Source organism: Saccharopolyspora hirsuta, from assembly GCF_008630535.1.
Classification (GTDB): Bacteria; Actinomycetota; Actinomycetes; order Mycobacteriales; family Pseudonocardiaceae; genus Saccharopolyspora; species Saccharopolyspora hirsuta.
In genome coordinates, this window is record NZ_VWPH01000010.1 from 113327 (window position 1) to 169954 (window position 56628).

General features: G+C 72.3%; 50 protein-coding genes (1 of these 50 running past the window's edge). 26 read left to right on the forward strand and 24 right to left on the reverse strand.

Features of this window, described 5'->3' with window-relative positions:
- Positions 1-99 precede the first annotated feature (99 nt).
- The 3 genes from F1721_RS22195 to eccD are packed head-to-tail and all read left to right on the forward strand — an operon-like array spanning position 100 to position 2391.
- Positions 100-690 carry a WXG100 family type VII secretion target gene (locus tag F1721_RS22195; RefSeq protein ID WP_150068674.1) on the forward strand — a complete coding sequence of 197 codons (591 nt, stop codon included), beginning with the start codon at positions 100-102 and terminating at the stop codon, positions 688-690.
- A gap of 16 nt (positions 691-706) precedes the next feature.
- Positions 707-1042, forward strand: coding sequence for a YbaB/EbfC family nucleoid-associated protein (locus F1721_RS22200; protein WP_150068675.1), 336 nt, complete (start codon positions 707-709; stop codon positions 1040-1042).
- A complete protein-coding gene (gene eccD, locus F1721_RS22205) occupies positions 1042-2391 on the forward strand; it encodes a type VII secretion integral membrane protein EccD (protein WP_150068676.1) in 1350 nt (449 codons plus the stop codon). The genes F1721_RS22200 and eccD overlap by 1 nt, the downstream gene beginning before the upstream one ends.
- Positions 2392-2435: 44 nt before the next feature.
- On the opposite strand, the gene F1721_RS22210 is transcribed toward eccD, so the two are convergent.
- The 3 genes from F1721_RS22210 to F1721_RS22220 all read right to left on the reverse strand — a co-directional run bounded on the left by F1721_RS22210 (position 2436) and on the right by F1721_RS22220 (position 7837).
- Complete coding sequence (locus F1721_RS22210) at positions 2436-3059, reverse strand: hypothetical protein (protein WP_150068677.1); 624 nt, start codon at positions 3057-3059, stop codon at positions 2436-2438.
- 81 nt (positions 3060-3140) lie between these two features.
- A complete protein-coding gene (locus F1721_RS22215) occupies positions 3141-5930 on the reverse strand; it encodes a tetratricopeptide repeat protein (RefSeq protein WP_150068678.1) in 2790 nt (929 codons plus the stop codon).
- Between the two features lie 38 nt (positions 5931-5968).
- Positions 5969-7837 (reverse strand): HSP90 family protein, encoded by a 1869-nt coding sequence (locus F1721_RS22220; RefSeq protein WP_150068679.1) that lies wholly within the window; start codon positions 7835-7837, stop codon positions 5969-5971.
- Positions 7838-8406: 569 nt separating this feature from the next.
- On the opposite strand from F1721_RS22220, the gene F1721_RS34815 reads away from it, so the two are divergent.
- The 3 genes from F1721_RS34815 to F1721_RS22235 all read left to right on the forward strand — a co-directional run bounded on the left by F1721_RS34815 (position 8407) and on the right by F1721_RS22235 (position 12268).
- The gene (locus tag F1721_RS34815; protein WP_211840568.1) at positions 8407-9996 is read left to right on the forward strand and encodes a pre-toxin TG domain-containing protein; all 1590 of its coding nucleotides are present in this window, start codon (positions 8407-8409) and stop codon (positions 9994-9996) included.
- A 22-nt stretch (positions 9997-10018) separates the two neighbouring features.
- A complete protein-coding gene (locus tag F1721_RS22230; RefSeq protein WP_150068680.1) occupies positions 10019-10297 on the forward strand; it encodes a barstar family protein in 279 nt (92 codons plus the stop codon).
- A 396-nt stretch (positions 10298-10693) separates the two neighbouring features.
- On the forward strand, positions 10694-12268 hold the full coding sequence (locus F1721_RS22235; protein WP_150068681.1) for an alkaline phosphatase D family protein: 1575 nt from the start codon (positions 10694-10696) through the stop codon (positions 12266-12268).
- 223 nt (positions 12269-12491) lie between these two features.
- Here F1721_RS22235 and F1721_RS22240 read toward each other — a convergent pair whose 3' ends face one another.
- The 3 genes from F1721_RS22240 to F1721_RS22250 all read right to left on the reverse strand — a co-directional run bounded on the left by F1721_RS22240 (position 12492) and on the right by F1721_RS22250 (position 16114).
- Complete coding sequence (locus F1721_RS22240) at positions 12492-13919, reverse strand: phytoene desaturase family protein (RefSeq protein WP_150068682.1); 1428 nt, start codon at positions 13917-13919, stop codon at positions 12492-12494.
- Positions 13920-13995: 76 nt separating this feature from the next.
- On the reverse strand, positions 13996-15348 hold the full coding sequence (locus tag F1721_RS22245; protein WP_150068683.1) for a flavin-containing monooxygenase: 1353 nt from the start codon (positions 15346-15348) through the stop codon (positions 13996-13998).
- Positions 15349-15457: 109 nt separating this feature from the next.
- The gene (locus F1721_RS22250; RefSeq protein WP_150068684.1) at positions 15458-16114 is read right to left on the reverse strand and encodes a TetR/AcrR family transcriptional regulator; all 657 of its coding nucleotides are present in this window, start codon (positions 16112-16114) and stop codon (positions 15458-15460) included.
- A gap of 180 nt (positions 16115-16294) precedes the next feature.
- Here F1721_RS22250 and F1721_RS22255 point away from each other — a divergent pair, with 180 nt between their 5' ends.
- Genes F1721_RS22255 through F1721_RS22275 form a run of 5 tightly spaced genes read left to right on the forward strand, consistent with a single transcriptional unit; the run spans position 16295 to position 21468 of the window.
- On the forward strand, positions 16295-17629 hold the full coding sequence (locus F1721_RS22255) for an MFS transporter (protein ID WP_150068685.1): 1335 nt from the start codon (positions 16295-16297) through the stop codon (positions 17627-17629).
- The gene (locus tag F1721_RS22260; RefSeq protein ID WP_150068686.1) at positions 17626-18843 is read left to right on the forward strand and encodes a CaiB/BaiF CoA transferase family protein; all 1218 of its coding nucleotides are present in this window, start codon (positions 17626-17628) and stop codon (positions 18841-18843) included. Before F1721_RS22255 ends, F1721_RS22260 begins: the two co-directional genes overlap by 4 nt.
- Positions 18840-20036, forward strand: coding sequence for an acyl-CoA dehydrogenase family protein (locus tag F1721_RS22265; protein WP_150068687.1), 1197 nt, complete (start codon positions 18840-18842; stop codon positions 20034-20036). Before F1721_RS22260 ends, F1721_RS22265 begins: the two co-directional genes overlap by 4 nt.
- Before the next feature lie 25 nt (positions 20037-20061).
- Positions 20062-21042 carry a LysR family transcriptional regulator gene (locus tag F1721_RS22270; RefSeq protein ID WP_150068688.1) on the forward strand — a complete coding sequence of 327 codons (981 nt, stop codon included), beginning with the start codon at positions 20062-20064 and terminating at the stop codon, positions 21040-21042.
- Between the two features lie 21 nt (positions 21043-21063).
- Positions 21064-21468, forward strand: coding sequence for a VOC family protein (locus F1721_RS22275; RefSeq protein ID WP_150068689.1), 405 nt, complete (start codon positions 21064-21066; stop codon positions 21466-21468).
- On the opposite strand, the gene F1721_RS22280 is transcribed toward F1721_RS22275, so the two are convergent.
- Positions 21458-21871 carry an organic hydroperoxide resistance protein gene (locus tag F1721_RS22280; protein ID WP_150068690.1) on the reverse strand — a complete coding sequence of 138 codons (414 nt, stop codon included), beginning with the start codon at positions 21869-21871 and terminating at the stop codon, positions 21458-21460. The two genes, F1721_RS22275 and F1721_RS22280, sit on opposite strands and share 11 nt — an antisense overlap.
- A 190-nt stretch (positions 21872-22061) precedes the next feature.
- On the opposite strand from F1721_RS22280, the gene F1721_RS22285 reads away from it, so the two are divergent.
- From F1721_RS22285 to F1721_RS22310, 6 genes are all read left to right on the forward strand, one after another.
- Positions 22062-23201: an ATP-NAD kinase family protein gene (locus F1721_RS22285; protein ID WP_150068691.1), complete on the forward strand. Its 1140-nt coding sequence runs from the start codon at positions 22062-22064 to the stop codon at positions 23199-23201.
- A complete protein-coding gene (locus F1721_RS22290; protein WP_150068692.1) occupies positions 23198-24193 on the forward strand; it encodes a thiamine pyrophosphate-dependent dehydrogenase E1 component subunit alpha in 996 nt (331 codons plus the stop codon). Before F1721_RS22285 ends, F1721_RS22290 begins: the two co-directional genes overlap by 4 nt.
- 163 nt (positions 24194-24356) lie before the next feature.
- The gene (locus F1721_RS22295) at positions 24357-25370 is read left to right on the forward strand and encodes an alpha-ketoacid dehydrogenase subunit beta (protein WP_150068693.1); all 1014 of its coding nucleotides are present in this window, start codon (positions 24357-24359) and stop codon (positions 25368-25370) included.
- A 2-nt stretch (positions 25371-25372) separates the two neighbouring features.
- Positions 25373-26488 carry an acetoin dehydrogenase dihydrolipoyllysine-residue acetyltransferase subunit gene (locus F1721_RS22300; protein ID WP_150068694.1) on the forward strand — a complete coding sequence of 372 codons (1116 nt, stop codon included), beginning with the start codon at positions 25373-25375 and terminating at the stop codon, positions 26486-26488.
- Positions 26489-26584: 96 nt separating this feature from the next.
- Positions 26585-26770, forward strand: coding sequence for a hypothetical protein (locus F1721_RS22305; RefSeq protein ID WP_150068695.1), 186 nt, complete (start codon positions 26585-26587; stop codon positions 26768-26770).
- Positions 26771-26844: 74 nt separating this feature from the next.
- Positions 26845-28002 carry an esterase-like activity of phytase family protein gene (locus F1721_RS22310; protein WP_150068696.1) on the forward strand — a complete coding sequence of 386 codons (1158 nt, stop codon included), beginning with the start codon at positions 26845-26847 and terminating at the stop codon, positions 28000-28002.
- A 52-nt stretch (positions 28003-28054) separates the two neighbouring features.
- On the opposite strand, the gene F1721_RS22315 is transcribed toward F1721_RS22310, so the two are convergent.
- The 5 genes from F1721_RS22315 to F1721_RS22335 are packed head-to-tail and all read right to left on the reverse strand — an operon-like array spanning position 28055 to position 35189.
- Entirely contained in the window at positions 28055-30799 is a 2745-nt protein-coding gene (locus F1721_RS22315; protein WP_150068697.1) for a DUF5682 family protein, read from the reverse strand.
- Positions 30796-31908, reverse strand: coding sequence for an ATP-binding protein (locus F1721_RS22320; RefSeq protein WP_150068698.1), 1113 nt, complete (start codon positions 31906-31908; stop codon positions 30796-30798). The genes F1721_RS22315 and F1721_RS22320 overlap by 4 nt, the downstream gene beginning before the upstream one ends.
- A gap of 31 nt (positions 31909-31939) precedes the next feature.
- On the reverse strand, positions 31940-33307 hold the full coding sequence (locus F1721_RS35395) for a VWA domain-containing protein (protein WP_150068699.1): 1368 nt from the start codon (positions 33305-33307) through the stop codon (positions 31940-31942).
- Positions 33304-34713, reverse strand: a complete 1410-nt coding sequence (locus tag F1721_RS22330; protein ID WP_150068700.1) for a hypothetical protein — start codon at positions 34711-34713, stop codon at positions 33304-33306. Before F1721_RS22330 ends, F1721_RS35395 begins: the two co-directional genes overlap by 4 nt.
- Positions 34683-35189 (reverse strand): hypothetical protein, encoded by a 507-nt coding sequence (locus F1721_RS22335; RefSeq protein ID WP_246155242.1) that lies wholly within the window; start codon positions 35187-35189, stop codon positions 34683-34685. Before F1721_RS22335 ends, F1721_RS22330 begins: the two co-directional genes overlap by 31 nt.
- 222 nt (positions 35190-35411) lie before the next feature.
- On the opposite strand from F1721_RS22335, the gene F1721_RS22340 reads away from it, so the two are divergent.
- The gene (locus F1721_RS22340; protein ID WP_150068701.1) at positions 35412-35993 is read left to right on the forward strand and encodes a hypothetical protein; all 582 of its coding nucleotides are present in this window, start codon (positions 35412-35414) and stop codon (positions 35991-35993) included.
- 241 nt (positions 35994-36234) lie between these two features.
- Here the strand turns inward: F1721_RS22340 and F1721_RS22345 are convergent, their stop codons facing one another.
- The gene (locus F1721_RS22345) at positions 36235-36696 is read right to left on the reverse strand and encodes a MarR family winged helix-turn-helix transcriptional regulator (protein WP_246155243.1); all 462 of its coding nucleotides are present in this window, start codon (positions 36694-36696) and stop codon (positions 36235-36237) included.
- 119 nt (positions 36697-36815) lie between these two features.
- Here F1721_RS22345 and F1721_RS22350 point away from each other — a divergent pair, with 119 nt between their 5' ends.
- The 3 genes from F1721_RS22350 (at position 36816) to F1721_RS22360 (ending at position 39269) form a co-directional block, all read left to right on the forward strand.
- On the forward strand, positions 36816-37994 hold the full coding sequence (locus F1721_RS22350) for a glycosyltransferase (protein WP_150068702.1): 1179 nt from the start codon (positions 36816-36818) through the stop codon (positions 37992-37994).
- A 54-nt stretch (positions 37995-38048) separates the two neighbouring features.
- Positions 38049-38888 carry a metallophosphoesterase family protein gene (locus F1721_RS22355; RefSeq protein WP_150068703.1) on the forward strand — a complete coding sequence of 280 codons (840 nt, stop codon included), beginning with the start codon at positions 38049-38051 and terminating at the stop codon, positions 38886-38888.
- An 84-nt stretch (positions 38889-38972) separates the two neighbouring features.
- Positions 38973-39269: a hypothetical protein gene (locus F1721_RS22360; protein ID WP_150068704.1), complete on the forward strand. Its 297-nt coding sequence runs from the start codon at positions 38973-38975 to the stop codon at positions 39267-39269.
- A 4-nt stretch (positions 39270-39273) separates the two neighbouring features.
- On the opposite strand, the gene F1721_RS22365 is transcribed toward F1721_RS22360, so the two are convergent.
- From F1721_RS22365 to F1721_RS22380, 4 genes are read right to left on the reverse strand one after another with little or no spacing between them, the layout of a single operon-like run.
- Positions 39274-40029 (reverse strand): ABC transporter ATP-binding protein, encoded by a 756-nt coding sequence (locus tag F1721_RS22365; protein ID WP_150068705.1) that lies wholly within the window; start codon positions 40027-40029, stop codon positions 39274-39276.
- Positions 40026-40832, reverse strand: coding sequence for an ABC transporter ATP-binding protein (locus tag F1721_RS22370; RefSeq protein WP_150068706.1), 807 nt, complete (start codon positions 40830-40832; stop codon positions 40026-40028). Before F1721_RS22370 ends, F1721_RS22365 begins: the two co-directional genes overlap by 4 nt.
- 2 nt (positions 40833-40834) lie before the next feature.
- A complete protein-coding gene (locus F1721_RS22375; protein WP_246155244.1) occupies positions 40835-42571 on the reverse strand; it encodes an ABC transporter permease subunit in 1737 nt (578 codons plus the stop codon).
- Positions 42571-44061, reverse strand: a complete 1491-nt coding sequence (locus tag F1721_RS22380) for an ABC transporter substrate-binding protein (protein ID WP_150068707.1) — start codon at positions 44059-44061, stop codon at positions 42571-42573. The genes F1721_RS22375 and F1721_RS22380 overlap by 1 nt, the downstream gene beginning before the upstream one ends.
- Before the next feature lie 487 nt (positions 44062-44548).
- Here F1721_RS22380 and F1721_RS22385 point away from each other — a divergent pair, with 487 nt between their 5' ends.
- Complete coding sequence (locus F1721_RS22385) at positions 44549-46063, forward strand: MFS transporter (RefSeq protein WP_150068708.1); 1515 nt, start codon at positions 44549-44551, stop codon at positions 46061-46063.
- A 43-nt stretch (positions 46064-46106) separates the two neighbouring features.
- On the opposite strand, the gene F1721_RS22390 is transcribed toward F1721_RS22385, so the two are convergent.
- Genes F1721_RS22390 through F1721_RS22420 form a run of 7 tightly spaced genes read right to left on the reverse strand, consistent with a single transcriptional unit; the run spans position 46107 to position 52615 of the window.
- Positions 46107-46778, reverse strand: a complete 672-nt coding sequence (locus F1721_RS22390; protein ID WP_150068709.1) for a 4-carboxy-4-hydroxy-2-oxoadipate aldolase/oxaloacetate decarboxylase — start codon at positions 46776-46778, stop codon at positions 46107-46109.
- A gap of 22 nt (positions 46779-46800) precedes the next feature.
- Positions 46801-48009 carry an aspartate transaminase gene (locus tag F1721_RS22395; RefSeq protein ID WP_150068710.1) on the reverse strand — a complete coding sequence of 403 codons (1209 nt, stop codon included), beginning with the start codon at positions 48007-48009 and terminating at the stop codon, positions 46801-46803.
- Positions 48010-48023: 14 nt separating this feature from the next.
- Entirely contained in the window at positions 48024-48767 is a 744-nt protein-coding gene (locus F1721_RS22400) for an SDR family oxidoreductase (RefSeq protein ID WP_150068711.1), read from the reverse strand.
- A gap of 46 nt (positions 48768-48813) precedes the next feature.
- Positions 48814-50124, reverse strand: a complete 1311-nt coding sequence (locus tag F1721_RS22405) for an MFS transporter (RefSeq protein WP_150068712.1) — start codon at positions 50122-50124, stop codon at positions 48814-48816.
- On the reverse strand, positions 50121-51125 hold the full coding sequence (locus tag F1721_RS22410; RefSeq protein WP_150068713.1) for a 5-oxoprolinase subunit C family protein: 1005 nt from the start codon (positions 51123-51125) through the stop codon (positions 50121-50123). Before F1721_RS22410 ends, F1721_RS22405 begins: the two co-directional genes overlap by 4 nt.
- Positions 51118-51828, reverse strand: a complete 711-nt coding sequence (locus F1721_RS22415) for a 5-oxoprolinase subunit B family protein (protein ID WP_150068714.1) — start codon at positions 51826-51828, stop codon at positions 51118-51120. Before F1721_RS22415 ends, F1721_RS22410 begins: the two co-directional genes overlap by 8 nt.
- Before the next feature lies 1 nt (position 51829).
- On the reverse strand, positions 51830-52615 hold the full coding sequence (locus F1721_RS22420; RefSeq protein ID WP_150068715.1) for a LamB/YcsF family protein: 786 nt from the start codon (positions 52613-52615) through the stop codon (positions 51830-51832).
- A 310-nt stretch (positions 52616-52925) separates the two neighbouring features.
- On the opposite strand from F1721_RS22420, the gene nac reads away from it, so the two are divergent.
- From nac to F1721_RS22440, 4 genes are all read left to right on the forward strand, one after another.
- Positions 52926-53831, forward strand: a complete 906-nt coding sequence (gene nac / locus F1721_RS22425) for a nitrogen assimilation transcriptional regulator NAC (protein ID WP_150068716.1) — start codon at positions 52926-52928, stop codon at positions 53829-53831.
- A gap of 137 nt (positions 53832-53968) precedes the next feature.
- Complete coding sequence (locus tag F1721_RS22430; protein WP_150068820.1) at positions 53969-54967, forward strand: 2-hydroxyacid dehydrogenase; 999 nt, start codon at positions 53969-53971, stop codon at positions 54965-54967.
- Positions 54964-55734, forward strand: coding sequence for an SDR family oxidoreductase (locus F1721_RS22435; protein ID WP_150068717.1), 771 nt, complete (start codon positions 54964-54966; stop codon positions 55732-55734). The genes F1721_RS22430 and F1721_RS22435 overlap by 4 nt, the downstream gene beginning before the upstream one ends.
- Before the next feature lie 16 nt (positions 55735-55750).
- Positions 55751-56628 carry the 5' portion of an L-idonate 5-dehydrogenase gene (locus F1721_RS22440; protein WP_150068718.1) on the forward strand. It continues 145 nt past the right edge of the window, so only the first 878 of its 1023 coding nucleotides appear in the window; the start codon lies at positions 55751-55753; its stop codon lies beyond the right edge, outside the window.

Here is a 56628-nt window from a genome sequence, read left to right on the forward strand (position 1 = left end):
CGGGAGTGTCGCCAACACCGGCATCGCCGCAGGTGGGTACTTTTGCCGTCCAGCCGGGGACCACCGCCGCCCTACGCTCGCCGGGAATGGAGGTGCGGCATGGACACCAGTCTGGTCACCGCGATCATCAGGGCAGGCCTGGCGCTGCTCACCCAGGCGATCGGCGACGTCACGGGCGATCCCGGCGAGCTGCGGTCCAAGGCCAGGGACTGCGCGCAGTGCGCCCAGCAGGTGGGCGCGGCGGCGGGGGCGACCGACCAGGTCGTGGCGCAGCTGGGTGAGACGTGGAACGGCAAGGGCTACGACGCCTGCCGCCAGACCTCGGACGACTTCGTGGACCAGTTGACCAACGTCCTGAAGGTGGCCCTGGAGAAGGAGAGCCAGCGGCTCACCGCGGCGTCCGACGCGCTGGTCCAGGCCCGCAGCACGGCCCAGCAGCACAAGGAGGACTTCCTGCAGCAGGCGGTGGACGTCGTGCAGCGCATGATGGACGCCATCCGGGCCGCGCAGGGCATGCACTCGCCGTGGCGGGAGGCCGCCATCGCCCTGGCCATCATGAACGCGGTCGTGCAGGCGATGCAGCTGAAGTCGCAGTTCGAAGCGGCCGCCGAGCAGAACAAGAACGCGCTCAGCCAGACCCTGACCACCCTGTTCGCCGACAGCGGCACGCCCGCCGCCGTGGCCGCCTGACCCCGGAAGCGCACCGATGAACGCTCTGCACCCCGCCGCGGACGACCTGCCCGAGCTGACCGAGCTGGTGCAGCGGTTGCAGCACCAGCAGGCGGAGGTCGACCGGATCCGGCAGGACGTCGACACCGCGCTGGTCTCCGGCCGCTCCCGCGACGACGAGGTGACCGCCACGGTCCGCGGTACCGGCCGGTTCACCGAGGTCGCGATCGACCCGGAGGTCCTGCGCCGCTACGACGCCCGGGACATCGGCGAGATGGTCGCCGAAGCCGCCAACGACGCGCTGGACCGGTTGGCCCGGCTCGCCGAGCAGCGGCTCGCGCCGGTGCTCGGTTCCGCCGACGAGCGCGCCTGATGGCAGCACCGCGCCGGGTAACCGTGGTTGCTCCCGGTTCCCGGGTCGACGTCGCGCTGCCGCTGGAGTGCACGGTGGCGGAGCTGATCCCGCAGCTGGTCCGGCTCACCGGGACGCCGCCCCGCTCGGAGCAGCACCCGGGCTGGGTGCTCGCCCGACTCGGCGGCGCCCCGCTGGCGCCGGGCCTGACGGTGTCGGCGACGCTGATGCAGGACGGCGAGATCCTGTCCCTGCAGCCCCGCCCGGGCCGGGAAACCCCGCTGGTCTTCGACGACGCGGTGGACGCGATCGCCGGGGCCGCGCAGACCCGCGCCGGGCCGTGGCGTCCGAGGGCCGGGCGGCGGGTCAGCCTGCTGGCGGCGGTGGTGCTGTTCACCGGGACGACCGCGTTCGCCGCCGCCGCTCTCGGCGGGAGCATCCTGGCACCGGCGTCGTGCGCGTTGATCGCCGTGGCCCTCGTGTTGTCGGGCGGTGCGTTGTCCCGCGCCCGCGGCGACATGGACGCCGCCACCGCGACCTCCGCAGCGGGTGTCGTGCCTGCTCTGCTGGCCGGAGCCACAGCGCTCCCGCCGCACCTCCCGGTGGGTACGCTGCCGCTCGGCCTCGCCGCGGTCACCCTCTACGCCACCGCAGCGGCGATGCTGGTCCACCGGTTCACCTGGTTCGCGCCCGTCATCGCCGCTTCGGCGCTCGGTGCGGCGATCACCGCCTGCGTCCCGCTGTTCGACCTGCCCGGTCCGCGGGTGGCAGCAGTGGCGGTGGCGTTGACGGCGGCGCTGACCGCCGCGGCACCGATGATCTCGCTGCGCCTGGCGAGGTTGCCGATGCCCAAGGTGCCAGCCGACATGGATTCCTTCCGCGCCGACGAGCAACCCACGCTCGGCTCCGCGGTGCTCGGCCCGACGACGACCGCCACCCGCATCCTCACCGGACTGGTCACCGCGCTCGGCATCGTGACGGCCGGTTGCTGCCTGGTGCTGCTCGGCGACCCGTCCCCGTGGTCACCGGTCCTGGTCGCGCTGGTGGCCGCCGCCTGGCTGCTGCGCTCCCGCTCCTACGCGGGCACCGCGCAGCGGGTCGCGACGATCGTCATCGGCCTGGTCCTGCTGGTCGGCCTGGCCACCCGCCTGCTGTCCACGTTGGACGCGAACTGGCTGCTCGCGCTGGGCGCGGGCACCGCGCTGGCCGGGGTCGCGTGCCTGTACTACGCCGGGCGCGGGCCGAGCTCGAGCGCCCCGATCCGCGCCCGCTGGCTGGACCGCGCCGAGTACCTGGTGCTGATCGCCCTGATCCCCACTGCCGCCGCGGTGCTGGACCTGTACAACACCATCCGCGACGCGGTCGGATAGCCCGTTCCGCACCGCCCAGCCACCAGGGCGGTGCGGAACACCTGTCAGCGGGCCGGGATCTGCACGACCCGGGTGTGCTCGTCCGGGCTGAGCCAGACGTGGGCGGGTGCGCCGATCTCCGGGACCTCGTGGTGCGGCATGTTGATGTCGGGTGAGATCGCCACGACCGAAGCCCGCTCCCCGGTCGGCCGCTCGTAGGCGACGTCGACGACCAGCTGGCCGACTCTGCGATGCCGGGCTGGCTTCTCGCGCACGCCCGCGACGGTTCCGCGAACATGGACCGACTCCGCCCGGAACTCCTCGTAAGACTCGGCGAACCGGGATGCGGAGACGTTCCGGCGCACCTTCTCGAAGTACGCGCCCCAGGCTGGTCCGAGGAACACCCACGGGAAGAGCACCCAGACCACGTTCCAGTACCACGGGAAGAAACCCTCGACGTCCCACGCGTTCACTGTGATGAGGAAGACGGCCGCCACGCTCACGACGCAGAGGAGCCCAGCGAGCAGGACGCGCTCGATGGGCGAGTAGACCTTGCCCGCGATCGCCTCGGGGTCCTCCGGCAGGCGAGATGCGTCCTCGCCCCTAGTGACGATCCGCACGAGGACGCCCCGGTCGACGCGGTTGACCAGCCCGAAGTAGTTCCCGGACGGCGCAGGGGATTCGGCCATCGCTGATCCTCACGGTCGGACACGGAAATCCACTGCGGACGCGGGGTGCCCCATCGCACCGGAGGGGCACCCCGCGGCCGATCAGTCGGCGACGGCGGCGCGGACCTCGGCGGCCTCGACCGAGCGCCCCAGTTTCTCCAGCACCTCGCCGAACTCCAGCGACACCCCGGTGTGCGCCTGGCTGCCCACCGGCAGCCGCTGCAGCGACGCCCAGTACATGCCGACCGACTCGTCGGACCGGCCCGCGTCGCCCAGCACCCGGGCGGCCAGCAGCTCCGCCATCGCCGCGGAGCCCTCGTCGCCGACCGCGGCGTAGCCGTCGGCGGCGGTCAGCGCGAGCGGGATCGCCTCCTCGCCGCGCTCCATCGAGGCCAGCGCCCGCGCCTTGGTGTCGGTGGTGTCCGCGACGAACCAGTCCTGCCCGGCTACCCGCCCGGCCTCGATCGCCTCGTCGAGATCGGCCAGCCCCGACTCGTCCCCGAACTTGATCTTGCTCTGGCCGAGCTGGTGCAGCGTCCGGGCGACCAGCTCGACCTGCTCGTGCTCGCGAGCCAGCCGGAGGGCCTCCCGGTAGCTGTCGACGGCGTCGGAGTCGTCCACCGAGACCAGCAGGTCACCGAGCGCCAGGTGCGCCCGGATCGCCAGCTCCACCAGCGTTTCCTCGCCCGACTCCGCCGCGAAGTGCGCCACCTCGGCGAAGATCCCGTACGCCGTGCCCAGCTCCTGGGCGTGGCGCGCGGCCAGGCCCAGCCAGTACCGCGCCTCCAGGGCGGCAGCTCCCCCGCCCTCGCTGCCCGCGAACCCCGCGGCCGCCGCGTCCAGCGACTCCATCGCCAGATCGGGCTCCCCCGTCTGCAGCAGGAACCGGCCCAGCCAGTACCGGTTGGAGTTCAGGTCGTCGGTGTCGCCGAGCTCCGCGTGCCGCACCGCGACCTGCGCGCGGTTCACCGCCTCGTCGGGCCGACCGAGGTCGTCGTACAGGTGCGCCGCCAAAATCGCCGCGCTCGACGCCCAGGACCGGGACCCGATCGCCGTGTTCAGGTCCAGCAGCTCGTCGGCCAGGCGGACACCGGTCTCGAAGTCGCCCATGCCACCGGCCAGCCGGGCCCGCGTCTCGAGCGCCTTGACCCGGATGCGCCGTTCGACGTCGGAGCCCAGCAGGGCGTCCAGGGTTTCCGCGGCGGCGTCCGGCTCGCCCACGCCCGCCAGGACCGAGCCCAGCACCAAGCGCACGGTCGCCAGCTGCTCCAGCTCCGCGGACTCGGCGATCGCGGCGGCTTCCCGCACCAGTTCGAGGTCGGCGGCCGGGTCGTTGCCGGAGTCCGGGTGCACGACGAGCGCGATCAGGGCCTTGACCCGCACCTCCGGCTCGAGGTCGGTCCGCTCCAGCGCGGCGCGCAGCGCGTCTGCCGCATCGGCGTTGAACGGCCCGTGCAGCACCAGGCCGAGTTCGTCCTCCTGGTCGGCCCGCCGCACCTCGCCCAGCGCGCGCAGCGCCTCGGTCCGTGCCTTGATGGCCGCCAGCGCGCCGTCCCGGTCCCCCCGGCCCCGGCAGATCGCCAGCACGGTGTTGTAGTACCGGGGCAGCAGCTCGGGTTCCGGCAGCTCCTCCAGCAGCTGCATCGCCGCGTCGTAGTCGTCCTTGAGCAGGGCGGTCTCCTCGGCGAGCTCCAGGCGCTCGGCCGGGGTCCTCGGCGCGGTCGGCTCGGCGAGCTCGGCGGACACGAACGTCCGCGTCTCGATCGGCAGGTCGTAGTGCTCGTCCGCCAGCGCGCGGGCGCGCTGGACCTCGGTAGCGAAGTGCTCGTTGCCGTTGCGCTCGTCGAAGGCCTCCGCGATCTCACCCGCGACCCGCCACGACTCGGCGGCCAGCTCGGCGGCGGTGCGCGGGCGGGGCTCGACGCCGAAGACCGCTGCCACGTCGGGCATGTCGCTGCCCCGGACCTCGACGTCGCCGTGCCCGCTGCGCGCCACCGCGTCCAGCAGCACGCCGTAGGACACCAGCGCGTAGAACCGCTTGTACACGTCCAGCGGGTCCTTCGGCAGTTCGCCGATGTGCCGCTCCAGCAGCGACAACCCGCGCTCGGTGTTGCCGGTGACCGCGAGGAAGATCAGGTGGTCGGCCATGATGCCGAACCCGTCGGCGTTGGCCGCCGCCGCGCGGTAGCTGCGGAAGTGGTGCGCCTTCGCCTCGTCGAAGCGGCCCGCGCGCAGCAGCGGGAGCAGGGCGTTGGCCTGGGCCCGCTCCGGCTCCGACCCGCACTGCACGCGGTTCTCGATGATCTCGTCGAACAGCTTCAGCGCCGTCGCCTCGTCACCGGAGGCCCGGTAGTAGTCGGCGTCGTCGCTGCGGATGCAGGCCTCGCAGTGGCTGTAGTCGTCGCGCGGCAGCTCCTCGCGGGCCGCCAGGAAACCGGCCGCGTCCGCGAAGCGGCCCGCCGTGGTGGCGTTGGCCATCTTCGCCTGCCACACACCGGAGAGCCCGACACCGGCCGCGCGGTAGCGCCGCTCCATGTCGTCGAGGACCTGGTCTACCTGGCTCTGCGGGAACGCCGGGTTCAGCGCGACCGCCTCGGCCATCCACTTGTAGTACCAGAGCAGGTCGTTGTTCTCGACCTCGAGCGGGAACCGCGCCGGGTCCGAGTCGTGCCTGCCCAGGCACCAGGAGAACGCGGTGAACATCGTGTCGCTGTCCCCGGTCATCGACGCGCTGGCGATCTGCCGCATCCGCGCCTTGTAGAGCAGGTCCTCCTCGCCCGCCTCCTGCGCGAGCCGGACGGCGTCGGCGACCATCGCCGATTCCTCCGGCCCGTAGGCCATCATGTCGCTCTCGTCGAGCAGGCGCTCGATCTCGGTCGCGGTTTCAGACACGTGGGTCCCCTCTTCGTTGCGAAACCTCAGGTGGCGCCTCAGCCGGTGATGCCGACGCTGAGCTGGATCAGGTCGCTCATCGCGGTCGTCATCACGGTCCGGTCGGCGCGGGACAGCGGCCGGTGACCGGCCAGCAGGGCCTGGATGTAGATCAGCCGGACGCTGCGGTCGAAGACCAGCTGGTCGTCCAGGCCGGACAGCTGGCGGATCATCGAGTTCTGCCAGTTCAGGCAGAGCTGCGCGGTGGTGCGGCGGGGCTTCGGGCCGGTCCTGCCCGCGAGGGAGGACTCGATGCCGCCCAGCACCTCGGCCCACACCGCCGGTGCCGAGTCGCGCACCTCGGTGCGCTCGATCCGGCGGATGGCGGCGGCGTCGGCGACGTAGAGCGCGGTCACGTCGTCCGGCCGGAACGACCGGACCAGCGCGTCGCTGCCCAGTTCGGCCAGCACCGCGGCCGCCCGGCGCTCCAGCGCGCTCGTGCTGGAGCGGTCGTCCATCGGCGGCGGGGCGAGCTCGTCGAGGATGGAGCTGGCCTGGACCTGCTCCACCGTGACGCCGTCGATCAGCAGCGGCAGCCGCCGCAGCAGGTCCGACTCGTAGGTGTAGCCGCCGTTGATCACCGGGTGGTCGGGCGGGACCACCGCCGCGATCTGCCGGAACTCGTCGACGGTCTCCACGTAGCGGACGTGCCGGGACTGGTCCAGGTAGTCGCGGACGGTCATCCGGCCCGCCGAGGTCTCCACGGTCAGCCACGGCAGCACCGCCGCGGCCAGGTCGTCGTCGTGCACCGCCATCGACTTCAGCCCCAGGTGGTGCACCGCGACGAACCGCTCGAACCGCGCCGGTCGGGTGGTGGCCTGCTGGACGATCCAGCGCCGCAGCGCCTTGCCGATCTCCTCCCGGGTGTACTCCAGGGCCTCGTCGGCGACGAGCTGCTCGCGCGACGCGGTCGGCCGCAGGCCCTCGGTGTTGAGGACGCAGCGCACGAAGTAGGCCCACTCCGGCAGCAGCTCGGACAGGTCCTCGCCGAGCAGCATCCGACCGAGGTAGAGCTCGCCGCTGCGCCGGGATCCGGGCGGCGGCGCGAACGGCAGCACGTAGGCCACGCCTTGCGTCCCGGTGGCCGGGACCGACAGCTCAATCGTCTCCAGTGGACGGTTGCCGAGCAGCTCCGCGCCGAACTCCTCCAGCACCCCGGCCGCCGACCGCTCGTCGGCAGGACGGTCCTGCGGCAGGAACACCGCTGGTTCGTTGACCGCGTCCCAGGTCCCGTCCGCACGCCGGACCCGCACCTCCACCGGCAGGTACCGGCCGAAGCGGCGGGCCAGCGACAGCACCTTCTCCGCCGAGAGCAGGGCCGCGTCGTCGGGTCGCGGCGACAGCCGCACCTCGGTGCCGATCGCCATCCCGGCCGACTCCGCCTCGGACAGCTCACGGACCGCGAAGGTCCCGTCGGCCGAGCCGGTCCACTCCACCGGCGGGTGCCCGTGCACCGACCGGCTGCGGACCACGATCCGGTCCGACACCATGAAGCAGCTCAGCAGGCCGATGCCGAACTGCCCCAGGAAATCCTCGTCGCGCAGGTTCAGCACGTCGTCGCGCTTGGAGCTCTTGCCCACGGTGGCCAGCAGCTCGCCCGCCTCGGCGGCGCTCAACCCCTGCCCGGCGTCGCGGAATACGAACTCGTCCGGCGCTTCCGGAACCGTCCCGACCGGGAAGATCTCGATGTTCCCCCGGCCGTCCTGCCCGGCGACCTTGGCGCGAGCAGCGATCGCGTCGCGCCCGTTCTGCAGCAGCTCGCGCAAGTAGACGTGCGCACCGGAGTAAATGTGCCGGCTCAGCAGATCGACGACGCCACCAAGGTCCACCTGGAACGGACGCACCAGCGAACCCCCGGTGTTTTCCATCAGAATTCTCCCTCTTCGCACGATCCCACCGCTGAGCATACTGGACACCACTGACAACTCCGCGATTCCCGGATCCCCGCAACCAGCCGCACCACGCCAACATCTCCGCAGGTCAAACCGCTTTTCGCGCCGCGCTACCAACCAAAGGAGGTAGCCAGAACCGCCCCCGAAGACGATTCTTGACGCGGTAACGAATTCGTCACACGGCACTTCGAGAATGAATCTGGGAAAAACGCGTCGGCAGAATTACCGGCAGAATCGAACCAGTGCGCACCGAGCGTTCATTCCCCGGCACGCTCCGTGCACATCGGACACCGACGCACCCGCACCCCCGGAGAATGTCGCCGGGCCGACACCAGCTCACCCAGCGGCGAGCCGGTCAGTCCCTCATCGACGGCGACGCCGAAGAGGCCTCTGACAGAGCGCTCGGCCCGAACACCCCTGCGGACAGCCAGCGACACCCGCCCGCACATCCCGACATCGGCGGTCACCGCCGCGTCCGCATTGGACGACTCAGGCTGCGTGCACAGTGGACTGCGGAACGTGGAATGATATCCTGTTCGCCCGTTATGCCTGATCACAATTCTGGCGCGTTCCACAGCGCAGAAGAGGAAAGACCGCACCGGGCCGGAACCACGCGTCTCATCGCGTTCGTCACGGCCTGCCTGATGCTTTTCACGACCTTCGGCGCCACAAGCGCCGCAGCGACCGGGTCCGCTTCGGACCTCCGAGTAAGCGGCAGCATCTCGGATGCCATCAAGCGAATCAGGGAGGCACGCAACAAGACCGGCGTACTGATCGTCGTCGGCTACTCCGCCTATCAAGTCCTTCACACCCTCGGGCAAGAGCTTCCCGAACATTCCCGCAGCCGAACGAATCTCATCGGGGAGCTTTCCGAGGGGTTGCCGGGCCTGACCGAGGGGCTCCGCTCCCGCCTGGACCGGATCGAGAAAACACCGTCCGACGATGCCGAGGCAATGGAGTCCGCCAGGCAGGAACTCCGCTCCTTCCTCGAGCACAAGTTCAAGGACCACCCCGAGCTGAAGAGCCTCTTCGAGCAGTCGCAGCAGAGGTTCGACGACCTCCGAGAGCACGTCGTCGTGGCGAAGATCGTCGCCGAGACGAACGCGGACGTTCTCCCAGCGATCGTCGAGGATTTGAAGGAGATCGCGCGCGTCCTCAAGGAGCCGCTCGACTTCGATATCGACGTGGCGGCACTGGAGCGCAACAACCGCGAGCTGGCGGAAACGTTGGAGGACGTGCAGCCCGCGCTCGACCAGTGCAACGCAGCCATGCAGCAAACCATCGCAGCTTTGGACCAGATGAACGCGGCGATGGGCCAAGTCAACGCCGGCCTGGATCAGATGAACTCCGGGATCGCGCAGCTGAACCGGGGGATCGACCAGGCGAATGACGCCGTGGCGGAGATGAATGTCGCGCTGGAGCAGACCAACAACGCCGTCAACGGCATGATCGGTGCGGCCACCGATACGTTCCGCAACCTGGGCAACCTTCGTCTGGACGATCTCAGCATCGATCTCTCGCACCTCGGCGGCTCGATGCACCGCCAGACGACCCCGGAAGAGCGGGCCAGGCAGGACCGGATGCTGTCGATCGGCCTGAACCTGATCCCGGGCCTCGGCGACGTCAAGGGCATCCACGAGGCGATCGCAGGCAGGGACGCCCTCACCGGCGAGCTGCTTCCCCCCGCTGAACGCGTGATGGGCGGCATCATCTTCCTGCGCTCTGCCAAGGTTCTTTCCAAGGGCGCGACGTCCGCCACCGACGCCGCACGGCTGCGTGGCACCTACCGCGCTTGGGAGGCGGCCAACGAGTCAATCCGCAGCCTCCGCACCACCGGAAAGCTGCCCGGCTACTACGTCACCAAGGCTGAGGCGAAGCAAGCAGGATGGACGGACGGAAAGGCTCTGGGCAACCACCTTCCGAATGCACAGATCGGCGGTGATGTCTTCAAGAACAAGGATGGCGTCCTCCCCTCCGTTTCCGGTCGCGTGTGGTACGAGGCGGATGTCGGTCTTGTCAATACGATGTCTCGGAGCAAGCAGCCGGGCTACCGGCTCGTGTACTCCAGCGACGGCCTGCTCTACGTGACGTTCGATCACTACCACTCTGTTCACTACGTTGGCAGGTACAAATGACCAAGCAGGCGGAGGCACGTCGATGATCGTTGATTTGTCCGAGGTCGAAACGGCACGCCAGTTGCACCTGGTGCTGAAGCGCGCGTTCGGTTTCCCGCCCATGTACGGCATGAACTGGGATGCCTACTGGGATGCGATCACCGGACTGGTCGAACTTCCCGATGAGATCACCTTCACCGGATGGGCTCGCCTGGCGGAGAAACTTCCCCGCGACGCTGAGATCCTGCGGGAGCTGATGGACGACTACCTGGCCGAACCATACGCAGCATTCCACGCACACAAGCGCATCACCTTCGAGTAAGCCGCAGGGGTGCCGGGAGACATCATCACCCGGCACCCCTGTGATGATTCCGAAGCTGCGTGCCAGCACGGCCCGGCGGTGAAACGCCGGCCTGGATCTTCAGCCAATGTCAGGTGCTCGACCGGCATTGATATACAGGTGCGAAGACTCGCCGCTCCATCACACAGCACTTCGAGAAAGCGTTCGGGAAAACACTCCGGCAGAACCGAAGCAGTGCGCACCGAGCGTTCATTCCCCCAAACACGCTCCGTGCACATCGGACAGTGCCGCACCCGTGCGCCCGGCGTACATCGAAGGGTCAGCACCGGTTCGCCCAGTGGTCATCTCGCGGTTTTAGCGTGCATCGGCTTCACCGATCCGGCGCGGCGCGACCGCGCACAACTGCAGAGGGGAACCATGACAGAGAACTCCGGCAGCAATGGGGCGACCCCGTCCCGCCGCCAGGTCCTGTTAGCCGGCACGGCTGCGCTCGGCGCGGCGGCGCTCACCACCACCGGCCTCGGCACCGCTGCGAGCGCGCAGCCCGGTGCGGGCGCGCCGCTCCGGTCGCCGTTCACGCTCGGGGTCGCCTCCGGTGACCCGCTGCCGAACGGCGTGGTGCTGTGGACCCGGCTGGCCGTGGACCCGCTCGCCGAGAACGGGCTCGGCGGGATGCCCGACCGCGTCGTGCCGGTGCAGTGGCAGGTCGCCGAGGACGAGGGCTTCCGCAAGGTCGTGGCCAGCGGCACCGAGCAGGCGCGGCCGGAGTCCGCGCACTCCGTGCACGTCGAGCTGACCACCCTCAACCCGGCCACCGAGTACTACTACCGCTTCCGCGTCGGCAGCGAGCTCAGCCCGGTCGGCCGCACCAGGACCGCGCCGCGCTTCGGCGCGCAGCTCGACCGGTTCTCCTTCGCCTTCGCCAGCTGCCAGAACTTCCCGGTCGGGCACTTCAGCGCCTACTCGCACATGGTCCGGGAGGACCTCGACCTGGTCGCCTTCCTCGGCGACTACATCTACGAGAGCGGCTCGAAGGGCACCATCGGCCGCCCGCACGCACCCGCGCACGAGACCTTCGACCTCGCCGACTACCGCACCCGGCACGCCCAGTACAAGACCGACCCCGATCTGCAGGCCGCGCACGCCGCCTTCCCGTGGGTGGTGGTCTTCGACGACCACGAGGTGGAGAACAACTGGGCCGCCGACCGGTCCCAGCCGGACGCCGAGCCCGACCAGGACCCGGCGGTGTTCCGCAAGCGCCGCACCGACGCGTTCCAGGCCTACTACGAGAACATGCCGCTGCGCGAGACCCAGCACGCGTGGGGCGCGAACATGCGCCTGTACCGGCGGCTGACGTTCGGGAACCTGGTGGACTTCCACCTGCTCGACACCCGCCAGTACCGCGACTTCCAGGACCAGGACAAGCGGCTGGACCCCGAGCGCACGATCCTGGGCGCCGAGCAGCGGAACTGGCTGCTGCGCAACCTCGGCGGCCGGACGGCGCGCTGGAACGTCCTGGCGCAGCAGGTGTTCTTCTCGCAGCGCGACTTCACCGCGGGCGACGAGGACTCCTTCAGCGACGACGCGTGGGACAACTACGTGGCCGAGCGCAACCTGGTGCGCGACCGCATGGCCAAGGCGTCCAACCCGGTGGTGATCACCGGTGACGTGCACGCCAACTACGTCTGCGACGTCAAGGCCGACTTCGACGACCCCGCCTCGGCGACGGTGGCCACCGAGCTGGTCGGCACCTCCATCACCTCCAACGGCAACGGCGTCGAGCAGAACCCCGGCGACGCGGTCCAGCTGGCGGAGAACCCGCACATCAAGTTCATCAACCGGCACCGCGGCTACGTGCGGAACACCATCACGCACTCGGCGTGGACGGCCGACTTCCGGGTCCTCGACTACGTCGAGACGCCCGGTTCGCCGATCCGCGACCGCGCCCGCTTCGTGATCGACGACGGTCGCCCCGGCGCCAAGCTCGTCTGACGCGAGGCCCCGCGAGACCGCCATCGGGCTCCGTTTCCGCTGTTCAGTCCCCGTGAGCACTTTGTGGTGCGATGACCCCGCAAAGTGCTCACGGGCCACCACCAGCGGAAACAGGGCCGACGGTGCCACTGCCGGTTCACAGCGGTCAGCAGGTCGCTGGGCAGCGGGATGACCTCGCCGGTGCAGCGCGAGTATCCGCACCGTGCGGCAGTGACGACCACCGTCAGCTTTCACGGATCTTGCGCAGGTACTTCAGCGCTCGGGCCGCGGCGTGGGCGCCGCACATGCCGTGGGCACCGGGTCCGGGCGGGGTGGCCGCCGAGCAGAGGTAGACGCCGGGCAGTCCGACGTCGTGGGGGGTGAGCGTCGGGCGGGGGCCGAAGACGAGCTGGCGGGCGGTTTTCGCGCCCGTCATGATGTTGCCGCCAGCGAAGTTCGGGTTGTACTCGGCGATCTCCGCGGTGGTGCGCACGGCGGTGCCGACGATCCGCTCCCGGAAACCGGGGGCGAACCGCTCGATCTGCGCGACGATGGCGTCGGTCGCGTCGCCGCGGTAGCCGTTGGGCACGTGGGCGTAGCTCCACACCGGGTGGACATCGCCCACCGAGCGCTGCGGGTCGGCCAGGTACTGCTGGCCGACGACCACGAACGGTCGCTGCGGCATCCGGCCCGCGTGGATCTCCCGCTCGGTCGCGGCGATCTCGGCGAAGGAGCCGCCCACGTGGACCGTGCCCGCCCGGCGGGCCGGTTCCGCCGTCCACGGCACCCCGCCCGCGACCGCGAAGTCCACTTTGAACGCTCCCGGCCCGGGGCGGAACCGCCGGTAGGCACGTGAGATCCGGGCGGGCAGCCGGTCGGCCAGGATCTCGGCCACCGCGGTCGGGGCGAGGTCGAACAGCGTCACGTCCACCCGCGGCAGGTCGGCCGGGGAGCGCACCCGGACGCCGGTCTCGATCTCGCCGCCCAGGTCGCGCAGCAGTGCGGCCAGCGCACCGGTGATCGAGCGCGAGCCCCCGGCCGCCACCGGCCAGCCGTGCCGGTGCCCGGCGGTCAGGATGCCCAATCCGATGCTGGCGCTCAGCGGCCGGTCCAGCGGGCGGAACGCGTGCGCGGCCACCCCGCCGAACAGCGCTTTCGCCCGTTCCCCCGCGAAGATCTTCGCGATCGCCGATGCTGGCATCAGCGCGGGGATCCCGAAGCGGGCGAGGCGGAGCGGGTGGCGCGGAACCCGCAGCAGCGGGGCGAGAACGTCCGCCGACAGCTCGTCGTAGGACGCCGCTGGCCCGGCGAACAACCACGACCAGCGGCGGCCGTCGGGACCGAGCCCTCCGGCGGTCTCGGCGACCGAGCGGTGCAGCACCCCGGCGGTGCCGTCGTCGAGCGGGTGGGCGCAGTCGATCTCGGGAAACCGCCACCGCAAGCCGTAGCGGCCCAGGTCGAGGCTGCGCAGGAAGGTCGACCCGGCGGCCATCGGGTGGACCGCCGAGCACTGGTCGTGCAGCATCCCCGGCACGATGGCTTCGACCGTGCGAGTGCCTCCACCGATCTCGTCGGCGGCCTCCAGAACGGTGACCCGCACCCCGGCCCGGGCCAGCACGACGGCGGCGGCGAGCCCGTTCGGGCCGCTGCCCACCACGACCGCCGTGCCCATGCCGAGCTCCCTGTTCCCGAGGTCCGCCGTCGGACCGACGGTAGCGCCCGGAAGGCGGCACCAGCGATGTGAACCGTCAGGCGTAGGCGCGACCGGCCACGCGCCGCGACGTGCGCGCGGCCGGTGCGCTGCGCTGCGCGCCGCGGATCCGTTCGCGGCGGAGTTCGCGCATGTAGTCGTCGAAGTCGACCTGGATCGTGTGGCGCTTGGAGGCGACGTAGCGCTTGGCGACGGCCTGCCGGTGCTTGGCGATCTCGGCGAGCATCCCCAGCCGGTCGGGCAGCGCGTAGCTGCCCTGCAGGTGGTCGGCGACGAGCTCGGACTGCCGCTCGGCGATCGGCATGATCGCCCCGAGCGGCTGCACCAGGCCGATGAAGTACAGGCCCGGCACCCGCGGGTGGAACACCCGCTGGTAGAGGCGGACCTCGTTGTCCTCGCCGGGGTCGAGGAACCCGGCGTCGAAGAACGGGAAGCTGATCCGGTAGCCGGTGCAGTACACGACCAGGTCCGCCTCGACCCGGCTGCCGTCGGTGAACACCACCGACGAGCGGTCGAGCCGCGAGATGTTCGGCTTGGGGGTGATCGCGCCGTGCGCCAGCCGGTCGAGGACCCGGCTGGACATCGTCGGGTGCGCCTGCGCGAACTTGTGGTCCGGGGCGGGCAGCCCGTAGCGGGTCATCCGGCCGGTGGTGGACTTCAGCAGCAGCCGGGCCAGCGGCCACCGGATCCAGCCCGGGATGCGCTCGCTGCCCGCGATCTGGTCGTAGGGCCGCCCGAACACGTACTTCGGGATGACGTGGGCGCCGCGGCGCGCGGACAGGTAGGTCGCCGCGCCGTGGTAGCTGGCGTCCACCGCGATGTCCACCGCCGAGTTGCCCATCCCGACCACGACGACGCGCTTGCCCGCCAGCTGGGCTTCCTCGGTGTAGCTGTGCGAGTGGATCTGCTCGATCGCGGTGGAGTCGGCGCCGGGGAAGGCCGGTTCGGGCCAGCGCGGGTCCCAGTGGTGCCCGTTGGCCACGCACACCGCCTCGTAGCCGCGGGTCTCCCCGGTGCTCAGGGTGACGTCGAAACCACCGGGGCGCGGGGCGACGTGCTGCACGCCGGTGCGGAAGGTGATGCGGTCGCGGAGCCCGAAGTGGTCGGCGTAGGCGTCGAAGTACGCGGCGACCTGGTCGTGCCGGGGGAAGTCGGGCAGCTCGGCGGGCATCGGGAAGTCGCTGAACGCCATCCGCTCGCGCGAGGTGTTGATGTGCAGCGACCGGTACGCCGCGGAGACCCCGTTGCGGTTGCCCCACACCCAGTTGCCGCCGATCCGGTCGGAGAGCTCGAAGCAGTCGAACGGGATGCCGCGCTCGAGCAGGACCTTGGCGGTGGCGATCCCGGAGGAACCGGCACCGATGACGCAGACGCGGGGCGGCGCGGACATGACCGTGGGACCTCCCGGAAGCGCTGTGACCGGCGGTCATATGACCACTGGTCACATTAGGGCGCGCCACCACCCGGGACAACCCCGGTCGCACGGTCGGAGCAATGGCTCAGCGCCGCGCGTCAGGTGCGGCGAAGGCCGCGACCAGCACGTTCACCAGCCGGTCCACCGACTCCTCGATCCGCTCCGGATCCCCGGAGCCCAGCCCGAGGACCGGGTCCAGACCCGGGTTGTGCGGGGCCAGGGCGAGGTGCGGCAGGAGCACGAGCAGCAGCGCCAGGAAGGCGTCCAGGTCGGCGTTCGCGCGCAGCTCCCCCGCGTCCCGGGCCGTGCGCAGCAGCGGCCGCAGCACCTCCAGGTAGTGGCTGTTGGCCGCCTCGCGCACCGCCGAGCGCGCGGTCATGTCCGGCTCCAGGTTCACCGCGGCGGTGAAGGCCCGGTCCAGCGGGTTCACCGCGAAGTAGGCCACCCAGTCCCGTGCGAGCTGCCGGAACGCCGGGAAGAACCCCGCCTCCCACGGCAGCTCGGCGATGCGCTGCTCCATCGCGGCCCGGATGCGGCGGCTCGCCAGGTCGGCCAGGTGGGCGTACAGGTCCGCCTTGTCGCTGAAGTACTGGAACAGGCTGCCCTTGGCCACCGACGCGGTGCGCGCGATCGCGTTCAGGCTGCCGCCGGAGAACCCGTGCGCGGCGAACTCGGCCTCGGCGGCCCGCAGCACGGCCTCCCGCCGAGCCTCGGGCAACCGCTCCCACGTCGCCGTCGGCACCCGGACCACCCCTCCCCTGCAACGACCAGCGGTCACATTCTGCCGCAGCCGCGCCGGGAACCGGAACGACCGGATATAGGCAAAACCGAACGCCCCGGCCGCAGATCGGCCGTTGAACGTCTCAAGCCGACGGTGTGATGTGGACCATGCTCCCCGCTGCGAGCTGCCCAGGAGAACCACATGACGACTTCCGATTCGCGCGCCCTCCGCGTCGAGGAGCCAGGTGCCCCGGACCGCTCGAAGGGCTGGGGGCTCGTCCTCTTCCTCTTCCTGTTCTTCACCCTGAACTTCGCCGACAAGGCGGCCGTCGGGCTGGCCAGCACCCGCATCCGCGCCGACCTGGGGTTGACGGCCGAGCAGTACGGCCTGCTCAGCAGCGCGTTCTTCTGGCTGTTCGCGGTCGGTGCCGTGGTGCTGAGCGCCGCGCTGCGCAAGGTCTCCTACACCTGGGGTGCCGGGCTGCTCATGTGCTCGTGGATCCTGAGCATGCTGCCGCTCACCGCGCCCACCACGTTCGGCGTGCTGCTCGCCTCGCGCATCGCGCTGGGCTTCTTCGAAGGCCCCGCGCACGCCTTCTGCCAGTCGGTGATCGCCGACCGGTTCCCGCCGGAGCGCCGGGCGACGGCCGGTGCCCTGGTCAACGCGGGCTCCTCGGTCGGGCCGCTGATCGCCGCTCCCACCCTGACGTGGGTGGTCGTGAACTGGTCGTGGCACGGTGCTTTCACCGTCCTGGTCCTCGCCGGTGTCTTGTGGACGATCGGCTGGTTCTGGTGCTCGGAGCGGCTGCCGTTCCGCAGACCCGCCGACCTCGGCAGCGCGGCGACCGCCCCTGACCCCAACGGGCACATCGCGGTCCCCTTCCACCGGTTGCTGGGCCTGCGCAGCTTCTGGGGGCTGGTGCTGCTCTCCTTCGCCGGTTACCTCATCTCGTCACTGAAGGTCGCGTGGCTCCCGGCGTACCTGTCCGAGGGGCTGGGGTATCCCGCGGGCACGGTCGGCGTGCTGGCCGCCATCCCGTACGCGGCGGCCGTCGTCGTTCTGCTGTCGGCGGGCGCGCTGTCCGGTCGGCTGCTGCGCCGGGGCCGCAGCTCGCACCTGGCCCGCGGTCAGCTCACCGGCGCGTACCTGGTGCTCGGCGGGCTTTCGATGGCCGCGTTCGCGCAGCTGGACGCGGGCCCGCTGCAGATGGTGCTCGTCGTGCTCGCCTTCGCGGTCAACAGCGTGGCCTTCTCGGTGGCCTTCGCGGGCGCCTCCGACTTCCTGCCCGCGCACCAGCGCGTCGCGTTCTTCGGCTGCATCATCGCGGCCTACAGCGTCGCCGGGATCCTGGCCCCCTACGGCCTGGGGCTCATCGTCGACCAGGCCACCACCCCGGCGCAGGGCTATGCCACCGGGTTCTCCGTCGTCGGCCTCGTCGTGTGCGCGCTGGGCGTTCTCGGCGGGGCGATGCTCAACCCGGAGCGCGCGAAGTCCGAACTGGAACGTCTGTCGGCAGACCGAGGAGGTAGGTCGTGAACGGACCGCTGACGGGTGTCCGCGTGCTGGACCTCGGGCAGTACATCGCCGGGCCGTGCGCGGCGCAGGTGCTGGGCGATCTCGGCGCGGAGGTGCTGAAGGTCGAGAGCTTGCGCGGCGATCAGGCCCGGAGCATCGGCCCGTTCGGCGAAGCGATGGTCCAGGCCTACAACCGCGACAAGCGCAGCATCGCGGTGGACCTCCGCTCCCCGGACGGGCAGCGCGTGCTGCACCAGCTCTTGGGCACCGCCGACGTGCTGGTCCAGAACTTCCGGCCCGGTTCCGCCGAACAGCTCGGGATCGGCGTCGCGACCCTCCGCCAGCGCTTCCCGCGGCTGATCTGCGCCACCGTGACCGGTTTCGGTTCCCGCGGCCCGTCCCGGAACCGCCCCGGACTCGACATCGCGGCCCAAGCCGAGTACGGGCTGATGCACGCGACCGGCGCAGCGGACGGCGAGCCGCAACGCGTCGGTGTCCCGGTCGCCGACGTCACCGCGGCCAACGCGCTGGCCACCGGGGTGCTCGCCGCGCTCTTCGAACGCGAGCGCACCGGGCGGGGCGCGCACGTCGAGACCTCGCTGATGGAGGCGGTGATATCGCTGCAGGCCGCCACCTGGAACGAGTACCTGCTGACCGGCACCGCACCCCGGCGGAAGGGCAACGGGCAGGCCAACGCCGCTCCCGCCGCCGACGTCGTCGAACTCGCCGACGGCGCGATCGTGATCTCCGCCTACACCGCCGAGAAGTGGGCCGCCCTGTGCGAGCTGGTCGGGCGACCGGACATGGTCGACGACCCGAGGTTCGCCGACAACCCCGCCCGCGTCCGCAACCGGGCGGCGATGCTCGACGCGCTGACCAGCGCTTTCGCCGGGATGACCCGCGACCGGGCCATCTCCGCGCTGCTCTCGGCGGGCATCGTCTGCGGAGCCGTCCGCTCCCTCGACGAGGTCGCCGCGGACGAGGACGTCGCGCGCTCGAACGTCCTGATCGGCGTGACCGACCGCCGCGGTCGCCGCACCACCAGCCCCGGCGCGGCCTTCACCCTCGACGGGCAGCGCCGCACCGACTCCACCGGTGCTCCGCCGGTCGGCGCGCACACCGCCGAGGTCCTGCGGGAGCTCGGCTACGCCGAGGATGCGATCACCGACCTCACCGCCCGCCGGGTCGTCGGTGCGCCGACGACCGCCCACCCCCGCGAAAGGACACCGCGTTGATCGACCAGGACGTGCTCCGCTGCGACTTCCCCGCCTACCTCCGGAAGATCGCCGACTTCACCGATGACGAGCTGATCCCGACCGAGCCCGAGATGGTCGACGCCGGTGCCGTCCCCGAGCGGATCCTCGACCGCATGGCCGCGCTCGGGCTGTTCGGGATCTCGATCCCGCGCGCCTACGGCGGTCTGGAGTGGACGATGGAGCAGCAGGTCCGGCTGACCTTCGAGTTCACCCGGGCCTCGTGCGTCTACCGGTCCCGCTTCTCGACGGTGATCGGGTTGTGCTCGCAAGCGATCCTCGACCACGGCACCGAGGAGCAGCGGCGCGAGATGCTCCCCGCGATGGCCGCCGGAGAGCTGGTCACGGCCTTCGCGCTCACCGAGGAGGAAGCCGGGTCGGACGCGGCGCACCTGCGCACGACCGCGATCCGCGACGGCGCGGACTACCTCGTCAACGGCAGCAAGCGCTACATCACCAACGCCGCCTGGGCGGACGCGTTCCTGACGTTCGCGCGCACCGACCCGGACGAGCCGGGAGCGGCCGGGGTCTCCGCGCTCATCGTCGACGCCCGCGCCCCGGGCGTTTCCACCGCGCTGCCCCGGTACATGAACGGCCACGCCGAAGCCCCGGTGGGCGAGATCCGGTTCCGCGGCGTGCGGGTCCCCGCCGGGCAGCTCCTCGGCGGCGTCGAGGGCCAAGGGCTGAAGATGGCGCTGCGCGGCATCAACCACGCCCGCCTGCACGTGGCCGCCACCTGCGTCGGCCAGGCGACCCGGATGTTGGAGGAGACCACCGCCCACCTGAACGGGCGCGAGCAGTTCGGCGGCCCGCTGGCCGACCTCGGCGCGGTGCGGTCGACGCTGGGCGAGAGCTACGCCGAGCTGGAGGCCGGGCGGGCGCTGGTCATGGAGAGCGCCCGCACCTTCGACCGCGGGGAGGTCCCCCGGCACCGGATCGCCGCCGCCAAGCTGTACTGCTCGGAGATGGCCAGCCGGGTCGCCGACAGGTGCGTCCAGCTGCTGGGCGGCGCGGGCATCGTCGGGCCGCACCCGGTCCCGCGCATGTGGCGCGACGTCCGGGCGCTGCGCATCTACGAGGGCTCCTCGCCGATCCACCAGCGCAACCTCGGCCGGGCGATGATCGAGCAGGTCCGGGCCGACGGGACGCTGCCCGACACGTTCCGCGCGCGGTGATCCCCGCGCGGAGGACGATGCCGGTATGGAGATCCGCCAACTGGAGTACTTCCTCGCGGTCGTCGAGCACAACGGCGTGAACCGCGCGGCGCAGCAGCTGCACATCGCGCAGGCCTCGCTGTCGCAGAGCATCCGCCAGCTGGAGCGCGAGCTGAAGCTGCCGCTGTTCCACCGCACGGGCCGCAACCTGGTGCTCACCTCGGCCGGTGAGCTGCTGGTCGAACCGGCGCGCAAGGTGATCCGGGACGTGCTGGCGGTGCGCGACATCATGCGCGGAGCGCGCGAGCTGCAGGTCGGGTCGATCACCATCGGCACGATGCCGGAGATGTCCAGCGACGCGGTCGCGGCGTGGAGCGCGTCGTTCACGAAGCTGCACCCGGGCATCCGGCTCGACCTGGTGGAGCACGCCAGCGCGGCGGAGCTGTGCGAGGAGGTGGCGGCGGGCACCTGCGAGCTCGGCTTCACCACCTTCCCGGTCGCGGCGGAGAACCTCACCAAGGTCGACCTGGCCGTCCAGCGGCTCCTCCTGGTGATGCCGCCCGGCACGGCGGGGGTCGACCCGTCGGCACCGCACGACCTCGCCCGGCTCGACGACGTGCCGCTGGCGGTGAGCAGCTCGGCGCACCGCGAGAACGACGCCGTGACGGCCGTGCTGCGCCAGGAATCGGTCGCACCCCGGATCGTCGCGCGCGTCCCCAACCGCCACGCGCAGCTGACGCTGGTGCTCAACGGCGCCGCCAGCGCGTTCCTCCCGCTGCGGATGGCCGCGGCGGCGGCGCGCAGCGGGGCCGTGGTGGTCGAGACCCGTCCGGAGGTGCGCAGGCCGTTCGGCATCGTGCACCGCGACGGGAGCCTCACCCCGGCGGCGCAGAGCCTGGTGATCGAGAGCAGCGCCACCCTCGACCGCTGGAACGAGCTGATCGCCGACTTCCAGGGCCAAGGCCTGACGCTGCTCGACGCCACACTGCGCGCCGACGACGAACTCCACGCCCGCGGGATCTCCTGATCTGCGAAGTACTCTCGGGCGGTGCGGATCGATCTTGTCACCGTCGTCGTGGCCGACTACGACGAGGCCATCGGGTTCTTCGTCGGCGCGCTGGGTTTCGAACTCGTCGAGGACTCCCCCTCGCTGACCAACGACGGCCGCCCGAAGCGCTGGGTGGTGGTCCGGCCGCCCGGTGGCGGCACGGGCGTGCTGCTCGCTCAAGCGGACGGTGCGCGGCAGGCCGCCGCCGTCGGCGACCAGGTCGCCGGGCGGGTGGGGTTCTTCCTGCGGGTGGACGACTTCGACGTGGCCTTCGACCGGATGGTGGCGGCGGGCGTGCAGTTCGTGTCCCGGCCCCGCACCGAGCCCTACGGGCGGGTCGCGGTGTTCCTGGACGTCGCGGGCAACCGCTGGGACCTGCTCGGCCCGGCCCCGCTCACTCGATGACCAGCTCGACCGGGATGTTGCCGCGGGTCGCGTTCGAGTACGGGCAGACCTGGTGCGCCTGCTCGACCAGCTCGCGGCCGGTGGCCTCGTCGACGGACTCGGGCAGCTCCACCCGCAGCACGACGGCCAGCGCGAAGCCCTCGCCCTGCTTGCCGATGTCGACCTCGCCGGTCACCGCGGCGTCGCCGAGGTCGATCTTCGCCCGGCGGCCGACCACGCCGAGCGCGCTGGCGAAGCAGGCGGCGTAACCGGCGGCGAACAGCTGCTCCGGGTTGGTGCCCCGGCCGCTGCCGCCCATCTCCACCGGCACCGCCAGCTGCAGGTCCAGCTTGCCGTCGGAGCTGACGGCGCGACCGTCCCGGCCGTGGGTGGCGGTGGCGACAGCGGTGTAGAGCGCGTCCATGGGAACCAGCCCTTCCCCGGGGTGCGGGTCGTCGTGCGGTCCCATCCTCACGCGTCGCGGAGCCCGTCGCCAGGAGAGCCGCGGCTGCAACCCCCTGCAACCCTTGCCCCGCCGGATCGCAGGGCGTGTGCTGGAGAGGTCCGCGGTGTGACGCGAGTTACACCGCGACGGCTGGCAGCGGGAGGCGGTCGTGGAGCAGAGCGGCTCGGGCAACGGGCACCACCCCTGGCGGCCCGGCACGGCGCGGCGCCGGGACGCGGCGATCGGGGTGGTCGTCAACCCCCTCTCGGGCCGGGACATCCGGCGGGTGGTGGCCCAGGCGTCGGTGTTCCCCAACGCCGAGAAGGCCAACATGGTGCTGCGCATGGTGGCCGCCGCCGGAGCGCTCGGCCTCGGCCGCGTGCTGGTGTCCACCGACGACTTCGGCGTCGCCGCCGCCGTGCTGCGGGGCTCCCGGCAGCACGCCGCCGCGGACCGGTGGCCGGAGCTGACCTTCTGCGAGCTCGACCCCCTGACCGGGACCGCCCGGGACACCAAGCAGCTCGTGCGGCGGATGCGCTCCGAAGGCGCGGGCGTGATCGTCGTGCTGGGCGGCGACGGGACGGTGCGGGCGGCTGCGGGCGAGGTCGGTGAGACCCCGCTGCTCCCGCTGAGCACGGGCACCAACAACGCCTTCCCGCAGGTGTGGGAGGCGACGGTGGCCGGTGTCGCTGCGGCGCTGGTCGCGCGCGGCGACGTCGACGTGCGCAGCGCGACGCGGCGGGCGAAGGTGCTGGAGGTGCAGTGCGGGACCGCCACCGAGCTGGCGCTGGTCGACGTGTGCGTGTCGGCGAGCGCGCAGGTGGGCGCGCGAGCGCTGTGGAAGCCCGAGACGTTGCGCGAGCTGTACTGCGCCTTCGCCGAGCCTCACGCGATCGGCCTGTCCAGCGTCGCCGGGCAGCTGCTGCCGACCACGCGCGAGGAGCCGCACGGCGTGGCCGTGCACTTCGCCGGTGAATCCGAGCCGCAGCACCGCGTGCTGGCCCCCATCACACCGGGCAAGCTCACCGCCCTCGACGTCGCCGCCGTGCACCGCCTCCCGCTCGGGCGGCCGGTCACCAGCGCCGTGCCCGCGGGCACGGTCGCGCTGGACGGCGAGCGCGAGTGCGAGTTCGGCCCGGGTGATCAGGTGTCCGTGCGGCTGACCGACCGCGGGCCGCGCGTGCTCGACGTCCGGGCCGTGCTGGACGCGGCCGCCGCGCGCGGCCTGCTCCGCACCGACTCCCCCGAGGGCGCCACCGGGGTTGATTCGTGGCGCGTTCCACCGAGCGACGGAGGAAGCCACCGATGACCGAGACCGTGTCAGCGAAACCGGCCGGGGAACTCGACGAGGCCGGTCTGCTCGCCGCCTACCGCACGATGCGGACCATCCGCGCCTTCGAGGACCGGGTCCACCAGGAGTTCGCCAAGGGCGACATCCCCGGCTTCGTCCACCTCTACGCCGGGGAGGAGGCCTCGGCGACCGGGGTGTGCCAGCACCTCGACGACCGGGACTCGATCGCCAGCACCCACCGCGGCCACGGGCACTGCATCGCCAAGGGCGTGGACGTCCGCGAGATGATGGCCGAGATCTACGGCCGCCGGACCGGGTCCTGCCACGGCAAGGGCGGCTCGATGCACATCGCCGACCTCAGCAAGGGGATGCTCGGCGCCAACGGCATCGTCGGCGGCGGGCCGCCGCTGATCTGCGGCACCGCGCTGGCCGCCAAGCAGCAGGGCACCGGCGGCGTCGGCGTGGCGTTCTTCGGCGACGGCGCCAGCAACCAGGGCACCACGCTGGAAGCGCTCAACCTCGCCTCGGTGTGGAACCTGCCCGCGATCTTCGTCGCGGAGAACAACGGCTACGCCGAGGCCACCTCGGCCACCTGGTCGGTGGCGGCGGACAACATCGCCGACCGCGCCGCCGGGTTCGGGATGCCCGGTGTCATCGTCGACGGCTTCGACTTCTTCGCCGTGCACGAGGTCGCCGGTGAGGCGATCGAGCGGGCGCGCAACGGCGGCGGCCCGACCCTGATCGAGGTCAAGTTCACCCGCTACTACGGGCACTTCGAGGGCGACCAGCAGGCCTACCGCGGTGACGAGGTGGCCCGCGCCCAGGAGCAGCAGGACTGCCTCAAGGCGTTCCGAAACCGCGTCACCACCTCGGGGGCGCTCGCCGGTGAGCAGCTCGACGAGATCGACCGCGACGTCGCGGCGCTGATCGAGGAATCCGTCGAAGCGGCGCTGGCGGCACCGAAACCCACCCGCGAGGACCTGGAAACCGACGTATACATCTCCTACTGAGCCAGTTTTCGTCCTGGTCCTTCACGCAGCCGCGACACCTGACCGCTATGACACGCAAGTCGCCGCCAAGCGCCGCCAGGCGCTTCCGGGCCCACCCTCGCAACTCGCACCGCCGCGGGTTCTCAGCGTCCGGGAATACCTCACTGACACGGGGAAGGTTCACATGGCACGCAGCATCAGCTACCGGGAAGCGCTCAACGAGGCGCTCGTGCAGGAGATGGAACGCGACAGCAGCGTCGTCGTCCTCGGCGAGGACAACGCCGGGGGCGCCGGTGCGCCCGGCGAGCAGGACGCCTGGGGTGGCGTTCTCGGTGTCACCAAAGGGCTTTACGACCGCTTCCCCGGCCGGGTCCTGGACACGCCGATCAGCGAATCGGCCTTCATCGGCGCCGCGATCGGCGCGGCCACCCGCGGTCTGCGCCCGGTCGCGGAGCTGATGTTCATCGACTTCATGGGCGTGTGCTTCGACCAGATCTTCAACCAGGCGGCCAAGTTCCGGTACATGTTCGGCGGCAAGGCGGTCACCCCGGTGGTCATCCGCACCATGTACGGCGCGGGGCTGAACGCCGCCGCGCAGCACTCGCAGGCCCTGTACCCGCTGTTCACCCACATCCCGGGCCTGAAGGTCGTCCTGCCGTCCTCGCCGTACGAGGCGAAAGGCCTGATGGTGCAGGCGATCCGGGACGACGACCCGGTGATCTTCTGCGAGCACAAGGCCATGTACGACGTCGTCGGCGACGTGCCCGAGGAGCCCTACGCGATCCCGTTCGGCGAGGCCAACTTCGTGCGCGAGGGCGAGGACGTCACCGTCGTGGCGTTCGGCCGGATGGTCCCGGTCGCCGCCGAAGCCGCCGACGAGCTGGCGAAGTCCGGGGTGGAGTGCGAGGTCATCGACCCGCGCACCACCAGCCCGCTGGACACCGACAGCATCCTGGAGAGCGTCGAGAGCACCGGGCGCCTGGTGGTGGTCGACGAGGCCACCCCGCGCTGCAACCTCGCCACCGACGTCTCCGCCCTGGTGGCGAAGGAGGCCTTCGGCAGCCTGCGGGCGCCGGTCGAGATGGTCACCGCGCCGCACACGCCGGTGCCCTTCAGCGACGCGCTGGAGTCCCTGTACATCCCGGACTCCCAGCAGGTGGTCAACGCGGTCAAGAAAGTCACGAGCTGGGAGCGCTGAGCATGACCGACGAGCGGATCCGCCGGATCAAGATGCCCAAGTGGGGGCTGTCGATGACCAGCGGCACGATCACCGACTGGCTGGTCGCCGAGGGCGACGAGATCACCGACGGCACCGAGCTGGCCGAGATCGACACCGACAAGATCGCCGGGACCCTGGAGTCCCCGGAGGAGGGGGTGCTGCGCGGCGTCGTGGTCGCCGCCGGGGAGTCCGCCCCGGTGGGCGGCACCATCGCGATCGTCGCCCCGGCCGAGGTCCCCGACGCCGAGGTCGAAGCCGCGGTCGCGGAGGCCAAGGAGCAGCTGGCCAGCGGCGCGGTCGAGGAGGCCGCCGGACCGGTGACCGGTGAGGTCGAGGTCGGCGGGCGGAACCTGTCCTACGCCACGATGGGCGACGGCCCCGATGTGGTGGTGCTGGTGCACGGCTTCGGCGGGGACAAGAACTCCTGGCTGTTCGTCCAGGAGCCGCTGGCCGAGGGCCGCACCGTGCACGCCCTGGACCTGCCCGGGCACGGCAGCTCGACCAAGGACGTCGGCGACGGCGGTCTGGACGAGCTGGCCGGTGCGGTGATCGGCTTCCTGGACGCGCTGGGCGTCGAGCGGGCGCACCTGGTCGGGCACTCGCTGGGCGGCGCGGTCGTGACCGCCGCGGCGGCCCGGACACCGGACCGGGTCCGCTCCCTGACGCTGGTCGCCCCGGCCGGGTACGGCACCGAGGCGAACGCCGACTACCTGCGCGGGTTCGTCGAGGCCAGCACCCGGCGGGAGCTCAAACCGCACCTGCGGGCCCTGTTCGCCGACGAGTCGCAGGTGACCCGCCAGCTCGTCGACGACCTGCTGAAGTTCAAGCGCATCGACGGCGTCCAGGACTGCCTGCGCGCACTGCTGGGCACGCTCCTCGACGGCGACAAGCAGGCCATCGACGCGGCTTCGCTGCTGGCCGGGGTCGCCGTGCCCACCGCGGTGGTGTGGGGTGCCCAGGACCAGGTCCTCCCGGTGGCCGACCCGTCGGCGTTCGGCGAGGGCGTGCAGATCCGGGTCGTCGAAGGCGCGGGACACATGGTGCACATGGAGAACCCGGCGGCGATCCGCGAGGCGGTCGAGTCGCTGCTCGGCTAGCACCGCGGCGGCCGGGTGCGGCCTCACCCGGCCGCCGCGACCTGTTCGGGGCAGCCGGTCAGCGGCCCGCCCGGCGCCTCTGCCACCATTCGGGGCATGGACGAGGTCGACGAGGCACGCCTGCGGGCGGGCGCGACGAAGGCCGTGTGCGCGCACATCGGCATCGGCTCCGACGAGCGGGAGGCGAGGATCGCGCGCGACCGGCTCGACCGCACCCTGGCCGCCTACCGGGTGGCCCTGCTGCGCGAAGCCCCGACCCCCGGAACCCCCGCACCGCGCTGACCGGCGTCACCGCATCCGGCGATGCGGTGCATCGAGGCCTGCGCGGACCGGGCGGCTCCACGACGATCTCCGGCATGAACCGTGGTTTCCCCGCTCGACGTGCGGCCGTGGCCGCCCTGGCAGCGCTGCCGCTGCTGACCGCGTCCCCCGCGGGCGCGGCACCTGCTCCGCCCGGAGACGAAGTCCGGTTGCTCGGCGAGGCGATCGTGCCCCACCGGCTCGACCACCGGGGTACGACGGTGGGCGGGCTGTCCGGCATCGACCGCAACCCGTGCACCGGCGAGTACGTGCTGATCAGCGACGACCGCTCCTACCTCCAGCCCGCGCGCTTCTACACCGCCGACTTCCGCGTGGACGAGCACGGCGTCGGCCCGGTCGAGTTCACCGGCACCGCCCCGTTCCGGCAGCCCGACGGCACCACCTACCCGGCGCCCACCGCCCACGACGGCAACGCGGTCGACCCCGAGGACGTCCGGGTGGACCCGCGGACCTGCCAGTACTGGTGGGCGCAGGAGGGCAACCGCCCGAAGACCCCGACCTCGCCGGACCCGGTGATCCAGCCCTCGGCGCTGAAGACCGACGACACCGGGCGGCACCTCGGGCAGCACCCCCTCCCGCCGAACTACGAGATCACCCGGGACGAGCGCGGTCCGCGGCGGAACCTGGTCGTCGAGGCCATCACCTTCGACCGCACCGGATCGGTGCTCACCAGCGCGCTGGAGGGGCCGCTGCTCCAGGACGGACCGCTGCCGACCACCGAGCACGGCGCGCTGACCCGCATCACCGGGCAGACCAGGACCGGCGAGGTGCTCAGCCAGCACGCCTACCCGCTCGAACCGGTCTTCGCCGCGCCCCGGCCGGGCGGTCGGGCCGACACCGGGGTGCCCGCCGTCCTGGCCCACCCCGACGACCCGACCCGCTTCCTCGTGCTGGAGCGCACCTACGTCGACGGCGCCGGGTTCAAGGTCCGGCTGTTCGAGGCGACGACCGACGGCGCCACCGACGTCCAGCACGTGCAGTCCCTCCAGGACCGCCCGGTCCGGCCGATGCACAAGCGGCTGCTGGTCGACTTCGACGACCTGGACCTGTCCACGGTGGACAACCTGGAGGGCATGACCTGGGGCCCGCGGCTCCCCAGCGGCGAGCGCACCCTCGTGCTGGTCAGCGACGACGGCTTCCACCCGCAGGAGGTCACCCAGATCATCGCGCTCGCCCTCCCCGGCGAGAGCTGAACCCGGACCACCGGTGCCCCGCTGCCGATCGGCGGCGGGGCACCGCGCTGCATCACGCCCCGGTCAGGAGCAGGTGGAGGGCCTGCGCTGTGGCCGGGTGCTGATCGAGCAGCTCCGCTCCGCGCGGTTCGGGGTCGGCTGACCCCCACTCGCCGGTGCAGCCCAGGAGGTTCGCCACCGCGTTGCAGGTGTCCGGGTGGGTCGTCATCAGTTCGGCGCTGCGGGTGGGCCGGAGCGGGAGCGCCGGAGCGGGTTCGGACCGCCACGGCGGGGTCCACTCGTCCAGGGCGGCGAGGGTGCTCGGGAAGACGCGGCCCGCTTCGCGGATCAGCCGCGGGGCGAGGTCCGCTCCGTTCGCCCGGAGGGTGGTGATCAGGCTCGGCAGCCACGGGAGCAGGATCGGGTCCGGCAGCCTGCTGAAGGCGTTGGACACCGACTCCACCGCGAAGTCCACCAGGCTCGGCACCGGTTCCAGGGCGTGCAGGAAGCCGCTGAGGTAGCGCGGGTAGGTGGGCACCACCAGCGGGTTGCCGAGCAGGTCCGCGCAGCGCTGCCGCAGCTCCGCCCGGGACAGCCGCCCCAGGTGCACCTGAGCCGCCCACAGCAGCGCCAGCTTCTCCGGTTCCTCGGGGTGGGACTGCGCGAAGGCCAGCTCCAGCTGGGCGCGGTCGCAGCCCAGCGACAGCGCCAGACCCTCCATGTTGAACAGGAAGCCCAGCATCGCCGCGACCTGGTCGACGGTGGCGTCCTCGTCGGTGAACGCCGTCGGGAGCAGGGTGCAGTAGTGGGCGTAGCCGGTCTTGACGAACGACTCGATCCACCGCGGCAGCACCGGTTCGCTTGTCCGGTAGAAGGCCAGCAGTCGGCGCACGCGGCGCAGGACCGCGGGAGCCCCATCGACGCTGCGCTCGGCGGCGAGGACTTCCAGCGCTCGCACGCCCAGCTCGTTGGCGAGGCGGTGGCTGCGCAGGTACAGCGTCGCGTCCTCCACCGCCTCCAGCACCGACGCCGCCGTCGCCCGCGAGTCGTAGGCCGCGGTGCGCAGGCGCTGCTCCAGGACCTGCTCGATGCTGACGCCCTCGTAGCCGAGCTCGATGAGCGCCCGCTGGTGCGTGCCGAGCGCGAGGTCCCAGGACTCCTGGATCGGCTGCTCGCCCAGCCGCCGCTCCCCCATGATCGGCCGCGCCGCGCCGCGCGGCATCAGGCGGTGCAGCATCCACAGGACGTCGGAGCAGTGCGCCAGTTCCGGTTGGGCGGCGATGTCCAGCAGCGCGCGCTGCACACCGCGCTGCTCGAGCTTGAGGTTCAGCGGGGCGAGGCGGTCGTGGACGTCGCGCGCCAGCGGCGGCAGCGACTCGTAGCCGACGCGGCCGATGCGGTCGCCGCCCATCATGATCTCCACGAGGCGGCGCACGTCGCGGCGGCCCGGCACGACGTCCTTCTCGATGCAGGTGATCGCGGCGTCCTGGAAGTCGTAGGGCGTGGGCTTGGCCCGGTCGCGCATCCCCGCCAGCAGGATCGACGTCTCGAACACCGCGATGGCGTCCGCGGTGGACGCCAGGTAGCCGTTGCGCCGCGCGGCGCGCACGATGTCCACCGACCAGGTCAGCAGCTCCGCCTCGTCCAGGCGGTCCAGGACCGGCGGGCGCTGCAGGAAGCCGGAGAGCTTGTCCGCGGGCGCGGTCTGCGGTTCGGCGGCGGGCAGCTTCTTCGCTTGCTTCTTCGCCCCGGCCTGCCCGGCCAGCCGGAACGGCTGCACGCGGGTGCGCTTGACGTTCTTCGCCCACTCCGCCGCGGCGATCGACACCGAACCGGACGCCAGGCCGAACTGCGCCTCGATCGCGGCGTGGCTGGACGGGATCAGGCCGTGCTGCCACTTGCTGGCGGTGCGCGGGCTGATCTCGAAGGTGTCCGCGCCGTGCACACCGAACTCGGCGACGCGGCTGGCCGCGTGGAACGCGCCGCACACGTACAGGCAGTCCGCGGGATCGGTGCCGGTCGCGGCGAGGTGCTCGCGCATCCTGGTCCACATGTACCGCTCGCGGTCCTCGTCCACCCGCACCCGGTGCGGATCGCCCGGCGCCAGGCGGCGGAACAGGCTGCCGATCAGCAGCATCACCTGCCGGTAGGTGTCGTGGTCGCTGTCGCCGAGCGGGACCTCGACGTACTGGTGCCACCACTCCGACCAGTGCCGCACCTTGCCGTGGTGCAGCAGGTGCTCCTCCAGCTCCGCGAAGCGCGGCCGCAGGTCGCCGATCTCCATGCCGATCGCGTCGCCGTGCAGCGCGGCGTCCTCGTCGTCCGGCGCCCCGGGCTGGTCCCGGCGCGCGTCCCACTGGAAGACGTGGTCCGAGGAGCGGTCCACCAGCACGAGTTCCGCACCCGGGGTGTCCAGCGCGTAGGCGATCGCCTGGTACTCCGCCGAGGCCTCGGTGATCGGCGCGACCACCGACAGCGGCGACCACTCCAGCGGGAAGCCGTCGACCTCCGTCGCGAACGCCTGCACCGCCACCGGGAGCGTGCAGTTGCGCAGTTCGGTCAGCAGCGGGGCCATGTCCTCGCACAGCTCCAGGTAGACCACCTTCGGCTGCTTCTGTCGCAGCCGCCGCGCCATCGCGATCGCCGAGGCGGGCGAGTGGTGGCAGACCGGGAAGATCTCCAGCGGTTCCCGCGTCGCGCGGTCGACGTCGTCGACGATGCCCAGCAGGATGCCCTCCAGCGCGCCGGGCCCGTCGGCGAACGCCGCGGCGGCCTCCTTCAGCTGCGCCCGCAGCGCCCCGAAAACGCCCTCGCTCATGACAGGGTGGCGATCGCGTCGCGGCCGCCCTCCAGGAACTCCGGCCAGGAACCGCCTTCCGCCTTGCTGCGCGGCTCGACGACGCCGTGCAGGTACTTGTTCAGGATGGCCAGGTCCTCCGGTTCCCGCCGCGCCAGCGATCCGACCAGCGAGGATGCCAGGGTCCGGGCGGTCAGCTCGCGCTCGCCGAAGAAGTTGCTGTGCAGGATCGCGTCTTCGAGCACGCCGATCTGCTCGGCGGTGGACAGCGCCGACTCCAGCTTCTCGTCGTCGCTGCCCGCCGCGGCCGCGGAGTCGCGCAGGTCGGCGAAGCTGCGCAGCAGCACGTCCAGCAGCGTCGGCGGCACGTCCAGCTCGATCTGGTGGCGGCGCAGCAGCTCCTCGGTGCGGAACCGGACGATCTCCGCCTCGCTCCTCTTGTTCGTCACCACCGGGATCCGCACGAAGTTGAAGCGGCGCTTGAGCGCCGAGGACAGGTCGTTGACGCCGCGGTCGCGGCTGTTGGCGGTGGCGATGATGGAGAAACCCGGCTTGGCGAAGACGATGTTGTCGTCGTCCAGCTCCGGCACCGAGATGTACTTCTCGGACAGGATCGAGATCAGCGCGTCCTGCACATCGCTGGTGGAGCGGGTGAGCTCCTCGAACCGGCCGATCGCACCGGTCTCCATCGCGGTCATGATCGGCGACGGGATCATCGACTCCCGCGACTGGCCCTTGGCGATGACCATGGACACGTTCCACGAGTACTTGATCTGGTCCTCGGTGGTGCCCGCGGTGCCCTGCACGACCAGCGTCGAGTTCCGGGAGATCGCGGCGGCCAGCAGCTCGGCCAGCCAGCTCTTGCCGGTGCCGGGATCGCCGATCAGCAGCAGGCCGCGGTCGGAGGCCAGCGTGACGATGGCCCGCTCGACGAAGCTGCGGTCGCCGAACCACTTCTGCGGGACCTCGCGGTCGAGGCCGTCGGCGCGCTCGGAACCGAGGATGAACAGCCGCACCATCTTCGGCGACAACCGCCAGGCGAACGGCTTGGGACCGTCGTCGATGGATTCCAGCCAGTCCAGCTCCTCCGCGTACTTGATCTCGGCGGGAGCGCGCAACAAGTCGGACATTCTCAAGGCCTTTCTCGGTGGTGGGCTGGCTTCACGCCAGGAACGTCTTGAGCTCGTGGACGAGCTTGCGGATGTGGCCGGAGATCACCGGTGCGCCCAGGTCCTTGAAGCGCTGCCGGAACCACGGGTTGACGCTGCCGCGACCGGAGCTGGTCACCGAACCGACCGGGATGAACTTGGCGCCGGAGCGGTGGATGGCGGCCATGCTGTTGAACAGCGGTTCGGCCGACCACTCGTAGAAGTCGGAGATCCACACCACCGCGGTGTTGCGCGGTTCGGCGATCTTCGGCCGGGCCAGCGCCATGGCGACCTCGCCGTTGGTGCCGCCGCCGAGCTGGGTGCGCAGCAGGGCCTCGAACGGGTCGTGCACCCACGGCGTGAGGTCGAGCGCCCGGGTGTCGTAGGCGATCAGGTGCACGTCCACCTTCGGCAGCCCGGCGAAGATCGATGCGAGAATGGTGCAGTTCACCATCGAGTCGACCATCGACCCGGACTGGTCGACCACGACGATCAGCCGCTGCGGCGTCGTCTTGCGGGCGGTGCGGCGGTAGAAGAGGCGGTCGACGTAGAGCCGCTCCTCCTCCGGGTCCCAGTTGGTGAGGTTCTTCCAGATCGTGCGGTCGAGGTCGAGGTTGCGGAACACCCGCTTCGGCGGCACGGACCGGTCCAGCTCGCCCACCGGCGCCTTCTCCACCTGGGTGCGCAGCACCTCGGCGACCTCGTCGACGAACCGCCGGATCAGGTCCTTGGCGTTGGCCAGCGCCACCCCGGACAGGTCGTCCTTGTCCCGCAGCAGCTGCTCGACCAGCGACATGCTCGGGGTCAGCTGCGCGGCGAGGTCGGGATCGGCCAGCACCTCGCGCAGGTGCATCCGGTCCACCAGGTCCGCTTCGACGGCACCGAGTTCCGGGCCGATCTCCGGGATCAGCCGCCCGAGGTCGGGTGTCGTGCCGCCGCCGGTGCCGGTCGGGCTCGGGCCGCGACCGCCGCGCAGACCGCCCGGTTGGCAGCCCAGCGCCCGCTCCAGCCAGCCCGCGTCGGACTGCCAGCGCGACAGCTGCTCGGCGGTGACCGCGCCGGGCCCGGTGTCGAAGACGTTGAGCAGCACCTTCGACACCAGCGCCGCGCGCCGCACCTCGGCGGCCCGGTCCCGATCTCCGTCCGATGTGGACTCGGGGATCATCAGGCCGTCGAACTCCGCGGCCAGCTCGGGGTGGCGCTGCACGAGCGAGTCGACCGAGGTCCACGGGTCCAGCAGCGCGGGTGGCAGGCCGACGTCCTCGACGACGGCCAGGCTCGCCGACTCCAGGCCCGCCTGCTCCTCGCGGTCGAAGAGCCGGGCCAGCAGCCGCCAGTACAGCAGCTGGCGGCGGTTGTCGTGGGCGGTCTCCTCGGTCATTTCCGCAGCAACCTCCCCGCGCGCTCGCGCAGCACCTTCGCGGCGTCGGTGGCGGCCTTCTCCGCTTTGGCACCGGCTTTGTCGGTCGTGCCCCCGGCCCAGGCCCCGGCGTGGACCGCGACGGCCTTCTTCCGCTTGGTGGTCTCGACCGCGAGGGGCTGCAGGTGGAAGCTCCCGGCGTCCCACCGGAGCAGGCCGATGCAGGCGTTCGACGCCGCGACCGCTTCGGCGGTGAGCGGGCTGGCGGTGGGGATGCGGTCGGCGTCGACCGCCAGCTCGTGCTCGGCGACGGTGAACGTCAGCCCGTCGTCGTCGGATCGCACGGTGTAGCCCTCCAGGAAGACCGGTACGGCGATGCGCGCCGGGTGCCGGTCCAGGGGTGCGGTGGTCGGCGCCGTCGCGGACTGCAGGGCCACCCGGGCGGTGGCGAAGGCGTCCGCCGGTTCGCCGTTACGAGCGTGCTCGTCGCTCCAGATCAGGTCGCCCTCGGCGGTGATCGGCATCTCGGCGAGGTCCATCGACAGGCCTTCGCCGACCGCGGACAGCAGCGACAGGTGCGGGCGGAGCAGCTGCCACAGACCGGCCCCGACCACGGTGTCCGGTTTGGACACCGACGCGCTGGCCCGCACCAGGCGGGGCTCACCCCCGTCAGCGGGCTCGAACACCGCGTGGACCTGCGCCTGCACGGCGGTCGCGTGCTCCTGCACGTCGACGCCCAGCGGCAGGACGCGACCGGTCGCCGTGCCTGTCACCGGCACCTCGGCGGCCCCGGGCACCGTCAGCAGCATCGCGCGCGACCACAGGTCCGCCCAGCGGCGCTCCGGGACACGTTCCAGGGCCGCGCCCGGGCAGGACGCGGCGAGTTCGGCTGAGAAGCCGTCGAGCAGCGCCGCCAAGCGACGCAGCGCCGGGTCCGGCAGCATCGCGGAGACGACCTGCGCCGCCCCGGACACCAGGTCGTGGTCGATACCGCGCCAACCGGATCGCGCCAGATCGCAGAGCCAGGAGCGAGCCGCGGCCAGCAGGTTCACCGGCGGCGAATCGCTCGGGGCGGTGGCGGTTTCGCCGCTTTCGGCCCGGCCGGTCGCCTCCGCGATGCGGCTCATCAGCGCGTCGTGAGCGGAGCCGAGCAGCGCGGTGCGCGCGGCGGCGAGGGCGGTGAAGTGGTCCTCGCCAGCGGCTCCGGCCACCGCCTTGTCGGCCACTTCCGCGACCGCCTCGGCCAGCGGTGTCGCGGCCACGGCTCCGGCGAGCTCGGCCAGGTCACCGGCATCGGGGCGCAGCAGGCCGCCGGTGAGGGCGCGGTCGAAGGCGTCGACGGCTGCCAGGGCTTCGTCGAGGCCCGCGACGGGTTCGGCCAGCAGATCGGCGCGCATCACACCACCGCCCTGGTCGGCGGGAACCACTGCATCTCCGGCAGCGGCGCGGTGGTCGGCGGCAGCTCCAGGTAGGCGAGGTGGCGCAGGAACCGGCTGAACACCGGTGCGGCGGTGCTGGCGTCGCCCTGCTCCGGCCTGGTCGCGGTCATGGCCTCGGTGATGGCCTGCGCGGTCGGTTCCTCGTCGGTGACCTCGACCTTGAGGTAGCGGGCGACCCGCTCGCCGCCGTACTGCAGCACCGCTTCGGCCAGCAGGGCGCGGATGTGGTTGCAGAACGAGCCGCGCGCGCCGCCGCAGGGCCGGTTGTTGTTGGTGCTGCAGGTGAACGCGTAGCTCCCGGCGGCCACCGACGAGACGTAGACCCGCTCGATGTCCGAGCCGCTGGACACCACACCCTGCAGGCGGCCGTCCGCCAGCTCCGCGAACGGGACCTTGGCCAGCTTGCGCGGCCGGGCGGGCGGGACCACCCGCGTCGTGCTCGACCGCTCCCACTCTTGCAACACACGATCTCCTGTGAACCGGGGGACGTCCAGCCGCGGTGACCGGACGTGAGGACCGTACTGGCGACCCCCGACACTCTTGATCAAGCCTCCCTCCACCGACCACAGTGGACTCCGGTCGGCGCAGGTCGCTGCTCCGCGCGGTGGATGCTGGCCCGATCCGGGAACCTCCCCGGTCGCGGGCCGCTACGCTGCGGCAGCCACGCACGAGGAGGTGCGCCGACCATGCGCGAGAGCGGTGAGCTGCCGTCCTTCGACGGCGTGCGCGACACGCTGGACCTGATCAGCTCGCTGTACGCCGAGCGGCCGCGCGACCGCGCCGACCTGCCGATGGTGTGCCTGGTCCGGCCGGAGGAGCACGAGAACCTGCTGCGGGCGATCTCGCAGCGGCTCGACGAGGCCAGGCCGCACCGCGTGCCGCACGCGCTGGTGGAGCTGGAGGGCCCGATCCGGCTTCCGCGCGACGCCGGGCCGGAGCGGGTGTCCGAGCCCGCGCACGCCGACGTCCAGCAGGTCCGGGACCTGCTGGTCGACATCGCCCACGAGCTCGCCCAGGCCCGCAACTCCCGCAGCGGGCGGTTGCGGTTCCCCCGGCTGTCATTGGCCGTGTGGCCGATGGCGCACGACGTGCGGGTCGGGGGCGAGAACACCCCGCGGCTGCTGCGCAGGCAGTTGCGGGAGCGCGGCATCGACCAGCGGATGTCGGGGGCGCTCGACGCGCTGGAGCGGCGCCCCCAGGACCTGCCGCTGTGGCTGCGGTGGGCGCCGGGGTTGATCGGCGCGCTGCGTGGTGGTCGCGCCGCGTGACCTCGGTGGTCGCGGTGATCGCCCTGCTGGCCGCGCTGACCACCGGGTACGCGGCGTGGAGCCACCAGCGCTGCGAACCGTGGCCCGGGCTGGACCCGTCGCTGACCAGGATCCGGTGGCGATCCTGCGGGTCGACGCCGACGGCGCGGTGGACCCGGACGTGGTCTGGTACTGCGCGCGGCGCGCCCGCCCGGTCACCTCGCTGGTCCCGCTCCCCTGCCCGGCCACCGGCTGACCGGGATCACCGGCCGGGCTGCGCGCTGCGCAGGCGCGCGAGCTCGGCCGTCGTCCTGCCGCGCACCAGGTCGATGAAGCGCAGGATCGCGGCGAGCTCGGCCTCGGTGAAGTCGACCAGGTCGTCCGCGGTGGAACCGGCGAGTTCCGCGTAGTAGGCGCGCAGCCGGTCCACCCCCTCGGCGGTGGCCTCGATGAGCACCTTGCGCCGGTCGCCGGGGTCGCGGACCCGCGCGATGCACCCGGCCTCGTCCAGCCGGTCGATCATGCGCGACACCGAGCCCGAGGTCAGCCCGACGTGCTTGGCCAGCTCCGCGGCGGTGGCCGGTCCGTGCGTGTTGAGCGCGTGCAGGCAGTCCAGATCGCTGAGCGTGACGCCCATCCGCTTGGCGATCTCGGCGTTGAGCTGCGACGTGGCGTTGCCCCAGTCCGGCAGGGCCGCCAGCACCGCGTCGACCGCACTTCCCACCTGGATGTCCTCTCGTTCCGGGGTTGCGGTGCGGACGCTAGCCCAAGTAACCTGCGCGGCGCAATTACTGCGTCGCGCAGTTGCTTCGTGGCGAATTCAGTTCGCGGTGGAGGTGCCGAGTGCGGGTGCTGCTGTCGACGATCGGGTCGCGCGGGGAGGTCCAGCCGGTGGTCGCGCTGGCGCTGCAGCTGCGCGCCCTCGGCCAGGACGTCCGGGTCTGCGCCCCGCCGGACTTCCACGACTGGATCGAGGGCCTGGGCATCCCGTCGGTCCCGGTGGGGCGGCGGATGCGCCCCGGCCGCGCGGGCTCGTGGGACCTGTCCACGCCCGAGGGGCGGAAGCGGGCGGCCGAAGACGCGGTGGCCGCCCAGTTCGACGCGCTGCCCGCGGCGGCCCGGGACCGCGACGTGCTCGTGGCGTGCGGGGCGCTGCAGGTCGCGGCGCGATCGGTCGCCGAACTCGCGGGGATCGACTACGTGCACGTCCACTACTGCCCGGTCACCCTGCCCTCCCCGCACCACGCGCCCGCCGCGTGGCCGGGATGGCCGACCGACGAGCGCGGTGACAACCGCGAGCGCTGGGTGCGCGACGAGCAGCTCTGGAACGACGTCTGGGGCCCCGCGCTCAACGCCCACCGCTCGGCGGTCGGCCTGCCACCGGTCACCGAGGTGCGCGATCACGTCCTCACCGACCGTCCGTGGCTGGCCGCCGACCCGGTGCTGGGCCCGTGGCCGGTCCCCGGCGATCCGGGCGTGCTCCAGACCGGCGCGTGGCTCCTGCCGGACGAACGCCCGCTCCCGGCCGAGCTGGAGTCCTTCCTCGACGCCGGTGAGCCTCCCGTCTACTTCGGACTCGGCAGCCGCAGCGCGGCGGCGGAGGACATCGACCGGGAGATGGTCGAGGCGGCTCGCGCGCTCGGGCGCCGCGCGATCGTCTCCCGCGGCTGGGCGGAGCTGTCGCCGCCCGATGGCGGGGCGGACTGCATCTCGATCGGCGACACCAACCACCGGGCGCTGTTCCAGCGGGTCGCGGCGGTGGTGCACCACGGCGGCGCCGGGACCACCACCACGGCCGCCCGGGCCGGTGCGCCCCAGGTCCTGCTCCCCCGGGTCTACGACCAGCACTACTGGGCCGACCGCGTGAGCCAGCTCGGGATCGGGACCGCGCAGGACGAGCTGATCACGGCGCTCAGCCGGGTCCTCGAACCCGATGTCGCCGACCGCGCCGCGGCGACCGCGGCCGCGGTGCGAACCGACGGGGCCCTGGTCGCCGCGCGCCACCTCGCGGCCACATCCTGAAACCTCCCCCGGCGGACCACCGTTCACGGACGAGATCGGATACGGTCCGGACACATGCGCCCCTCAACCGGTGAGCTCCTGGCCATCAGCGACCTGCACGTGGCGATGAGCGAGAACGCCGACATCGTCCGCAAGCTGCGCCCCCGCTCCGACCAGGACTGGCTGCTGGTGGCCGGGGACGTCGCGGAACGCGCCGACCAGATCGAGTGGGCGCTCGGCCTGCTCGCCGAGCGGTTCGCCAAGGTCGTGTGGGTGCCGGGCAACCACGACCTGTGGACCACGGCCAAGGACCCGCTGCAGCTGCGCGGCGAAGCGCGCTACCGCGAGCTGGTGCGGCGCTGCCGCGACCTCGGGGTCGTCACGCCGGAGGACGAGTTCCCCGTCTGGACCGGCCGGGGCGGCCCGGTCACCGTCGTCCCGCTGTTCGTGCTGTACGACTACACGTTCTTCCCGGAGGGCGCGTCGACCAAGGAGGAGGGGCTCGGCATCGCCCACGAGGCGGGGGTGGTGTGCACCGACGAATACCTGCTGCACCCCGATCCGCACCCGACGCGCGATGCGTGGTGCCGGGCCCGGCTGGAATACAGCGAGCGGCGGCTGGCCGAGTGCGACCCGGAGCTGCCGACCGTCCTGGTCAACCACTACCCGCTGGTGCGCGAGCCCACGGACGTCCTGTGGTACCCGGAGTTCGCGCAGTGGTGCGGAACCGTGCGCACGGCGGACTGGCACCTGCGCCACCGCGCGGCGGCGGTGGTCTACGGGCACCTGCACATCCCCCGCACGACCTTCCACGACGGGGTCCGCTTCGAGGAGGTCTCGGTCGGCTACCCCCGGGAGTGGAAGCGCCGCGGGCTGCCGGACGACGTGCTGCGGCCGGTCTTCCCCGAGGGGTAGCCGCTCCAGCTCCCTGCACCTGCGGCGACCTGTGCCTACGCTTGGACCGAACAGCCGGAACTGCGCATCCACCCGGAGGCATTGATGACCGCGGCGCACCAGCAGCACACCGGCCACGACCACACCCACCGCGAGGGTTGTGGCCACGTCGCCGTGCCGCACGGCGACCACGTCGACTACGTGCACGACGGGCACCTGCACCGCTGGCACGACGACCACTACGACGAGTGCGAGCCCCAGGGCCACACCGCGCACGACGCCCACGAGCACGCCCACGGCGAGGGGTGCGGCCACGTCGCCGTGCCGCACGGCGACCACGTCGACTACCTCCACGACGGGCACCGCCACGCCGCGCACGGCGACCACTACGACGAGCACTGACAGATCACACCGGCATCCGGGGCACGGAGTCGACCAGCCTCCTCGTGTAGGGCTGCGACGGGGTGGTGAGCACCTCCGCCGCTGGGCCCCGCTCCACCGCGCGACCAGCGCGGAAGATCACCACGTCGTCGCACAGGTGCCGCACGACGCCGAGGTCGTGCGAGACGAAGATCAGCGTCAGCTCCCGCTCCCGCACCAGGCGGCCCAGCAGCTCCAGCACCTGGGCGCGGGTGGAGATGTCCACCGCGCTGACCGGTTCGTCGCCGATCAGCACGCGCGGGCCGGGTGCGATCGCCCGCGCCAGCGCGATCCGCTGGCACTGCCCGCCGGAGAACTCGTGCGGGTGGCGGTCGGCGACGTCGGGCTCCAGGCCCACGTCCGCCAGCACCTCGGTCACCCGCTCCGCGTGGTCGCCGTCGAGGCCCAGGCACCCCAGCGGTTCGGCGATGCTGCGGCCGACCGTCCACCTCGGATTCAGCGAACCGCGCGGGTCCTGGAAGACCGCCTGCACCTCGCGGCGGAACCACCGCAGCTTCCCGGCATCGCCCGCGCGCAACTCGTGCCCCCGGTAGCGGACCGCGCCGGAATCCGGTTCCTCCAGCGCCAGCAGCATCCGGAGCAAGGTGGACTTGCCCGACCCGGATTCGCCGACGATCCCCAGCGCGGCACCAGCGCGGACCGCCAGGTCGACGTCGTCGACAGCGGTGCACTGCCGGTACCGGCGGGTCAGCCCGGTCGCCTCGAACAACACCTCGGTCACGGCACCAGCTCCTCGGGCCAGGCGGTCAGGCGCGCGGCGGCCAGCAGCTCGCGCGTGTAGGGGTGTTCCGGTGCGGTGAGCACGTCGCCGACCGGGCCGTGCTCGACGACGCGGCCGCCCCTGAGCACGGCCACCCGCTCGCAGGAGCGGGCGACGACCGGCAGGTCGTGGCTGATGAACAGCAGCGCCGGTGGCGGGTCGCCCGCGCGGGTCAGCCGGTCCAGCACCGCGAGGACCTCCTGCTGGACCGTGACGTCCAGCGCAGTCGTCGGTTCGTCGGCGATGAGCAGTCCCGGGCTGCAGGCCAGGGCCATCGCGATGAGGATCCGCTGGCGCTGACCGCCGGAGAGCTGTCCGGGGCGGGACCGCAGGATCCGCTCGACGTCGGTCATGCCCACCGACCGCAGCATCGCGGCGGACTCCGCCGCGATCTCCGCGCGCGCCAACCCGCGCCGCCGCAGCGGCAGTGCGAGCTGCTTTCCCACCCGCACCAAGGGGTTCAGCGCGGTCAGCGCGTCCTGACCGACCATCGCCAGCCGCCGTCCGCGCACCTCGGCCAGCTGCCGGTGCGGTGCGCCGAGCAGTTCACGGCCGTCCAGCCGGACGCTGCCGCTGGTGCGCGCTCCTTCCGGGAGCACTCCCGTGATCGCCGCGGCGATCATCGACTTGCCCGCCCCGGACTCGCCGATCAGCCCGACCCGGTCACCGGCGGCGATGCGGAGGTCGACGTCAGCGACCACCGGGCGCCCGCCCAGCTCGACGCGCAGTCCGCCGACCTCCAGCAGCGGTTCACCAGTCCGCACGGTCAACCTCCCACCGCGATCCGCCGCCCGAGCGAAGAGGTGGACACCGCGAGCGCACCCAGCAGCGCGAGCGCGGCTGTCGGCGCCAAAGCCGCCCAAGGCGCACGTTCCACGTAGGGCATCGCTTCGGACAGCACCAGTCCCCACTCCGGCTCAGGCGGTTGCGCGCCCAGGCCCAGGAAACCCAGCGATGCCAGGGCGAGCGCGGTGCCGGGCAACCTGAGCAGCGCGTGGCGGAACACCGGCGGGAAGACGGCGGGCAGGACGTGCGCGCGCAAGATCCAGCTGCGGTCTCCCCCGGCCACGCGGGAGGCCTGGACGTGCGTGGCCGCGCGCTCCTCGCGCACCAGCGCGGTCGTGTGCGCCGCCAACGGCGCCCACGCCACGAGCACCACTGCGACGGCGGCACCTGCGGTGCTCGGGCCCAGCACGGCCGCGGTGATCAACCCGGCCAGTACCGGTGGCATCGCGTTGAGCACTTCCACCGGACCACCGCTGAGCCGCGGCAGGAAACCCAGGCCCAGGCCGAGAACCAGCGCCACGGCGGTGACCAGCAAGGCGACCAGCGCGGTGCGGAGCGCTCCGTGCGCCACCCTCGCGAGCATGTCCCGGCCCAGCGCATCGGCTCCCAGCGGCCGCTCCCACGACGGTGCGGCCAAGCGCAGGCTCACGTCGACGGCGGTGGGATCGCGGAACAGCCCGACCGCGACCAGCAGGATCAGCGCCGAGGCGAACACGACGGGCAACACCCGCGCGAGCCGCCCCGGACCGGCCGCTGCGCGCTGCGCCACCGGCAGCGTCGTTCCCCGCAGCGCTCTTCCCATCAGCAGCAGGTGCAATGCCGCGCTGACCGCGCTCGCCGCGAACCCGGTCAGCAGCAACACCAGCAGGCATGCCTGGAGCAGCGGCAGGTCTTGGGCGACGGCCGCGCCGAGCGCCATCCGGCCGATGCCCGGGATCGCGAACAGCTCCTCCACCGCCACGGCACCGCCGACCAGTCCGACGACCACCAGCGCGAGCTGCGGCAGCAGCGCGGGCAGGCTGCGCCGCAGCACGCCACCGGCGATGCGGGCGCGCCCCACCCCGAGGACGGTCCAGGTCGTCGTCCACTGCTCCCCGGCCGCCGCCGGGAGCGCGTCGTCGAGCAACCGGCCGAGCAGCCCACCGGCGGGCACGCCCATGGCGATGGCGGGCAGCACCAGGTTCTCCGGCCCTTCCCAGCCGAAGGGCGGAGCCCAGCGCAGCCACACCGCGAAGACGATCAGCAGCACCGAGGCGAGCAGGAACTCCGGCACCGCGGTCAGCATCGCGGCCACCGCACCGCTGGCCGAGCGCGGCCTCCCCCGCGACGCCGCGGCCAAGGTCGGCGCCACCAGCGCGCCCGCGACCAGGACGGCCACCACGATCGCCCCGGCCATCAAGGTCAGCGACACCCCGAGCCCGGCGAGCACGCCGGGCAGCACCGGTTTCCCCGACACCCAGGAGGTCCCGGCGTCGCCGGACGCCAGCCCGGTCAGCCACCGGCCGAGCAGCACCAGCGGTCCGGCGTCGAGGCCGAGCTGGTCGCGGATCGCCGCCAGCGCTTCCGGGTCCGGATCGCGCTCGGCCGAGCGCGCCCGCAGCACGCTCAGCGCGGGATCGCCCCCGGACAACCACGGGAGCATCCCGACCACCAGGACCAGGGCGGCGACCGCCGCGAACCGGGACGCCAGCGCGGCCGGGCGGAACATCGAGCCCATCAGTCCGCCCGCGTGCCCGGCAGGACCAGCAACCGCTCGCGCGGGTCGAAGGCGGCACCTTCGACGCCGGGCGCGTTGCCCTGGAAGACCCGCTCGTGCAGCAGCGGCACCGCCGCGCCGGTGCGCAGGACCTCCCGCTCCGCCAGGAGGATCTTCTGCCGCCGGACGGCCAGGTCGCCTTCCGCGGCGGCCTCGGTCAGCGCGGCGTCCACCGCGGGGTCGCAGAGCCCGGAGATGTTGAACCCGCCGTCGCAGGAGAAGTCGCTCTGCAGGTAGGCGACGGGGTCGCCGGAGTCCAGCACGGTGGCGCGCGACAGGACGAACGCGTCGAACTGCCCGCTCAGGGCGTCGGCCTCGATCTGCGAGTACTCGCGCACGACCAGCTCGACCTGGAACCCGGCGCGTTCCAGCTGCTGCTCCAGGATCGCGGCGACCTCGGGCAGCTCGGCCCGGTCGCTGAATGTCGCCAGCGTGATCTTGCGGCCCGCGGGGTCCACCGGCGGTGCCGGGGCGGCCGGTTCGGGGCGCTGGCCCGACCACGGCAGCGCCGGTCCGAGCAGGCCCCGGGCCAGATCGGCCTGGCCCTCGTAGGGCCCGCCCACCAGGGGCTGGCGGTCCACCGCCTCCCGCACCGCCGAGCGCAGTCCGGGGTCGCCGAGCACCGACCCCGGCCGGGTGTTGAGGTACAGGGTGTTGGTCCGCGGCATCGGCACCGCCCGGACGGTGTTCGGGTCCAGCAGTCCGGCCTGCGAGGCCGGGATCGCCTCGACCACGTCGGCGTCGCCGGTGCGCAGCGCGGCGGTGCGCGCGGTGCCGTCCGGCACGAAGTGCACGTCGAGCCCGCTGGCCTGCGCCTTGCCGTCCCAGTACCCGTCGTACCGGTCCAGGCGGGCGCCGTCAGCACCGCGCAGCTCGGTCAGCACGAACGGCCCGCTGCCCGCCCGGGTCGGGTCGGGGAGGCCGTCCGGGCCGTAGGCGCTGGACGCCAGGATGCTCAGCTGCGGGCTGGACAACCGTTGCGGCACCAGGGGATCCGGCTCCGCGGTCCGCACCGCCACCCGGTCCGGGCCGTCCGCGCGGACCTGCATGTCGACCCCGTCGAGGATGCGCGGCTTGGGCCGCGCCCGGGTCGCGCGGCCCAGCGAGTCCACCACCACCTCGGCGGTCAGCGGCGACCCGTCGTGGAACACGACCCCGGGCCGGAGCTGGAAGCTCCACTCGAACTCGTCCCGCCGTTCCCACGACACCGCCAGCCCGGGCAACGGCCCGCCCTCCGGGTCGAGGTTGATCAGCGTCTCGGCGATCCCGAGCCGGGAGAGCTTGAACGCGTCGTCGGTGAACGGGTTGAGCGCGGCGCGCGGCGGCAGCAGCATCACCACGCTCAGCCGACCATCCTCAGTGGACTGACCGGCAGCCCCGAAGCAGCCCGCCACGAGCGGGACGGCGGACATGGCGGCGACCAGGCGGAGCCACCGGCGCAACCTGAGCATGGAACCTCCCAGCACGACCAGCATCGAATGAAAACGATAACCGATTGCACTAAGTGCCCATTATGCGCACAACGCGTAGTGGCCGCTGCGCAGTCGGTGAGTCCGCCGCGGGGCGAGCTACCGCTGATTCCCTTGCGCTGCACCGAGTTCCGCGAGCTTGGCGCGGACGGCGGACGGACCGGCGAGCAGGACGGAAAAGTCGTTTGCGGCGCCGGGTGAGTCCGTGTCACCGTGGCGCTGGCAGCTGTCACCGGCGAGGAGAGGACGACCTTGGCGTTCGTGGTCAACGGCATGGCTCCGACCTGTGCTTCCGCATCTGGCGCGGAGCGCGTTCTGATCTGACGCCAGGAGGCGTCGCACCGGCTGAACGGGCCGGTGATTCCACGCGCCCGCTGCCGATGTCGAAGCACCGCGCGGTGGTTCCGCGGAACCACCTGGCCTGGTCCGCGTGGCGCCGCTGCGCGCCACCCGCTTCGACGGAGTACGCATGTCGTCTGCTTCCACGAACACGTCAACCACGCCCGCACCCCGGGCAGGCCTGCGCGAATGGCTCGGGCTGGCCGTGCTGAGCCTGCCCACCCTGCTGGTCGCGCTGGACATGAGCGTGCTGTACCTGGCGCTCCCCCACCTGGCCGCGGATCTGGACGCCACCAGCGTCGAACTGCTGTGGGTGACCGACAGCTACAGCTTCGCGATCGCCGGTTTCCTGCTCACCGCGGGAAACCTGGGCGACCGGATCGGTCACCGCCGCTTGCTGCTGATCGGCGCCGCGGGCTTCGGCGCCACCTCGGTGCTGGCCGCCTTCTCCGCGCACGCCGGAGCGCTCATCGCCGCGCGGGCTCTCCAAGGGGCGGTCGCCTCGACCCTGATGCCCACCACGTTGGCCCTGATCAGCAAGATGTTCCGCGATCCCCGGCAGCGCACGATCGCCGTCGCCGGGTGGTCGAGCACCTTCATGGCGGGCATCGCCGTCGGCCCGGTCGCCGGCGGCGCGCTGCTGGAGGTGTTCTGGTGGGGCTCGGTGTTCCTGCCCGCGGTGCCGGTGATGGCACTGCTGCTGGTGACCGGCCCGGTGCTGCTGCCCGAGCAGCGCGCCGCCGCGGCCGGCCGGCTCGACCTGATCAGCGTCGGGCTCTCGCTGGCCACCGTCCTGCCTCCGGTCTACGCCCTCAAGGAGCTGACCAGGGGCGGCGACGTCGCGACCTCGGTGCTCGCCCTGCTGGCCGGGCTGCTCGCCGGGGCGGTGTTCGCGCGGCGGCAGCTGAGGTCGGCGGACCCGCTGTTCGACCTCCGGCTGTTCGGCGACCGGTCCTTCCGCACCGCGCTGCTCGTCCTGCTGCTCGCAGCGGCGACCACGAGCGGCATCACGATGTTCGTCAGCCAGCACCTGCAGATGGCGGTCGGGCTCTCGCCGCTGAACGCCGCGCTGTGGTTGCTGCCCGCGGCCGCAGCACTGGTCGCGAGTTCGATGCTGGCGCCCGCGGCTGCCCGGTGGGTCGGGCCTGGTTGCGTCGTCGGCGCGGGGTTGCTGGTGTCGGCGGCCGGGTTCGCGGTCCTGGCGCAGGTCGGTGGCGCAGCCCTGGTGGTGCTGGGCCTGACCATCGCCTACTTCGGCAGCGGGCCCGCCGACGTGCTCGGCACCGACCTGGCGATCTCGTCGGCCCCAGCGGAGAAAGCCGGGTCGGCGGCCTCGATGTCGGAGACCACGACCGAACTCGGTGTCGCCGTCGGAACGGCGGGACTGGGCAGCCTCGGCGCGCTCACCTATCGCAGCGAGATGTCCGACGGCGTTCCGCCCGAGCTGGCCGAACGCGCTGGCGACACCATGGCGGGCGCGCTCACGACGGCCGAACACCTGCCGAGCGGCCTCGCAGCTGAGCTGCTCGCCCTCGCGCGCGAGGCGCACACCACCGGGTTGAACGCGGTCTCGACCGCGGCGGCCATCACCACGACCGTCCTGGCCGTTCTCGCCGTCGTGTTCCTGCGCCGCCGGGCGAACTAGCGGCGGGGGCGTCGCCGGGACCGTTTCCGGCGACGCCCCCGCGTCAGTCCTCGATGACCAGGCCCTTCGCCTCCAGCTTGGCCGCGAGGCCGCTGACCTCGATGACGCTCTTGCCCGCCCGGTAGTCGGCGATGTAGGCGGCCTCCGCCGCCTCCCGCTCACCGGACTTGCGGATCGCCTCGGCCAGGTCCTCGCGGCGGACCACCACGACGCCGTCCGCGTCACCGCGGACCACATCGCCGGGCCGGACGATCTCGCCGCCGATCAGCACCGGTTCGTTGAGCGGGCCGAGGGTCTCCTTGACCGTGCCCTTGATCGACACGCTGCGGGAGAACACCGGCAGGCCCAGCTTGCGCAGCTCCTGCGTGTCGCGGACCCCGGTGTCGGTGACCAGCCCGGCGATCCCCTTGGCCTGGCAGGCGTTGGCCAGCACGTCGCCGAACTGCCCGGCCTCGGTGTAGTCCCCCGCCGACACGACGAGCACGTCGCCGGGCCGGGCGTGGGCGATGGCGACCTGGAGCATCAGGTTGTCCCGCGGCGCGCAGGACACCGTGAACGCCGGTCCGCACAACGACATGTCCCGGTCGACCGGCTTGATCCGCGAGCTCAGCGCGCCGAGCCTGCCCTGCGCTTCGTGGATCGTCGCCGACGAGTACCGGCTCAGCTGCTCGACCAGCTCGGGGTCCGGGCGGTCGATCTTGGTGGTGACGCGCATGCTGCGCTCCTCCTTCTCGCGGTCAGGACAGTTCGGCGCAGGCCCGGGCGACGCGCGCGGCGGCTTCCCGCAGGACCGCGTTCGAGGTGGCGAACGAGATCCGGAAGTGGCCCGGTGAGCCGTAGGCCGCGCCGTGGATCACCGCGACCTGCTGGGACTCCAGCAGGTACCGGCAGAACTCCTCGTCGGTGCTGATCTCCGCGCCCTGCGGGGTGCGCCTGCCGAGCAGCCCGGTGCAGTTGACGAACAGGTAGAAGCCGCCCTGCGGGGTGGTGCAGGAGATCCCGGGGACGCCGTCGAGCGCCCGCAGGAGCTCGTCGCGGCGGCCCCGGTAGGTCTCGACCATCTCGGCGATGAAGTCCTGCTTGCCGGTGAGCGCGGCGACCGCGGCCGCCTGGCTCACCGAGGACGGGCACGACGAGATCTGCGACTGCAGCTTGTTGATCGCCCCGATCAGGTCCGCAGGACCGGCACCGTAGCCGATGCGCCAACCGGTCATCGCATAGGTCTTGGAGACGCCGTTGGTGACCAGCACGCGGTCCTGCAGCCGCGGCTCCACGCCGACGAGGGTCGGCGCCAGCCCCGTCCCGTACCAGATCTCGTCGTAGATCTCGTCGGTCAGCACCCGGACGTGCGGGTGGGCCAGCAGGACGTCGGCCAGCGACCGGAGCTCTGCCTCGGTGTAGGCGGCGCCGGTGGGGTTGCTCGGCGCGTTGAGGATCAGCCACCGCGTCCGCGCGGTGATCGCGGATTCCAGCTGCTGCGCGGTGAGCTTGAACCCGTTGTCCTCCCCGCACTCCACCACGACCGGGGTGCCGTCGTTGGCCAGCACCATGTCCGGGTAGGACACCCAGTACGGCGCGGGCACGATCACCTCGTCCCCGGTGTCCACAGTGGCCATCAGCGCGAGGAAGATGACCTGCTTCGCCCCGCCGCCGACCGCGATCCGGGCGTGCGAGTAGTGCGCGCCGTGGCGCTGGGCGAGCTTCGCCGCGATCGCCTCGCGCAGCTCGGGGGTGCCGTTGACCGGCGTGTACTTGGTCTCGCCGCGATCGATCGCCTCGATCGCGGCGAGCTTGATGTGCTCGGGGGTGTCGAAGTCCGGTTCGCCGACGGTCAGGTCCAGGATCTCGTGGCCGTCGGCCTTGAGCTCGCGCACCCGCTGGGCGGCTGCGGTGCTCGGCGAGGGTTGGATCCGGTCGACCCGCCGGGCGGTCGGTGTCGCGCTCATCCCTGCTCCCGGGTTCAGTCGGCGCGGCGCTCGAAGTTGAGCCCGCCGGGCACCTGGAAGGTCGGCAGGATCTCCACGTGCCCGATGTTGACGTGCCGCGGCGTGCCGATCGCGTACTCGATGGCGTCGGCGATGTCCTCCGGCTTGAGCGACTCGTAGCCGTCGTAGAAGCGGCGCTGCGCCTCCTCCATGTCGCCCAGCAGCCGCCCGAAGATCTCGGTCTCCACCCGGCCCGGGCAGATCTCGGTGACGCGGACCCGGCGGCCGTAGGCGTCGACGCGCAGCTGCCGCGACAGCGTGTGCACGGCGGACTTCGTCGCGTGGTACATGGTGTTGCCGCCGAAGTTGTAGATCGCGGCGATCGAGGAGATGTTCACGATGTGCCCGCGGTCGCGCTCGACCATGCCCGGCATGATCAGCCGCACCAGGTGCAGCACCGCCTGGATGTTCACCGCGATCTGCTCGTCGATGCCGAACTCGTCGGCGTCGAGGATGTTGCCGGACCGGGAGACCCCGGCGTTGTTCACCAGCACGTCGATCTCCAGCCCGTCCAGCGTCCGGGTCAGCGCGGCGGTGTCGGTGATGTCGACCGCGTGCGGCGTGCACCCGGTGCGCTCGGCCAGTTCGGCGAGCCGCTCGGCGTTGCGCGCCACCGCGTGGACCTGCAGGCCCTGCTTGGCCAGCCGCTCGACGACGACCGCGCCGATCCCGGTCGACGCGCCGGTGACCAGCGCAGTCCTGTAGTCGGAGAAGGGCATCTTCGTTCGCTCCTAGAGAGTTCGTGGTGCTTTGCCGGTGTTCCGGCTACGCGTCCTGCAGCGGCAGGTGGGCCCGGTCGGTCACCCTGGAGACCGCGGCGAGCGTGCACAGGGCGGTGACCACCGCGTAGAACGCGGGCATGTAGGTGTTGCCGGTCTGTCCGATGAGGAAGGTCATCAGCAGCGGGGCGGTGCCGCCGAAGACGGCCGAGGAGATGTTGTAGCCCAGGCCGTAGGCGGAGTAGCGGACGCGGGTGGGGAACAGCTCCACCAGCAGGATGTGGATGACGCCGGTGTGCCCGGCGAACACCACGGCCATGATGCTGGCGCCGAGCGCGGCCAGCCCCACGTTGCCGGTGCTGATCAGCGCGTAGCACGGGATCCCGGCGATCGCCATGGCCACCGCGGCGCCCGCGATCACCCGCTTGCGCCCGATGCGGTCCGACAGCGCGCCCATGAACGGGATCGCGACGGAGATCGCCACCAGGCTGGCCGCGGTGACCAGCAGCCCGTCGACGGTGCTGAACTTCAGCTCGGTGGACATGAAGGTGGGCATGTAGGCGAACAGCACGTAGTAGCCGGAACCGTTCATCAGCGGGATGAGCAGCGCCAACCACATCGCCCGGCGGTGCTCGGCGGAGGCGAAGGCCTCCTTGAGCGGGTTCTTCGACAGCCCGCCCTCCTCCTTGAGGCGGGTGAAGTTGGGCGTGTCGGTAATCTTGCGGCGGATGTAGATGCCGGTGATGCCCAGCGGGATGGCCAGCAGGAACGGGATGCGCCAGCCGAAGGACTCCATCCGCTCCGGGCCGAGGCCGCTGGTCATGGCCGCGGCGATCAGCGTGCCGGTCAGCAGCGAGAGGAAGGAGGCGATCTGCGCGTAGCTGGTGTAGAGGCCGCGCTTGCCCTCCGGGGCGTGCTCGGCGAGGAAGGTCATCGCGCCCGCGGCCTCACCGCCGACCGAGAAGCCCTGCAGGATCCGCATCAGGATCAGCAGGCACGGTGCCGCGACGCCGATCGCTGCGTAGGTCGGCAGCATGCCGATGGCCGCGGTGGCGACGCTGATCAGCATGATGACGAACACCAGCATCCGCTGCCTGCCGATGCGGTCGCCGAGGTGGCCGCAGATGATGCCGCCCAGCGGCCGGAAGAAGAACGAGATCGCGTACCCCACGAACACCAGCAGCACCGCGTTCTGCGAGTCCGGGAAGAACACCAGGGCCAGCGTCCCGGCCATGAAGCCGAAGATGCCGTTGTCGTAGAGCTCGGCGAAGATCCCGACGCACCCGGCGAGGGTGATGCGCCGTGCGGTGCGGGCGTCGACCTGGTTGGGCACGGCCTTGGCGGCCACGGTTCTCATAGTGCCTCCGTTGCTGGGGCGGGCGTGGTGGTGGGGATGCGGAGCGCGTCGAACACCGTCGACACGCGCTTTCGGAGTGCGCGCAAGGTGTTGCGCTGAGCCCGGTAGGCGGCCACCGCTTCCTCGACGCTGCGCTTGCGGAACCGGACGCGCTGTCCGGGCCGCACCTGGCCGAGCGCCGAGAGCCCGGTGGCGGTGACCACGGCCAGCACCGGGTACCCGGCGGTGACCCCGCGGCCGCGGTGCAGCACCAGCAGCTCCTCGCCCGCGGGCACTTCGACCGCGCCGACCGGGACGCCGCGCGAGAGCACCTCGCCGCGGGCCTCCCGCTGCGGCACGTCGCCGCGCATGCGCAGGCCGATGTGGTTGCTCTGCGGGCTCACGGTGTACTCGGCGTCGAACAGCTTGGCCGCCGAGGCGCCGAACTCGGCGATGTCCGGGCCGTCGGTGACGTCGATCGTCCACTCCTCCGGGAAGGGCGGGACCGGCACGCCGAGCCGGAACACCGGGTGGCGCAGGACCGGGTGGTCGATCGGTGCGATGCCGCGGCCGATCGCCAGTTCGTCCTCGTCGCGCAGCGACCGGCCGAACCCGAGGATGGTGTCCGGTGCGCAGCTGCCGAGCAGCGACGGTGCTTCGACCGAGCCGTGCAGCGCGAGGTAGACCCGCGCGCCCCGGCGGATGCCCGCGATGCGGACGGTCTCGCCAGCGCGGACCGCGGTGGGCTCCCACTGCGGGCGCGGGACACCGCCGACGGTGAGGTCGGCGGGCGCGCCGGTGACGGCGAGCAGGACGTCGGTGCTCGGCGTGCAGCTGAAGTCCAGCATCGCGACCTCCACCAGCGGGTCGCCCTCCCGGTTGCCGACCAGCACGTTGGCCGCGCGCGCCGAGAACTGGTCGAGCGCGCCGTTGACCGGCAGCCCGAACCGCGAACGCCCGAACCGGCCGAGGTCCTGCACCGCGGAGATGCCCGCCCGGTGGATCACGAGGTGGTCAGCCATCGGCGGCCCCCAGCGGGGCACCGGCGTGCTCGCCCCACTGCTCGGGGCGGATCGGCACGAAGCGGAAGCGGTCGCCCGGCCGGTACGGGGCCAGGCGCTCGGAGTGCAGGTCGAGCACCCGCAGCGGGGTGCGGCCGAGCAGCGGCCACCCGCCCGGGGAGCGCATCGGGCAGATCACCGCCTGCTTCCCGGCGACCGCGACGGAGCCGGGCGGCACGCTCGTCCGGGGCGAGGACAGCCGGGCGACCGGTGCGGGGAACGCCGGGCCGTCCATCATCGGTGCGCCGACGGGCGCGCCGAGGCAGCGCACCGTCAGCTCGGCGCCGCTGTGCAGGTCGATCACGTCCTGCTCGGTCAGCCCGAGCTGGTCGGCGACCGCGGGCAGGTCGGGGCCGTGCTCGCCGCCGTAGACGACGGGGACTTCGAACAGCTTCGACGGCCGCTCCTCCGGGGTTTCGCCGAGCCGGTCGAGCGCGGCCTCCAGCGACCGGCGCACGCTGCGGTGGTCGGTGTCGGCGCAGTCGAACTCCACCAGCAGCGAGTCGTAGGTGGGCACGAGCCCGTGCACCCCCGCCAGGTCGGCCTCCTCGAGCGCGTCGGCCAGCGCGTGCACGGCCCGCCAGCGGTGGTCCGCGTCGTCGTGCACCGCTTTGACGACCACGGCCGAGTCGCCGCAGTCGAGGATCGCCACGTGCTGCCGCATGTCAGGAACCCCTCTTGCGGTCGAGCACCTCGGGCAGCGGCGCGATGGTCACCCCGGCTGCGAGCAGCTGCTCGCGCACGGTGCGCGCCACGGCGACCGCACCGGGGCTGTCCCCGTGCAGCAGCACGGTGTCGCACTCCACCGGGATCGCCTCGCCACCGACGCTGTCGATGACGCCTTCGGTCACCATGCGGACCGTGCGCTCGGCGATCTCGGCCGCATCGTGCAGCACCGCGCCGGGCTGCGCCCGGGGCACCAGTGTTCCGTCGTCGGCGTAGGCGCGGTCGGCGATCCCGACGATGCCCACCGGCAAGCCGCGGGCCCGGGCCGCCTCCGCCAGCTCTCCGTCCTGCGCCAGCACGATCAGCCCCGGGTCCACGGCGGCGACCGCGTCGGCCACCGCCGCGGCGTAATCGGCCCGCGTGGCGACGAGGTTGCCCAGCCTGCCGTGCGGGGCCACGTGGTTGACCCGGGTGCCGTGCGCGGCGGCGAAGGCCTGCAGGGCACCGATCTGGTAGAGGACATCGGTGCGAACCTCGTCGGCGGTCAGCTCCATCGCGCGCCGACCGAACCCGACCAGGTCGGGGAAGCTGGGGTGCGCGCCCGGGGAGATGCCGCGCCGCGCGCAGGACCGGACCGTGGCGTCCATGGTGCGCGGGTCCCCGGCGTGGAAGCCGCACGCGATGTTCGCCGAGGTCAAGACGTCCAGCAGCGCCTCGTCGTCGCCCGCGGTGTAGGCGCCGAACCCCTCGCCGAGGTCGGCGACGAGATCGACCAGGTGCGTCATTTCGTCCTCCCGGGGCGTCCACCGAATTCTTCGTCAGCGGCCGTCGGCGAATTTCGGCGAATCGATCGGCAATTCCGCAATTCGCCGCGGTGATTTCGAAATCACCGCTTCGCCGCGCTGCGTTTCAGCGAACCTAATCCGGTCCCGCCGCGGCGGACAAATACGCGTTGCGCGTGACGTGATCGCGATTCCTTATGACCGCTGCGCCCGGTAGTCGCGCCGATCCCCCGCGTCACCGGTATCTCCACAGCTCAGCGCCTTCGCGCGCCGGACGTATGATGTGTCGCTCCCGGGCTGGAAAGGGCGGCAGATGGACACCAGGCGCCTCTATTCGTTCGTCAAGATCGTCGACGCCGGGAGCATCACCCGAGCCGCCGACATCCTGCGCATCGCCCAACCGGCGCTCAGCCAGCAGGTCTCGGCGCTGGAAACCCAGTTCAAGCAGCAGTTGCTGATCCGCAGCAAGCGCGGGGTGGCGCCGACCGAAGCGGGGCGCGCGCTCTACCGCCACGCGCAGCTCATCCTGCGCCAGGTCGACCAGGCCCACGCCGCGGTCTCGGTGTCCGGGCACGCCCCGGCGGGCAGCGTGTCGGTCGGCATCGCCCCCTACAGCGCGGGCGCGGCGCTGGCCCTGCCGCTGCTGCGCGCCGTGCGCGACCGCTACCCGAACATCCTGCTGCACATCAACGAGAACTTCGGCGGCGTCATCAGCGAGGCGATCATGACCGGGCGGATGGACATGGCGTTCATCTACGACGCGGGCCGCCCGATCCGCGGGGTGCGGTTCGAGCCGATGCGCACCGAGGACCTGTTCCTCATCGCCGCCCCGCCGATCGCCCCGGACACCGCCGGGGAGGAGGTCGCGGTCGCCGAGCTGCGCGAGGTGGAGCTGCTGCTGCCCAGCGGGATCCACACCATCCGCCAGGTCGTCGACACCGCCTTCCAGCAGGCCGGGCTGGAGCCGAAGGTGGTGGGCGAGATCGAGTCGGCGCCGACGCTGGTCAGCGCGGTGCGCGCGGGTGTCGGGGCGACCGTGCTGCCGTGGTCGGCGGCCAGCGCGATCATCGACGTGCAGAACCTGGTGGCGCGGCGGATCGTCGAACCCGAGATCGAGGTCAAGCTCTCGCTGTGCACCTCCGACCACCAGCCGCTGTCCGAACCGGCCCTGGCGGTGCAGGACCTGTTCCACGAGCTGATCGCGGAATTCGCGGCCTGACCGGCAAGCATTCCCGCCGCCGATAGCGTCACGCGAATCCGGTATTTGTCGCTCCCCCGCCGCGCTGCCTAGCGTTCTGGCCGGGCGGTGCCGCGAGCTGGTCGCGGACCGCGACCGGTCTCGACGAGGAGCGAATGATGAGGCATCGCGTGCTCAGCACCCGCGGGGAACTCCCCGGCGGCGGCTTGGCCCGCTTGGGGTCCGAAGTGGAACTCGTCCGCTGGACCGGCGCGGGCAGACCGCAACCGGCCGAGCTGGCCGAGCTCGCCACCGGGGTCAGCGCGATCCTGGCCCTGGGCAACGATTCCGTCGACGCCGAGCTGCTGGCCGCGGCCGGGCCGTCGCTGCGCGTGGTGGGCCTGGCGAGCATGGGGTTCGACGCGGTCGACCGGCGGGCCGCCGCGGAGCGCGGCGTGGTGGTCACCCACACCCCCGGGGTGCTGGCCGAGACCACCGCCGACCTGGCGTTCTCCCTGGTGCTGATGGCGCGGCGCCGCCTCGGCGCGGCCCGCGACCGGCTGCACGCCGGGCAGTGGGACGTCTTCCGGATGCACGACGACCTCGGGTTGGACGTGTTCGGCGCGACGCTGGGCCTGGTCGGCTACGGCCAGATCGGCCGCGCGGTGGCCCGGCGGGCGGCCGGGTTCGGGATGCGCGTGCTGCACCACGACCCGCTGGCGCCGGAGGACGACAACCTGTCCTGGGCGGTCGACTTCGGCACGCTGCTCGCCGAGTCCGACATCATCTCGCTGCACGTGCCGCTCACCGAGTCCACCCGCGGGCTCATCGGCGCCGACGAGCTGCGCGCGATGAAGCCGACCGCGACGGTGGTCAACACGTCGCGCGGCGGCGTCGTCGACGAGGCGGCGCTGCTGGCCGCGCTGCGCGACGGGGTGATCCACTCCGCCGGGCTGGACGTGTTCGAGCGCGAGCCGCGCGGTGCCGACGTCGCCGACCTCGTCGAGCAGTCCCGCTTGGTGGCGCTGCCGCACGTCGGTTCGGCCACCGAGGCGACCCGCGCGGCGATGGTCGACCTGGCCGTGGACAACATCCTCGCGGTGCTGTCCGGTCGCCCCGCCCGCACCCCGCTGCCCGGCACCGCAGCGGTTCCGGGCGCCGCGGAGGTCGCGCGATGAGCCACCCGGTCTTCGACGTCAGCGGACGCGTCGCCGTCGTCACCGGCTCCAGCAGGGGCATCGGCCACGCCCTGGCCCAAGGCCTGCTCGAAGCCGGGTGCACGGTCGTGCTCAACGGGCGCGACGAGTCCAGGTTGGCCGAAGCGCGCGACGAACTGGCCGGGCGAACCGGCGGGACCGTGCACGGGCTCGCCTTCGACGTGACCGATCCGGCTGCCGTCGCCGAGGGCATCGCCCGCGCCGAGGAGCTGGCGGGCCCGATCGACGTCCTGGTCAACAACACCGGGGTGCAGCACCGCGCGCCGGTCACCGAGTTCGCCGACGCCGACTGGTACCGGCTGCTCGACACCAACCTCACCAGCGCCTTCCTCGTCGGACGGGAGGTCGCCCGGCGGATGGTGCCGCGCGGCAGCGGCAAGATCGTCAACATCTGCTCGGTGCAGAGCGAGCTGGTGCGCCCCGGCATCGCCCCGTACTCGGCCACCAAGGGCGGTCTCAAGCAGCTGACCAAGGGCATGTGCGCCGACCTCGGCCCGTCCGGCATCCAGGTCAACGGGTTGGCGCCCGGCTACTTCGAGACCGAGCTGACCGCCGCACTGGTCGCCGACGAGGAGTTCAGCCGCTGGGTGCGCGGTCGCACCCCGGCGGGCCGGTGGGGGCGGGTGCCGGACCTGGTCGGCGCCCTGCTCTTCCTGGCCTCCCCGGCCTCCGACTTCGTCAACGGCCAGCTGCTGCACGTCGACGGCGGCATGACCTCCGTTCTCTGATCCCGTGGGAGGGGCGATGTCCACACGCGCGTGCGTCGTGCACGGAGCAGGCGATCTCCGCATCGAGGAGCGCGAACCGGCGGCGCCGGGTCCCGGCGACGTCGAGATCTCGGTGGCGCTGGGCGGGATCTGCGGATCGGACCTGCACTACTACCACCGCGGTTCGGTCGGCGACTTCCACGTCCGCGAACCGATGGTGCTGGGCCACGAGGTGGTCGGCCGGGTGGCCGCCACCGGATCCGATGTGGACGGTCTGGAGATCGGCACGCCGGTCGCCGTCCACCCGGCGACGCCGTGCGGCGCTTGCCCGGAGTGCACCCGCGACCACCGCAACGTGTGCGCGCACAGCCGCTACCTCGGCAGCGCGGCCCGCACCCCGCACGTGCAGGGCGGGTTCGCGCAGCGCATCGTCGTGCCCGCGGCGCAGGTCCGCCCGCTGCCCGCCGGGCTGGACCTGCGCCGGGCCGTCCTCGCCGAGCCGCTGTCGGTCGCCCTGCACGCCGTGCGCCGCGCGGGCGAGGTGACCGGTCGACGAGTCCTGGTCACCGGCGCGGGGCCGATCGGGTGCCTGACGGCGGCGGCGCTGAAGAGCGCCGGGGCGGCCGAGGTGGTCGTCACCGACCTGCTCGACGCGCCGCTGGCGATCGCCGCCCGGGTCGGCGCCACCACGACGATCCGGGCCGACCGCGGGGACCCCGAGCAGGTCGACGTCGCCATCGAGGCCTCCGGGTCGGCGGCGGGGCTGAGCACGTGCGTGCGGGCCGTGCGGCGCGGCGGTGCCGTGGTGCTGCTCGGCCTGTTGCCGCCCGGCGAGACCGGTTTCCTCGGCAACGTCGTGGTGACCCGCGAGCTGCAGCTCCTCGGCGCGTTCCGCTTCGACCGCGAGTTCGACGA

Coding starts and splice junctions, on each gene's coding strand:
- F1721_RS22195 (WP_150068674.1), top strand. CDS start 100: ATGGACACCAGTCTGGTCACCGCGATCATCAGGGCAGGCCTGGCGCTG.
- F1721_RS22200 (WP_150068675.1), top strand. CDS start 707: ATGAACGCTCTGCACCCCGCCGCGGACGACCTGCCCGAGCTGACCGAG.
- eccD (WP_150068676.1), top strand. CDS start 1,042: ATGGCAGCACCGCGCCGGGTAACCGTGGTTGCTCCCGGTTCCCGGGTC.
- F1721_RS22210 (WP_150068677.1), bottom strand. CDS start 3,059: ATGGCCGAATCCCCTGCGCCGTCCGGGAACTACTTCGGGCTGGTCAAC.
- F1721_RS22220 (WP_150068679.1), bottom strand. CDS start 7,837: ATGGAAAACACCGGGGGTTCGCTGGTGCGTCCGTTCCAGGTGGACCTT.
- F1721_RS34815 (WP_211840568.1), top strand. CDS start 8,407: ATGCCTGATCACAATTCTGGCGCGTTCCACAGCGCAGAAGAGGAAAGA.
- F1721_RS22230 (WP_150068680.1), top strand. CDS start 10,019: ATGATCGTTGATTTGTCCGAGGTCGAAACGGCACGCCAGTTGCACCTG.
- F1721_RS22235 (WP_150068681.1), top strand. CDS start 10,694: ATGACAGAGAACTCCGGCAGCAATGGGGCGACCCCGTCCCGCCGCCAG.
- F1721_RS22240 (WP_150068682.1), bottom strand. CDS start 13,919: ATGGGCACGGCGGTCGTGGTGGGCAGCGGCCCGAACGGGCTCGCCGCC.
- F1721_RS22245 (WP_150068683.1), bottom strand. CDS start 15,348: ATGTCCGCGCCGCCCCGCGTCTGCGTCATCGGTGCCGGTTCCTCCGGG.
- F1721_RS22255 (WP_150068685.1), top strand. CDS start 16,295: ATGACGACTTCCGATTCGCGCGCCCTCCGCGTCGAGGAGCCAGGTGCC.
- F1721_RS22270 (WP_150068688.1), top strand. CDS start 20,062: ATGGAGATCCGCCAACTGGAGTACTTCCTCGCGGTCGTCGAGCACAAC.
- F1721_RS22280 (WP_150068690.1), bottom strand. CDS start 21,871: ATGGACGCGCTCTACACCGCTGTCGCCACCGCCACCCACGGCCGGGAC.
- F1721_RS22290 (WP_150068692.1), top strand. CDS start 23,198: ATGACCGAGACCGTGTCAGCGAAACCGGCCGGGGAACTCGACGAGGCC.
- F1721_RS22295 (WP_150068693.1), top strand. CDS start 24,357: ATGGCACGCAGCATCAGCTACCGGGAAGCGCTCAACGAGGCGCTCGTG.
- F1721_RS22300 (WP_150068694.1), top strand. CDS start 25,373: ATGACCGACGAGCGGATCCGCCGGATCAAGATGCCCAAGTGGGGGCTG.
- F1721_RS22305 (WP_150068695.1), top strand. CDS start 26,585: ATGGACGAGGTCGACGAGGCACGCCTGCGGGCGGGCGCGACGAAGGCC.
- F1721_RS22310 (WP_150068696.1), top strand. CDS start 26,845: ATGAACCGTGGTTTCCCCGCTCGACGTGCGGCCGTGGCCGCCCTGGCA.
- F1721_RS22315 (WP_150068697.1), bottom strand. CDS start 30,799: ATGAGCGAGGGCGTTTTCGGGGCGCTGCGGGCGCAGCTGAAGGAGGCC.
- F1721_RS22320 (WP_150068698.1), bottom strand. CDS start 31,908: ATGTCCGACTTGTTGCGCGCTCCCGCCGAGATCAAGTACGCGGAGGAG.
- F1721_RS35395 (WP_150068699.1), bottom strand. CDS start 33,307: ATGACCGAGGAGACCGCCCACGACAACCGCCGCCAGCTGCTGTACTGG.
- F1721_RS22340 (WP_150068701.1), top strand. CDS start 35,412: ATGCGCGAGAGCGGTGAGCTGCCGTCCTTCGACGGCGTGCGCGACACG.
- F1721_RS22355 (WP_150068703.1), top strand. CDS start 38,049: ATGCGCCCCTCAACCGGTGAGCTCCTGGCCATCAGCGACCTGCACGTG.
- F1721_RS22360 (WP_150068704.1), top strand. CDS start 38,973: ATGACCGCGGCGCACCAGCAGCACACCGGCCACGACCACACCCACCGC.
- F1721_RS22375 (WP_246155244.1), bottom strand. CDS start 42,571: ATGGGCTCGATGTTCCGCCCGGCCGCGCTGGCGTCCCGGTTCGCGGCG.
- F1721_RS22380 (WP_150068707.1), bottom strand. CDS start 44,061: ATGCTCAGGTTGCGCCGGTGGCTCCGCCTGGTCGCCGCCATGTCCGCC.
- F1721_RS22385 (WP_150068708.1), top strand. CDS start 44,549: ATGTCGTCTGCTTCCACGAACACGTCAACCACGCCCGCACCCCGGGCA.
- F1721_RS22390 (WP_150068709.1), bottom strand. CDS start 46,778: ATGCGCGTCACCACCAAGATCGACCGCCCGGACCCCGAGCTGGTCGAG.
- F1721_RS22395 (WP_150068710.1), bottom strand. CDS start 48,009: ATGAGCGCGACACCGACCGCCCGGCGGGTCGACCGGATCCAACCCTCG.
- F1721_RS22400 (WP_150068711.1), bottom strand. CDS start 48,767: ATGCCCTTCTCCGACTACAGGACTGCGCTGGTCACCGGCGCGTCGACC.
- F1721_RS22405 (WP_150068712.1), bottom strand. CDS start 50,124: ATGAGAACCGTGGCCGCCAAGGCCGTGCCCAACCAGGTCGACGCCCGC.
- F1721_RS22410 (WP_150068713.1), bottom strand. CDS start 51,125: ATGGCTGACCACCTCGTGATCCACCGGGCGGGCATCTCCGCGGTGCAG.
- F1721_RS22415 (WP_150068714.1), bottom strand. CDS start 51,828: ATGCGGCAGCACGTGGCGATCCTCGACTGCGGCGACTCGGCCGTGGTC.
- F1721_RS22420 (WP_150068715.1), bottom strand. CDS start 52,615: ATGACGCACCTGGTCGATCTCGTCGCCGACCTCGGCGAGGGGTTCGGC.
- nac (WP_150068716.1), top strand. CDS start 52,926: ATGGACACCAGGCGCCTCTATTCGTTCGTCAAGATCGTCGACGCCGGG.
- F1721_RS22430 (WP_150068820.1), top strand. CDS start 53,969: ATGAGGCATCGCGTGCTCAGCACCCGCGGGGAACTCCCCGGCGGCGGC.
- F1721_RS22435 (WP_150068717.1), top strand. CDS start 54,964: ATGAGCCACCCGGTCTTCGACGTCAGCGGACGCGTCGCCGTCGTCACC.